The organism is Bradyrhizobium sp. ORS 285 (assembly GCF_900176205.1).
Classification (GTDB): Bacteria; Pseudomonadota; Alphaproteobacteria; order Rhizobiales; family Xanthobacteraceae; genus Bradyrhizobium.
Map to the genome: position 1 here is coordinate 971135 of NZ_LT859959.1, position 56756 is coordinate 1027890.

The window sequence follows — 56756 nt, forward strand, 5'->3', positions numbered from 1 at the left end:
TCCAGGCCGCCATCCTTGTCGGAGGCATTGACCGAGAACTCGCTGCCCTCGAACAGCGGCTGCACGCCGCGATAGGCGAATTTGGCGGGCGGCTTGCCTCTGAGCTTGGCGGCGAACTCGACCAGCAGCGCGGCCTGCAACGGCCCGTGGAAGACCAGGCCCGGATAGCCCTCGACCTTGGTGACGTAGTCGCGGTCGTAATGGATGCGATGGCCGTTGAAGGTCAGCGCGGAATAGCGAAACAGCAGCACGGGATCGGAGACGTGCGTCTCAATGTGCTGCGCGACCGGCGGAGGCGGCGGCGCCTTGGGTGAGGCAGCCGGCGCGCCGCCCATGTCGCGATAGACGATGTCCTGCCGCTCGCGGATCGCGACACCGCGCGGCGTCGACACGATGTGCTCGACCGCGACGAAGCAGAGCTGGCCGGTCGAGCCGCTCTTCAAACTGACGTCGGTGATGGTCGAGACGCGCGTGGCCAGGTCGCCGACGCGCAGGGGATCGATTAACTGCACCTCGCCGCCGGCCCACATCCGCCGCGGCAGCGGCACCGGCGGCAGGAAGCCGCCTCGCGTGGGATGGCCGTCGGGGCCAAGCTGATCATGCGGAAACACGGGCTGGCCCAGGCACCAATGCACCGTGTAGGGCGCGATGTCGCCGCTCGTGGGCTCGCCGATGTCCTGAAACAAGGTCGCGCGCAGGCCCTTGGTGAGCTGCGCGGTGACGATGTCGGTGGCTTCAGTGTTGCGGCCGACCCATTGCCTGAGGTGATCGAGATCGAGCGGCTCCGTCATGATCATCCCTTTCGCTGATGCGGCGAGGCGGCCTCGCCGATCGCGGGCACGGCACCATACGATCTGTCGTCGCCGACCACGATCGCCGCCGGCGCCGGATAGGAGACGACGCCGTTCGGCGTGTTCACCTCAATCCGACGCAGATGTGGATGTGTTGCGAGATCCGCCATGTTGTTGACCTCGGCAAAGGCGATGTCGGCCGCGGCGAGTTTAGTCAGCAGCTCGTCGCGCGACAGCGCGGCGAAGCGGTCGGCGACGATTGTGTCGGTGAGCGTGCGGTTGCGGACGCGCTCGACCATGTTGGCGAAGCGCGGATCGTCGGGCAGGCCGGGCTGCTCCAGCACCTTGGCGCACAAGGTCTTCCACTCGCGCTCGCTCTGGATCGAGATCAGGATGTCCTTGCCGTCCTTCGAGGTGAACACGCCATAGGGCGCGATCGACGGATGGGCGAGGCCGATGCGCTTCGGCGTATTGCCGGCCTCGGCATTGAGCAGGGGCGCCGTGAGCCAGTCGGCCATCACGTCGAACATCGAGATGCGGATGTCGGCACCTTCGCCGCTGCGGCCGCGCTTGATCAGCGCCTCCAGAATCGCGGCATGTGCGGTCGCGCCGGTGGCGACGTCGACGATGGACATGCCGACGCGCGACGGGCCCTCGGGGCCGCCGGTGATCGAGGCCAGCCCGCTCTCGGCCTGGATCAAGAGATCATAGGCCTTGCGGTCCGCATACGGACCCGTGTCGCCATAGCCGGTGATGGTGCAGCAGATCAGCTTCGGATAGTCCTTGCGCAGCCGCTCGCGCGCGAAGCCGAGCTTGTCCATCGAGCCGGGCTTGAGGTTCTGCAGCAGCACGTCGGCGCTCGCGATGAGTGTCTCCAACTCGGCGCGGCCTTCGGGCTTGGACAGATCGACGACGCGTGAATCCTTGCCGCGGTTGAGCCAGACGAAGTAGCTGCTCTGGCCCTTGGCGGCGGCGTCATAGCCCCGGGCGAAATCGCCCTCGGGCCGTTCGATCTTGACGACATGGGCGCCGGCATCCGCGAGGCGCGACGAGCAGAACGGCGCAGCCACCGCCTGCTCGACGGCGACGACGGTGATCCCTTCAAGCGGAAGCATGGTGTGAACTCGTAGAGTGGGGCCTCATGGTTCTCAAGGCGATGCGAGAGCATCGCCTGAACGCGCCGCAGGGGCGGCGCTCCTCACCATGAGGGTTGAGAATTTGGGCCGCCCTGACAGTCCTCATCCCGAGGAGCCCGCCGGAGGCGGGCGTCTCGAGGGATGGCCGCGGGCGAATGACTTGCCACATGTCAGTACGACCTGGGCATGCCGAGCACGTGCTCAGCGACATAGGACAGGATCAGGTTGGTCGAGATCGGGGCCACCTGATACAGCCGCGTCTCGCGGAACTTGCGCTCGACGTCGTACTCCTCGGCGAAGCCGAAGCCGCCATGGGTCTGGATGCAGGCATTGGCCGCCTCGAACGAGGCGTCGGCCGCGAGCATCTTGGCCATGTTGGCCTCGGCGCCGCAATCCAAGCCGGCCTCGTATTTGCGGGTGGCTTCTTTCACCATCAGCTCAGCTGCGCGCATCGAGGCATAGGCCTTGGCGATCGGGAACTGGATGCCTTGATTCTGGCCGATCGGGCGGCCGAACACGACGCGCTCCTTGGCGTAGTTGGTCGCTTTCGCGATGAACCATTTGGCGTCGCCGACGCATTCGGCGGCGATCAGGATGCGCTCGGCATTCATGCCGGAGAGGATGTAGCGGAAACCCTTGCCTTCCTCGCCGATCAAATTCTCCGCCGGCACGCGCATGTCGGTGAAGAACACTTCCGTCGTCGCGTGGTTCATCATCGTCCGGATCGGACGGATGGTGAGACCGGCCTTCTTGGCCTCGCGCATGTCGACGAGAAACACCGAGAGACCATCGGTGCGCTTCTGCACCTGGTCCTTCGGCGTGGTGCGCGCGAGCAGCAGCATCAAATCGGAATATTCAGCGCGGCTGGTCCAGATCTTCTGGCCATTGACGATGTAGCTGTCGCCGTCACGTTTCGCGACGGTCTTCAGCGACGTGGTATCCGTGCCCGAGGTGGGCTCGGTCACGCCGAACGCCTGCAGCCGCAATTCGCCGCTCGCGATCTTGGGCAGCCATTTCGCCTTCTGCTCGGCCGAGCCGTGCCGCAGCACCGTACCCATCGTGTACATCTGCGCGTGGCAGCCGCCGCCATTGCCGCCGGCGCGCTGGATCTCCTCCAGGATCGCCGCCGCCGCCGACAGCTTGAGCCCGGCGCCGCCATATTCCTCGGGGATCAGCACCGAGAGATAGCCGGCCTGCGTCAGCGCGTCGACGAAGGCGGACGGATAGGCCATCTCGCGATCGAGCTTGCGCCAATATTCGCCGGGAAACTGGGCGCACAGCTTGGCGACGGCGTCGCGGATGTCGGCGTAATCGTCGTGCTGATGTTCTGTCATGTCCTTGTTCCTCAGGCCGCTGTCACACCGCCTGTGGTCTCCCTAGGTTCGTTGCTGATAGCCTATGACGAAGCATGTGGCGCTTGGCAAGCGTGGCATGCCAGCGTTGCAGCCGATGGTCCCGGCCGCGGTATGGGGATGAAGCGTGCATCCATGCTCTAGCTGACGGGATAGCCGAGATGGCCGCGGAAGCGGTTCTTGAGGAACACTCCGTCGCGCGGGGGTAGGGCGCGGTCGACGTGATCGGTCGAGATGGCGACGCGGGCGAAATGCGGACCGGCGCGATCGTGCAGCTTCGGCCTGAAGGCGTCGAGTGCGGCATGATCGGTGATCGTGTGCACCGAGGGGAAGCCGGCGCCTGACGCGATCAGTTCGAGATTGGCGCCGAGGCCGGAATGGCTCATCTGCATGCCGGTTTCGCCGAAATGCGCGTTGTCGAGCACGACGACCGACAGGTTGGTCGGCTTCTTCGCCGCCGATGTCGCGAGGCTGCCGAGCCCCATCAGCTGCTCGCCGTCACCGGTGATGACCGCGACCGGGCGCGATGGCTGCGCCAGCGCGAGCCCGAGGCCGATCATGACGGCGCCGCCCATCGCGCCCCAGAGGTAGAAGTTCGCGTCGTGATCGCCGGCGGCGAACAAATCGTAGGAGGACGAGCCGAGGCCGCTGACGACCAGCAGGTCGCCGCGATCTCTCAGCAGCGCCTGCACGGCGACACGACGGTCGAGCACGGAGCTCATCACTTGCCCTCCGTCCACTTCTTGGCGCCGATCATCCGCTGGGAGATCAGCACCGCGATCGGTTGGTCGCTGTCGAAGGCGAGCTTGGCGGCTGCGGCCGCCATCTCGCCGGCCTCCTCGGGACGCTCCAGCCGGAACACGGTGACCCCCATGATCTCGAACGCCGCCTGCGCGGCCTTGCCCATCGGCACCTGCCACGGATTGAACTCGGCCCATTCGCCGCGCATGGTGACGAAGGTCAGGAACGGGAACCGGCAGCTCGCCAGCAGCGACAGCATGTTGACGCAATTACCGACGCCGCTCGACTGCATCAGCAGCACCGCGCGCTGGCCGCCGAGCCAGGCGCCGGCCGAGAGCGCGACGCCTTCCTCCTCGGAGGTCAGCACGGTGGTGGCGATCGCGGGATCGTCATGCGCGAGGCGGATGAGGCGGGAATGGCCGGCATCGGGCACGTAGCAGAGCTGCCGGACATCAGCCGCCTTCAGCGCCTGATAGATGGCGAGCGGCCAGTCGGGAGCTGTGGTGGGAGTGTCGGAAGCGGCCATGGCGTCCTGCGGAAAATGAGCACCGTTGTGCAGCGGATGATTTAGCCCGGAAACGAACAGGGAAGCCCATTGAATCTCGTTCACCCCGCCATGCCGGATTCTTATAGGCAGCTGGTAACTTGATGGTCGATCCAGGGCCTCATGGTTCGAGACGCCGCTGCGCGGCTCCTCACCATGAGGGGTGCCAGGAATAGGTGGAACTCTCAAAGTTCTCCATGAACACGCGGCTGATGTTCATGAGTCGGACAGTCGAGCGCGACGCTCGCGGCCAGCCTCTCCCCGCGTGCGGGGAGAGGCCGGATCGCATCGCCAGATGCGATCCGGGTGAGGGGCTCTCCGCACGTCTGGTGCTCGTGGCCGCCCCTCACCCCAACCCTCTCCCCGTGAAGAACGGGGAGAGGGAGCGCACCGACATCGCCGCGCCGCTACTTCTCTCATCTCTACGTGCACCCGGCATCAGCTCCCTTGCGTGTTCATGGTCCGGTGTGCTGTGCCGCCTCGGCTTTCGACCCTCAGGTGAGGAGGCGCGCAGCGCCGTCTCGAACCATGAGGCCACGATCGAGGCCGGGTCCGTCGCTTACCCCGGAATCCGCACCGGCAGGCTCTCGTAGCCGCGGACGAAGCTGGAATAGACGCGCTTCGGCTCGCCGACGACCTCGATGCGGTCGAAGCGCTTGAGGATCTCCTGCCAGACGATGCGCAGCTGCAGCTCGGCGAGGCGCATGCCGACGCAGCGGTGGATGCCGAAGCCGAAGGACAGGTGGATGCGCGGCCGCTTGCGGTCGATGATGAAGGCGTCGGGGTTCTCGATCACCTCGCCGTCGCGGTTGCCCGAGACATACCACATCACGACGCGATCGCCCTTCCGGATCTTCTGGCCGCCCAGCTCGGTGTCGACCAGCGCGGTGCGCCGCATATGCGCGAGCGGCGTCTGCCAGCGGATCACCTCGGGCACCATGGTCTCGATCAGCGCCGGATTGTCGCGCAGCTTCTGATACTCGGCCGGGTTCTCGTTCAGCGCCAGCACGGAGGCCGTCATAGTGTTGCGCGTGGTGTCGTTGCCGCCGACGATGAGCAGGATCAGATTGCCCATCAGATTGTCCGGCGTCATGTGCCGCGTCGCCTCGCTATGCGCCATCATCGAGATCAGGTCGCGGCCCGGATTGGCCTGGCGCTCCTTCCACATCCGGCCGAAGGTCTCGGCACAATCGGCGAGCTCGCGCCGGCGCTCCTCTTCGGAGGAGACGATGCCGCTCTTGGGCAGAGCAGTCGAGACGTCGGACCAGCGCGTCAGCTTGCGCCGCTCCTCGAACGGGAAGTCGAACAGGGTCGCCAGCATCTGCGTCGTCAGCTCGATCGACACCTTCTCGACCCAGTTGAAAGTCTCGTTGCGCGGCAGCGAGTCCAGCACCTTGGCCGAGCGCTGCCGGATCAGCACGGCCATCTCATCCAGATGCTCCGGCGTGAACATCGGCTGCACGGTCTTGCGCTGCTCGCCGTGGCGGGGCTCGTCCATCGCGATGAAGCTCGGCCATTCATAGCCGGGCGGCACGTCGCGGATCATGATGCCGCCATTGCTGACATCGGACGAGAAGATCGCGTGGCTGGTGTCGACATGCATGATGTCGTGATAGCGCGTGACGGACCAGTAGGGCTCGATGGGCGCCTTGGTGCAATAGTGCACCGGCGCCTCCTTGCGCAGCCGCTCGAACCACGGCCACAAGGTGTCGTTCTGGAACAGACGCGGCGCGCCGGGATGGAAGTCCTCGATCGGAGTCGAATACGCCTCCAGCCGCGCGTCGCGCAGCAGATCGGCATGGTCGGAACGAAGCGCGGCCTGGGCGGTCATGGGGTGGTCCTTCTTCAAAGGTCGATTCATTCTCGACAATGCATGAAGTATGGGTGGTCTCCGTCATTGCGAGCGAAGCGAAGCAATCCAGGGGTGGGAAGAAAGTCTGGATTGCTTCCGCCGTCGCTCATTGGGCTATGGCGGACACGTCGTCGCCTTCGGCTCCTCGCAATGACGCAACGCGTGGATAGGATCGTAGGGTGGGCAAAGCGAAGCGTGCCCACCGTCTTTCGCGCCAGTCGCGAGATGGTGGGCACGGCGTTCGCGCGAGGCGCGACCGCCTTTGCCCACCCTAAGAGACCCTTCGCGCCGGACTCGATTCGTCATCAAATACAACCTACGCCGCAATCTTCACCGGCAATGTCTCATATCCCTTCACGAAGCTCGAATAGACCCGCTTGGGCTCGTCCATCACGTCGATATGGTCGAAGCGCTTCAGGATCTCCTCCCAGATGATCTTGAGCTGCAGCTCGGCGAGTCGCAGGCCGACGCAGCGGTGGATGCCGAAGCCGAACGAGAGATGCGTCCGCGGGCGGGCACGGTCGATGATGAAATCGTAGGGACGCTCGATCGCAGCCTCGTCGCGATTGCCGGAGACGTACCACATCACGACCTTGTCGCCCTTCCTGATCTGCTTGCCGCGGAACTCGATGTCATCAAGCGCGGTGCGGCGCATATGCGCGAGCGGCGTCTGCCAGCGGATCACCTCGGGCACGAAGCTGTCGAGCAGTGCCGGATTGTCCTTGAGCTTGCGATACTGATCCGGGTTCTGGCTCAGCGCGTAGATGCTGCCGGACATCGTGTTGCGCGTGGTGTCGTTGCCGCCGACGATCAGGAGCACGAGATTGCCGAGGAAGTTCTTCGGGTCCATGTCGCGCGTGGCTTCGCTATGCGCCATCATCGACAGCAGGTCGCTCTTCGGCGGCTGGCTCTGCCGCTCCTGCCAGAGCCGGGCGAAGTAGCGCGCGCAGTCCATCAGCTCGGCCTGCCGCTCGTCCTCGGTCGCGACCAGCCCGCCGGGACCGGGCAGCGTGGTGGCGATGTCGGACCAGCGCGTCAGCTTGCGGCGATCCTCCCAGGGAAAGTCGAACAGCACCGCCAGCATCTGCGTGGTCAGCTCGATCGAGACGCGGTCGACCCAGTCGAACACCTCGCCGACCGGCAGGTTGTCGAGGCATTCGGCCGAGCGCTTGCGGATGTTGATCGCGAGCTCGTCGAGATGCGTCGGCGTGAACATCGGCGCCACGGTCTTGCGCTGGGCCGCATGTCGCGGCGGGTCCATCGCGATGAAGCTCTCGCGGCGCAGGTCGGGCGGCACGTCGCGGATGGTGATGCCGCCGAGCGCCGAGGCCGACGAGAACACCGCGTGATTGGTCTCGATCTCCATGATGTCGTCGTAGCGGGTGATCGACCAGTAAGGACCGAACATCGAGTCCTTGCAGTAGTGCACCGGGTCCTCGCGGCGCAGCCGGTCGAAGTATGGCCAATGCGTGTCGGTGCGGAACAGCTCGGGATCGCCGGGATCGAAGTCGGTCAGCGGCAGCGTGGCGGCGCGCCGGGCCGCTTCGTCGATCTCTCGCGTGGCGGCGTCGTGGCGATGTGCTTCGGCCGGTTTGGCGGTCCCGTGCATGGACGTCTCCCTCAGGCCGGCTTCTTGACGTGTCCGGCGATCTTTGGCGCGATTACATCCTGCCCGGGAGCGATGGGCAAGCGCGGAATTTGACGGGTGCCGAGCGCTCGGGTCTTGTGTCGCAAAGCTGGCATTCAGCCGGATGTGGGGCGTGACAAGCGCCACGTCACGGAATAAGGCTTTGAGCAATTGTTGCAAAGCAGAAGACGAGCAGGAGGCCGCCACCATGATCGCCAACGCGCAGCGCATGTTCAACTTTGATCTTGGCGAGACGGCGGACGCGATCCGCGAAACGGTGGCGAGCTTCTCGCAGGAGCAGATCGCGCCGCGCGCGGCCGAGATCGACCGGTCCAACCAGTTTCCGCGCGACCTCTGGCCCAAGCTCGGCGAGCTCGGCCTGCACGGCATCACCGTCGAGGAGGAGTATGGTGGTGCCGGGCTCGGCTATCTCGAGCACTGCATCGCCATGGAGGAGATCTCGCGCGCCTCGGCCTCGGTCGGCCTGTCCTACGGCGCGCACTCCAACCTCTGCGTCAACCAGATCCGCCGCAACGGCAACGCGGCGCAGAAGCAGAAATATCTGCCGAAGCTGATCTCCGGCGAGCATGTCGGCTCGCTCGCGATGTCCGAGCCGCAGGCCGGCTCCGACGTTGTGTCGATGAAGACGCGCGCCGACAAGAAGGGCGACCGCTTCATCCTCAACGGCAACAAGATGTGGATCACCAATGGCCCGGTCGCCGAGACGCTGGTGGTCTACGCCAAGACCGATCCGCAAGGCGGGCCGCGCGGCATCACCGCCTTCCTGATCGAGAAGGGCATGAAGGGATTCTCGACCGCGCAGAAGCTCGACAAGCTCGGCATGCGCGGCTCCGACACCTGCGAGCTGGTGTTCGAGGATTGCGAGGTGCCGGAGGAGAACGTGCTGGGCCAGGTCGGCCGCGGCGTCAACGTGCTGATGTCGGGCCTCGACTACGAGCGCGCCGTGCTCGCGGCCGGTCCGCTCGGCATCATGCAGGCCTGCATGGACGTGGTGCTGCCCTACGTGCATGAGCGCAAGCAGTTCGGCCAGCCGATCGGCACCTTCCAGCTGGTGCAGGGCAAGGTCGCCGACATGTACACGACGATGAATGCCGCGCGCGCCTATGTCTACGCCGTCGCCAAGGCTTGCGACCGCGGCGAGACCACGCGCGAGGACGCCGCCGGCGCTATTCTATTTGCAGCAGAGAAGGCGACGCAATGCGCGCTCGACGCGATCCAGCTGCTCGGCGGCAACGGCTACATCAATGATTACCCCGCGGGCCGGCTGCTGCGCGACGCCAAGCTTTATGAGATCGGCGCGGGCACCAGCGAGATCCGGCGCATGCTGATCGGGCGGGAATTGTTCGAGAAGACCTCATAGGGCTTAAGACGCTCTCAAGAGAGGCCGGCCCCCCTGTTCGCACACCGGCCGGATGCAGATATTTTGCGCCACGCCGCCCTGGCCGGTGTTTTTTTCCGGCCGACTTGCGTACAAAAGGAGTCGAACCTTGGAGTCGTCCCGGCGACGAATAACCGGGTCAATTTGTATGTTTTTGCGTAGTTCGGGGGCGTAAGCCGTGAACCAGATGAGTTATGTTCCGCAGCAGCCTCCGCCGCTGCCGTCATTGCCAGCGACCTTTTCCGGAGCCCGCAGCGAGTTCTTCCGGCTGGTCAGCCGTGGCGCGGCCATCGAGTTGATCACGCTCGGCTTCTACCGGTTCTGGCTGGCGACCGACATCCGCCGGCATCTGTGGGTCAACACCGCGGTCGATGGTGATGCCGCCGAATATACCGGGCGTGGCAAGGAGCTCCTGATCGGCTTCCTGTTCGCGATGGCGATCCTGGTCCCGATCTATCTTGCCTATTTCCTCATCACCGTCGAGGCCGAGCGCTTCAAGGCGTTCGCCAGCGTACCGCTGCTGATTTCGTTCTACGCGTTCGGCCAGTTTGCGATCTATCGCGCGCGACGCTACCGGCTGACGCGCACGGTGTGGCGCGGCATTCGGTTCTGGATGGACGGCTCCGGCTGGGCCTATGCCGGGCGCGCGATGCTGTGGACGCTGCTCGCCGTCGTCACGCTCGGCATCGCCTGGCCGTGGCGGACCGCGGCGCTCGAGCGCTACAAGATGCGGCACTCGCATTACGGCAGTTTGCGCGGCGACTTCGAGGGCCGCGGCTGGGATCTGTTCAAGCAGGTCTGGTATCTCTGGCTGATCGCGCCGTTCGCGATGATGCTGTTTCCGCTGTATCCGTTCGTCTATGCCCAGCTCAAAGCGGTCGAGTGGCGCTGGTGGGTCTCGGGCATCCGCTTCGGCGGCGTCCGCCTGGACTCGACCCTGCCAAACAGCGCTTTCTATGCGCTGTACTGGAAGATCATCGGCTGGATGCTGCTGCTGGTCTTGGTCTTCATCCTCTACGTGGTCGGGGCGTTCGCGCTGGTCGCGAGCCTGCTCGGCAAGGGCACGGGGGCGGAGCAGATGCAGGCCGTCGCCAATCATATTGGCCTGCTGGTGCCGCTCGGGATCGGCTACGTCGTGATCATTCTGGCGGCCAACGTCGTGATGCGGCTCTATCTGGTGCGTGACGTCTGGGCGACGGTGCTCGCCTCGGTCCAGGTGCACGGTATCGAGGCCATGGCCGACGTCGCCGCCAAGGGCGACCTGGCCAGCGCGCTCGGCGAAGGATTTGCCGATGGACTCGACGTCGCCGGATTCTGAGCCAGGTTCTGATCAGAGATCCGATCCTGGGTCTGATCCTGGGCTCGCCGCGCCGCGCGAGGCTGAAGCGGCGCCGGCCGCGCAGTCGGCTGCGCCCGGCGGCCCGGCGATCTATTTCGACGGACTGTCGAACCGGCGACAGAACGTCATGATCGGCTTCGCCAATCAACTCGTGATGCGTAGCGCCGACAACTTCGTGTCGTGGCCCTATGAGGATATCCGCCGCGTCGATGGCCCCAGCGGCACGCTGCGCGTCAGCTGCCTCTCGGCCTCGCCGCTGGCGCGGCTGGAAATTCGCGACGCAGCGCTGTCGGCCGAGCTGATCGCGCGCTGTGGCCATATCGACCAGCACCGGCTGACGCGCGGCGGCATTGCGCGGATCATCGGCTGGTCCGTGGCGGCCGCGGCCTCGATCATTGCGGTCGTGCTGGTGGTGATCCCGTTTGCGGCCGAGCGGCTGACGCCGCTGGTGCCGCCGGCGATGGAGAAGCATCTCGGCGAGGCCGCCGTGGTGCAGATCCATTCGCTGTTCGGCGACAAGGAGTGCAGCGCGGCGGCCGGGCAGGCGGCGTTCGCCAAGCTGGTCACGGCGCTGCGCCGGCCAGCGGATCTCGACGACGGCATCGGCTCGGAGGTGCTGGATACGCCGATCCCCAACGCCTTCGCGCTGCCGGGCGGGCGCTTTTTCCTGTTTCGCGGGCTGCTCGACAAGGCGAATGATCCCGACGAGGTCGCGGGCGTGCTGGCGCATGAGCTCGGCCATCTGAAGCATCGCGACAATCTGCGGCAGCTGATTCACAACGGCTCGAGCTCGTTCCTGATCGGGCTTCTGTTCGGCGATATCACCGGCGCAGGTGCTGCGGTCTTCGCCTCCCGTTCCATGATCAACGCCTCCTATTCGCGCGAGGCGGAGGAGGCGGCCGACAGCTTCGCGATCGAGGTGATGCACAAGCTCGGACGGCCGACGCGGCCGATGGGCGAGTTGTTGTTCCGCATCACCGGCAAGGAGGCCGGCAAGCAGCCCGCGCTGTGGTCGAGCCATCCGTTGACCGAGGACCGCCTCGCCCGCATGCGCGCCGCCGACCGCCCGGCAAGCGGCCCGCCGCTGCTGAGCGCGGAGGAATGGAAGGCGCTGAAGGGGATCTGCAGGTAGCTGAATTGGCGGCGCTGCCGCTGAGTTGCCGACCCTGTTTCGGCAAAACCGGTGTCGTCCCGGCGAACGCCGGGACCCATACCCCCAGGGAGCGGTTTGAGGCACGCTGGCTATTGGCATTTTGCCCGACACGACGGCCGCGGCGTATGGGTCCCGGCGTTCGCCGGAACGACAGCGATGGTGTTGCGGCAGCCGGGCAAACCGCGACGACCCGCCCCGCAACTACTCCGCCAGATTATTCGTCTTCCTCACCCACGCCCGCACATCCGTCAGCACGGCCGGCAGCACGGCCTTGACCTCGGCGAGCGTCATGCCCGCCTTGACCCGGGGGTCGTAGAGCAGATTGAGGATGTACTGATCGTAGACATCGAAATAGCCCATCGAGACGTTGTCGTTGAACATGGTCCAGGGCACGCTGGAGGTGTCGTTGATCGGCCCGAGCGACTGCAGCAGCTCCTCATAGGCGCAGTCGAGGAAGACGAAATCGCCATTGTCGACGGTCAGGATGACGTCGGAATGCTCGATCTCGAACGCCTCGTTCTTGCGGAAGCCGGACAGACATTGCGGGTCGAGCGAGGTCTTGATCTCGCGCGCGCGCTCGCTGCCATAGGCTTGGCTGATGGTGTGGTAGAGGTCGCGGTCGCGCACCAGCTTGACCCGCACATTGGCGTCGTCGTCGCTCTCGGTCATCGCGATGTCGAGGTTGCGGATGCGGGCGCCGATGTCGCTCACGACCTTGGCGAGCTGCGCCTTGCGGTCGGCGCGGCGGCCGTCGGCGAACACGCGCACCGGCGTGCTGTATTTCCGGATGCGGTCGACCCGGCCGGCGAGATGATACTCGGCGCCGAACGCGGTCTTGAAGAAGCCGTCGATGATCTCGGCGTCGGTGAAGCTCTTCTTCTCGGCGCGCTGGCGCGCGGTGATGGCCGGAACCTCGGCGGTCGAGGCCGGCAACGGGATCGTCATGGCCACGAGCGAGGCCGCCGCCGCGGCCAACGCAAGCGCTGTCCTCGGCAAGCGGCGCCAGGAGCGGCGCTGCTCCTGGCGAGGATGGACGCTGAGGCCTTCGGACATCATCCCGTTCGATCAGGCTCTCAGTTCTTGACGATCACGGTGGTGCCGACCGAGACGCGGTCGTAAAGATCGGCGACGTCGTCATTGGTCATGCGGAAACAGCCCGACGACACCGCCTGGCCGATCGTCTCCGGCTCGTTGGAGCCGTGGATGCGGTACAGCGTGGAGCCGAGATACATCGCGCGCGCGCCGAGCGGGTTCTCGATGCCGCCGGCCATGTGGCGCGGCAGGTCAGGGCGGCGGCGGAGCATCTGCGACGGCGGCGTCCAGGCCGGCCATTCCTTCTTGGCGGTGATGCGGTGCACGCCGCTCCAGCGGAACCCGTCGCGGCCGACGCCGATGCCGTAGCGCAGCGCCTGGCCGTTCTGCAGCACCAGATAGAGCCGGCGTTCCGACGTGTTCACCACGATCGTGCCCGGCGCATACTGGCTCTGGAACATCACCGTCTCGCGCGGGATCGGGCTGACGCTGCTCTGATAGAAGTTCGGCCCGCCGCCGAAGATGTCCCGGGTGTCGAACATTTCAGCCCGCGCCGTCCCGACGCTGACCAGTGACGCGACCGCAGCAATTCCCAAAGCAAAACAGCGCTTCATTTCCATCCCCTGGCAAATAGCAAATTCCGTTCGCAGACAGGCCATAAACGGTTGCACTTCGCAACCCACGGCGCCGTGAGGCCGCCATGTGGCGGCGATCCGTGGCCCAAATCCCACGACGCCTGCGCGCGGTCGGAGCCCAATACCCTGTTAGCAATGTCCGCGTATGACCATCGGCGTGATGGCAGCAATGCGGCCGGGCCCTTTGACGGGGCCGGCGAACAATGATTGATCTGGCTCAGCTTTTGAACGGTGCGGATACAGAGGGAGCGAATGATGAACGGTGCGGAGAGCCTGGTACGGACCTTGGTCGCAGGGGGCGTTGACGTCTGCTTTACCAATCCGGGCACTTCCGAGATGCATTTCGTCGCCGCGCTCGACCGGGTCGAGGGCATGCGCTGCGTGCTCGGCCTGTTCGAGGGCGTGGTGACCGGCGCCGCTGACGGCTATTTCCGCATGAAGGGCACGCCGGCCTCGACGCTTCTCCATCTCGGCCCCGGCCTCGCCAATGGCCTCGCCAACCTGCACAATGCCAAGAAGGCGCGCTCGGGCATCGTCAACATCGTCGGCCAGCACGCCACCTACCATATCGGCTTCAACGCGCCGCTGACCTCCGACATCGAGGGCCTCGCCCGGCCGATGTCCGACTGGGTGCGGACCTCGCCGAGCGCCAAGGCGGTGGCCGCCGACGGCGCCGCCGCGATCGCCGCCGCCAAGAGCGCGCCGCCGCAGATCGCCACGCTCATTCTGCCCGCCGACACCGCCTGGAACGAGGCCGACGGCATCGCCCAGGTTCCGACCGACGCGCAGCGCCCGAGCTACTCGGACGATGCGGTCGAGAAGGCGGCGAAGATCCTGCATGCCCACGGCCCGGAGACGCTGGTGCTGATGACCGCCGGCGCGCTGACCGAGCAGGCGCTGACCTTCGCCCAGCAGATCGCCGGCAAGACCGGCTGCCGCGTGATGGGCCAGACCTACCATCCGCGCATGGCGCGCGGCGCAGGCCGGTTCTCGATCGACCGCATTCCCTACGTCATCGAGCAGGCGCTGCCGATCCTGAAGAACTACAAGCATATCGTCCTGGTCGAGGCCAACGACCCCGTCGCCTTCTTCGCCTATCCGAACAAGCCGAGCATGCTGAAGGCCGAGGGTACCGAGGTGCACCGCATGACCGCCTGGGGCGAGAACTCCGCCGCCGCGCTGGAGGCGCTGGCCGGCCATCTCGGCGCCAAGGCAACGGATGTGAAGCCGCAGGCGCTCGCCGAGCTGATCAAGCCGACCGGCGCGCTCAACCACACCACGATCGCCCAGGCGATCGCCTATGCGATCCCCGAGAATGCCATCGTGGTCGACGAATCCATCACCACCGGCCGCGGCTTCTTCCCGCCGACGGCCGCCGCCAAGCCCCATGACTGGCTGCAGAACATGGGCGGCTCGATCGGCTTCTCGACTCCCGTGGCGACCGGCGCCGCGGTGGCCTGCCCGGATCGCAAGGTCATGTGCCTCGTCGGGGACGGCAGCGCGATGTACACGATCCAGTCGCTATGGACCCAGGCGCGCGAGAACCTCAACGTCGTCACCGTGGTGTTCGCCAACAGGATCTACCAGATCCTGCGCGGCGAGTTCGACGGCGTCGGTGCCGGAGAGCCCGGCCAGCGTGCCCAGGATATGCTCAAGATCGACCGCCCGACGCTCGACTTCGTCGCCATGGCCAAGGGCATGGGCGTGCCGGCCCGCGCCGTCACCTCTGCCGACGAGTTCAACGTCGCGCTGGCCGAGGCCAATGCCGAATACGGCCCGCGCCTGATCGAAGTGCAGATGTAAGCCGTTCCGCCCGCAACCCGGCGGCCGCAAATCGGCCGCCGGCCGGTGGCAGCGTCATCGCCCGCATTTCTGGTTGGCGACTCAGCGCGATCGCGTGTTGATGGTGACGTCTCCATCGTCTGTTTTGTTTGGGCGGCATGCACAGCGAATTGAACCGGCTGATCTCCGCGCTGCAGGAGTTTTACGCGCGCGAACGCTACATCCTTGACCGTGATCTCGGTGAGCGCGCCTTGACGCACCGGCTGTCCGTGCATCTGGAGCGCAACTTCCTCGGCTGGGACGTCGATTGCGACTACAACCGGCTCGACGACCGCACCATGCTGCTGCCGCGCGGCTCGATCGTCTCGACCGACGACGATCTCGCGAAGTCGATCTATCCGGATATCGTCGTGCACAAGCGCGCGGTGCCGGACAATCTCCTGGCGATCGAGGTCCGCAAGGCCAGCAACCACCAGCCGCTCGCGCATGACCGCCACAAGCTGATGGCGCTGACCGACCCGCATCTGTGGTTTGCCTATTGGATCGGCGTGCTGGTGATTCTCGACCGCCGCAGCGTGATCACGCCGGAGGTCTATGTCGGCGCTCGGATCGACCCTGAGATGTCGGCCTGGTTCGCGGGGCGATTGCAGCAGATGGGGCTTGCCCCGGGCTGAGATGCAGGGGCCTCGGTCCAAATGAACAAGGGCCGCCCCCGAAGGAGCGGCCCGATCTCGCGACGAAGCGGCGGGCCTGCGAACAGGCCGTGCCTGACTTGCCCTGTCTTACTTCGACATGGCGTCGCCGGACGACTTCTTCGACGACTTCTTCTTCGTCTTGCTCATCTTCATGTCGTCGCCTCCGCCCATGGCGTCGCCGCTCTTCGCCGATTGGCCGGTCGTCATCGGCTTCTCGGTCGACTGGGCAAGCGCGGCCGACGAGACGAACGCGAGGGCGGCGGTGGCGATGATCAGTTTACGCATGCGGAAAACCTCCGTGGGTTGGAAACGCCAGGACCTTAGGCGAATTTGCTCCGCGGCGTTCTGACGCAGGAATCAGGAAAACGTGAGAGTTCCGCCCTGCAAAAGCCGCCTTGCGCCGTCGCTGCGGGGAGGCCGGGCGCATTTCTGTGACGAATGTGCCTGGTGCAGGGAGCTCATGCGCGGATGGGCGAGGTCAAAATGGCCGGGTGCCGCCGTTCAGCTGAGAATTCAGGATCAAGCTCGGCGGCGCGAGGAGCCCTTTGGCCTTTGATCCGCTCAGATCAGCATCGCGAGCTGCGTCTCAACACCAGCCTCGGCCTCCTGCAGCGATGACAGTGAGACCCCGAGCAGCCGCACCGGCTTGGGCAGCGGCATCTCGGCCTGAAGCAGCGCCAAGGATAAGCGCTCCAGCTCGGCACGGCTGCCGACCGCCGCTGCAACCGACCTGCTGCGCGTGATGATGTCGAAATCGGCGAACTTGACCTTCAGCGTGATCGTCCGGCCCCTGTTGCCGGTCGTTTCGCAGTGGCGCCAGACCTTGTCGATCAGCGGCTGCAGCTCGGCCGCCATCGGCGCGAACTCGGTCAGGTCCGTCGCAAAGGTGTTTTCCGCGCCGATGGATTTGCGGATGCGATTGGCGCGGACTGGGCGATGATCGATCCCGCGCGAGATCCAGTAGTAATAGTTGCCGGCCTTGCCGAAATGCTGCTGCAGGAAGGGCAGGGTCTGACGGCGGATGTCGAGACCGGTGTGAATTCCGAGCGCATTGAACTTGGCGGCGGTCGCCGGGCCGATGCCGTGAAACTTGCCGACCGGCAGGCTCTCCACGAAGGCCGCGCCCATCTCCGGCGAGATCACGTACTGGCCGTTCGGCTTGCGGTGATCGGAGGCCAGCTTCGCGAGAAACTTGTTGTAGGAGATGCCGGCCGAGGCATTGAGGTCGGTCTCTGCCCTGATCCTGGCGCGGATCTGCAACGCGATGTCGCGCGCCAGCGGAATGCCCTGCAGATTGTCGGTGACGTCGAGATAGGCCTCGTCGAGGGACAGCGGCTCAATGATCGGCGTGTGCTCGGCGAAGATCGCGCGGATCTGCTGGCTGATCGCCTTGTAGACCTCGAAGCGCGGCTTGACGAAGATCAGGTCCGGGCACAGGCGCTTGGCGGTCACCGACGGCATCGCCGAGCGCACGCCGAACTTGCGGGCCTCATAGCTCGCGGCCGCCACCACGCCGCGCTCGCGCGAGCCGCCGACGGCCACCGGCCTGCCGCGCAGCTCGGCATTGTCCCGCTGCTCGACGGACGCATAGAATGCATCCATGTCGATGTGGATGATCTTGCGGATGACCGTCGGCGCGGCATCCGGATCCGGACCGGAGCTTGGCATGGCCGAGATGTATCAGAGCCCCGCGCCAAAGTCTGTCAGCAGGACCGGCTGGCGCTCGACCGATATTTCGACAAGCGCTGTCTGGACGAAACGTCGGTTTGACCGGAGCGTTTGTCCGGATGTGCCGTTACGGTCGCTCCAAACTCCACCGTCGTCCCGGCCTTGAGCCGGGACCCATACCCCCAGGGAGCGGTTTGAGGCAGGCTGGTCACATCGTGGCGCCGAGCCTGCAGCGCGATGAGATTGCCAGTGAAGAGAGGAGCGTCGAATTGATCCCGATGAGACAGCCGGCCCAAGTGCCAGGGGCAGAACCGCTGATGCGCCTGCGGCCGGCCGGAGTGACAGGACGCCGATGTTCGAGCTGATCTTCCTCGGAACCTCCGCGAGCGTTCCGTCGCAGGACCGCAACCATCCGGGACTTCTGGTCCAGGCCGGCGGACAGCGGATCCTGGTCGATTGCGGCGAGGGCATTCAGCGCCAGTTGCTGACGAGCGGGGCCGGCTTTCGGCGGCTCGACCGCATCCTGCTCACCCACGGGCATCTCGACCACATCCTCGGCATTCCCGGACTGTTCTCGACCCTGCGGCTGCGCCGGAGCGCTGACATCATGAGCGTCCATGGCAGCCCGGGCACGCTCGATGTCGTCATCCGCATGCTCGCAGGATTGTGGGGCGAGGGCCGGGCGCCGATCCCGCTGCAGCTCGTTCCGCTCACGCCCGGGCAGGTCCTCGACGCCGGCGCGTTCGAGATCAACTGCTTCCCGGTCCGGCACCGCGACACCGACAGCTTCGGCTTCGCATTCATCAGCAAAGCGCGCCGTCATCTGCTGCCAGAGCGTCTCGCAGAACTCGCGGTGCCGGATGGTGCGATCCGAAAGACATTGGCGGATGGCGGAGCCGTCACGCTCGATGACGGCCGCATCATCACGCCCGAGGACGTCCTCGGGCCTGCGAGCGGAGGCAAGAAGCTCGTGATCGTCGGAGATACGGAGACCACCGACGGTTTGCAGGAGCATGTCCGTAGTGCAGACGTGCTGGTGATCGAAGCGACCTTCCTCCAACGCGATGCCGCGACCGCGCGCGACTACGGCCACCTGACGGCCGCGGAGGCGGCCACGCTTGCGGCCTCGGGCCATGTCGGTGAGCTCGTCCTGAACCACATCTCCGGCCGCTACACCGACGAGGAGATCCTGGACGAGGCGAGGGCGATCTTTCCGGACACGCGCATCGCGTCAGACTTCGATCGAGTGACGGTGTAGCAAGATCTCGCAGGCGACCCTGCAACGCGGCGCGACCAATCGCCGGCGCCTGGATCTGCTTGCGGGATTCGATCACGCAACGCTGGTGCGCTTCGGTTTGACCAAGGCATGCTTGATCGCGCCGATGATCCAATTCTCGTCGCTGGACGAGAGCCATCGCCCAAGCCGGACCACGCCGATCGTGAACAGCGGCGGAAGCCAGCCTAACAAAGGCATCAACCAGAGCATGGGATCATGGGAACCCCTGAGCAATTCGAGCAGGGGACCAATGATTATGAGGAGACCGATCGCCAGCCCGACGCCGACGATTTGGCCAGCGTGGCCGTCCATCCCGACGAGCTTTCCGATCAGGACAACGCGACCGTCGAACGTCTGGAAACGGCCGACAAAGACGGGCCTCAAGCCATTGAAGATAAGGAGCCGCTCGCACCAGAGTGACACGTGATCCTCAGTCACCCGTCCAACGACGACCACCAGCTTCATCGCGGTCAGTGGCGCGAAGCCGAGCAGGTCGGGCTCGACCCGGAAGGACGTCAGCCGCTGCATCGACTCTTCAATGCTGAACTCGCTCTCGAACGCGAGCGCGTCGTTGCCGCAGAGCCTATCGAAGATCGTTTGCATCATTGGCAGGGGCCGGCTGCTGATGGCGAACGGGTCCAAGACATCGGACTATCGTGGCGCCACGATGAGCAGATGTGCGGAGCGACGTCGTGTCCGGATCCGGTTTATCGCTTGCTTGAAGTGCGATGACGCCTGACAGGATGGATCGTGAATGCCGCTGAGCCGGGACCGAATGGTGGGCGCACAAGGGATCGAACCTTGGACCTCTCCCGTGTGAAGGGAACGCTCTCCCGCTGAGCTATGCGCCCGGATCCTGGTGGCTGCCTGCCGTGAAGCGTTGAGGCAGCTGCCGAAGCAGTCCGTCGGAGCCCGCGATTTACGAAGCGCGGGCGGGGGGTGTCAAGGATTTGCGGCGGGGTTGGCGAGGAAAACTGCGCGGGCGTGCCGCGCGGTTTCCGATTGGGCCGAAATCGGCTGTTTCGTCGACCCCGCCCAGGGTAGGGGCAGGCCATGTAGAGACCCGACCCGCCTCAAGCCCCGATCTGCCGGGCCCGCGAGGCGTGGGACTGCAGCGCGCGGATGCGGTCGGCGAGGGTGCCGCCCTGGGGCGCGCCGGCGGTGGCCGGGGCTGCGGGAGCGCCGTTGGCGTTGGCGGGCTTGGCGGCGGGTTCTGCGGCCAGCATGGCCTCGATGGTCGAGTTCGGGCCCTCGATCTGCATCGCGAGTTTTGCGACCTCGGCGGCGATGTCGTTGATGCGCTCACGCAGAAGCGCGTTCTCCATACGCTCCTGGGCCCAGGTGCTTTCGGCCTGCTGCTGGATCGCGTTCATCTCGCGCTGCAGCTTGGCGCGCTCGTCGCGGGCGGCCTGCAGCTGCTCTTCGAGCGCGGCCTTTTCCGACTTCAGCCGGTCGAAGGCAGCGGACTTGCCGCTGCCCATGCCGGCCAGCTCCTCGCGCAGCTCCTTCAGGGCGCGGTCGGCGGCGGCATTGGCCTCACGCAGCTGGTTGTTCTCGAAATCGCGCTCCGCGAGCAGCTTGCCCTGGGACGACAGCCGGCCTTCGAGGTCGGCCACGCGAGATGCCAGCATCTCGGCTTCCTTGACCTGGACGATCAGCTGGCGGTCGAGCTCGGTGACGCGCTGGCTGAGATTCTCCACCCGCGCGCGGGCGTCGTTGAGCGCCTTGGTCGCGGTGTCGGATTCATCGCGCTCCAGCGCCAGACGGGCCTGGGTGGCGGAGAATTCCTTCTCGGCGTCGGAGACGCGGCTGCGCAGCTCCTCGACCTGGGTCTTCACCGTGACCAGTTCGACCTGGCGGCTGTCGGCGAGCATGGACTTGTCATTCAGCTCGGCGGTCAGGCGGACCAGCTCGGCCTGTTTCTCCTTCAGCGCCTGCTCGGCGGCGCGCAGTGCCTCGGTCTTGGCGGCGAACTCTTCTTCCGTCGCGCGCAGCTGATCCTTCAGCGCCTTCTCGCGGGCTTCGAGGGCGAAGATCGCGGCGTTCTTCTCGCCGAGCTCGATCTTCATGCGGTTGATGGCGTCGGTCTTCTTGCCGAGATCGGCGAGCTGGCCGGTGGCCTTGTTCTTGAGCGCGTCGACGCTCATCTCGAGCCGCCGCGCCGACATCGCGAACTCCGCGCGCAGCTGGTCCTTGTCGGCCTGGATCTCGGCCATCGACAGCGGCGTCGCCGCTTCCAGCCGGCGCGTCGTCAGCCGCACCGCACGATTGTGCACCAGCGGCACGATCATGAGGGCACAGAGCATGGCGATCAGAAAACCGATCGCAAAATACATGATCGGCTCGACCATGACGCACAACTCCCGGTCCGAAATGATTAACGGAATCACAATGCACGGCGGGCTGATTCATTGCCAGCCCAATGCCGTGTTAACCTTGATCCGTCACGGGAGAGCGTGTCTCAACGGTACCAGTTGGCGCTATCGGCCCCGTATCAGAACGGGTTCCAGGTCGCGCTCGGGGTGAACTTGAGGTAGCCGACATTGGCGCCGAGCCGCAGGCCGATGCCGGACCGGATCGGCACCAGCACGATGTTGTTGGCGGTCAGCGCCGTCATGCCGAAGCCGCCGACGATATAGGCCGAGCCGTCGATGCCGACGAAGCGCTGATAGATCGCGCTGGTGGCCGGCAGATTGTAGACGAGCGTCATGGTGCGGGCGCCATCGCCGCCCCAGTCGAAGCCAAGCGAGGGACCTTGCCAGAAGACGCGGAGGTCACCGGCATTCTTGGTGTAGAGCGTGCCTTCGCCGTAACGCAGACCGGCGACGAACGCGCCGGCGCCTTCCTCGCCGAGGATATAGCCGTTCGGCAGGCCCCATTGGCTGACCGCGCGCTCGATCACCGAGGCCAGCCCGCGCGAGACGTTGCCGAAGAAGCGGTGGCCGGCATTGACCAACTCGTCCGGATTGAAGCTGTCCGGGCTCGGCGCCGGACGCGGCGCAGGGGCCGCCTGGGGCGGCGGAGCCGGGTAGGCCGGCGCAGCCTGGTAAGGCGGAGCGGGCTGCGGGGGCGGCTGGTACGGCGGCGCCTGCTGCGCAGTGGCCGACGCAGCCATGGCCAGGACGGCCATCAGCGTCGTGGCGGCAAGGCGGATTGCAAAACTCATCGATGGAAATCCCCTGCTGTCGGCGGCCCGACCGTCGCCTTAACCAGACGCCAATCACATCCGGCGATGGTCGACGAGTGGCATCACCCCCGCTATTCCCATGTTATCGGCACCAACTATGACCGCACAACGGCAACAACGGAACCAGAAGGGCTCAAAGCCGCTGTTTTGCCGCGTATTCGCCGCCTTCACGCTTGCTGCGCTGCTGATGCTGCCGGTTGCCCTGCGCGCGGCCACCACCCAGCGAATCATCTCCGACCGCTTCAGCGGTCTGGCGATCGACGGTTTCGATCCCGTGTCGTATTTCGTCGATGGCAAGGCCTTGCTGGGCCTTCCCGACTTCGAGGCCGCGCAGGGCGGGGTGGTCTGGCGGTTCCGCAACGAGGGCAACCGTGCCTCCTTCCTCGCCCATCCGGAGGTCTATGGCCCGCAATTCGGCGGCTATGACCCGACCGACGTGGCGCGCGGCGTCACCGTCGCCGGCAATCCGCGCCTGTTCGCGGTCGTCGAGGACCGGCTGTTCCTGTTCAGCCGCGAAGAAAGCCGGGATGCGTTCAAGGCCGATCCCGAGCGCTATCTCTCCAAGGCCGAGGCGCGCTGGCCGGCGCTGCAGGAGGATCTGCCGCAATAGGCTTCAGACGGCCGTCACCGCGCCGGGATCGCCCCAGGCGATGAAGGACGGCACGATGAAGCTGTCGGCGCGCTCGCCATAGCGCAACGGCACGCCGGCCTCGCTGGTCACGGTGCCGCCGGCGGCGACCACCACGGCATGACCGGCCGCGACGTCCCATTCCGAGGTCGGCCCGAGCCGCGGATAGATGTCGGCAAGACCCTCGGCGAGCCGGCCGAACTTCACCGCCGAGCCCAGCGCCAGCCGCTCGGCGCCTGGGCGCGCCGCGATGAGGGCCTCGCTGCGGGCATCGCCATGCGAACGGCTGACCGCGGCGACCCAGGGCTCGCCCGGCGCAGGCATCGGGCGGGTGCGGATCGGCACAGGCTCGCTCAAGCCGGCCTCCGTAAACGACAGCCGCTCGGCACCACGGCCGACCAGGCCGCGCCAGATCAGGCCGATGGCGGGCGCGCAGACGATGCCGAGCAGGGGGCTCGCGTCACTGACCAGCGCCAGATTGACCGTGAACTCGCCGCGGCCGGCCACGAACTCCTTGGTGCCGTCGAGCGGGTCGATCAGGAAGAAGCTGCCCTTGAACGGCGCCGCGCAGTGTCCAACCCGCTCCTCCGACAGAGCGGGGATCTCCGGCGCCAGCCGCGCCAGACCCTCGGCGATGACACGGTCGGCGGCGAGATCGGCCTCGGTGACCGGCGAGCCATCGGACTTGTCGGTGACGGCCATCGCGCGGCGGTTCACAGCCAGGATCGCCTGCGCGGCCTGCACGACGAGCTCGGTCAAAGGCGTCATCAGCGCGGCGGCGGCCTCGATCCCGATGGTTCCTGCGGTCGGCCCCGTTGTCATCATCGGGCGCTCCCGTCGACCGTTCCGTTCGCAGCCTGCATCATCGAATCCTCGTTCTGGTCTGCCGTCCCGGCGCATCCGGATACGGCCATTCGCACGTATATTGAGCAGTCTTTGCCGGGGAAAACCGCCACGTACTTTCCCGTGTCCCGGCCTCAGCTCGGTGGCGGTCCCTGCTTTCGCAGTGTATCAAGCGTTAACGCAAGCATGATTCGTCCAAGTTCGCGGATTTCAGGAACATCGAATGTCCGGCACGTCCTCTTCCGAGATCGCCAATCCGATTCCCGCTCCCGATACGCTCGAACTTGCCGCTCTGCTCTGCTCGAAGGTCTGTCACGACCTGATTAGTCCGGTCGGCGCCATCGTCAACGGCCTCGAAGTGCTCGACGACAATCCGAAGCCTGAAGACCGCGATTTCGCGCTGGAGCTGATCCGCAAGAGCGCCAAGACCGCCTCGGCCCGGCTGCAGTTCTGCCGTCTCGCGTTCGGTGCGGCCGGCTCGGCCGGCGCGCAGATCGACCTCGGCGATGCGCAAAACATGGCGCGCGGCCATATCGAGGACGCCAAGACCTCGATCACCTGGAATCTGCCGCGGCTGCTGCTGCCGAAGAACCGGGTCAAGCTGCTGCTCAACATGATGGTGGTGGCCCAGCAGACGATCCCGCGCGGCGGCATGCTGACCGTCGATCCCATCGGCGACGGCGAGACCATGAGCTTCCGCGTCGCCGCCACCGGGCTCAACGCGCGGCTGCCGCAGAACATCGTCAACATCCTCGGTGGCGAGCTGCAGGCGACGATCGACGCCCATGCGGTGCAGCCTTACTACACCCGCTTGCTCGCCGAGGCCTGCGGCCTCAAGGTGGCCCTGGCAGCCGATGGCGCCGCGATGGTGGTGCAGGCGGCCTGATCGCGCCGGCTGATCGTCATCGCCACCTGATCGTCATCGCCACCTGATCGTCATTGTCGCCTGATCGTCATTGTCGCGATCAGCACGCGTCCATCCTGCGACGTCTTGTCGTCGATGGACGCCTAAAACCGTTTACCATGGTTAAGCAAGTCTTGAGGATGTGTCCGGATTTGTCCGGAGACATCTTATCTCTTTGTTGAGTCCGTTCATTTGCGCTTACTCAACTAATATTAAACGCTTTGGACCGAAACTGGCCACGGTTTGAAGGGCGCGGCATGTCGCGCTCCGTTGCGTGCGAAGGCCAGTTTCATGGATGACCTGTTGCGTGAGTTCCTGACGGAGACCAGCGAGAGCCTGGATACCGTCGACAATCAGTTGGTGCGGTTCGAGCAGGAGCCGAACAACGCCAAGATCCTGGATAACATCTTCCGGCTGGTGCACACGATCAAGGGGACCTGCGGCTTCCTCGGCTTGCCGCGGCTCGAGGCACTGGCTCACGCCGCCGAAACCCTGATGGGCAAATTCCGCGACGGCATGCCGGTGACCGGCGAGGCCGTGACGCTGATCCTCACCACCATCGACCGCATTAAAGATCTGCTCGCGCAGCTCGAAGCCAATGAGTCCGAGCCCGAGGGCGAGGATCGTGACCTGATCAGCGAGCTCGAAGCGATGGTCGAGCGCGGCATGGCCGCGATGGCCGCAGGCGAAGCCGCGCCGCCGCTCGTTCCCGCCGCTCCCGCAGCACCGCCGGCGCCTGCGGTGACCCAGGGCAGTCTGATCGATCAGACGCTGGAGCGTCCGCTGCGCCCGGGCGAGGTCTCGCTCGACGAGTTGGAGCGCGCCTTCCGCGAGACCGCAATCGAGACCCCGCCGGCGCATGCGAAGGCGCCCGAGCCGAAGCCGGCTGAGGCAAAGGCTCCTGCGGCCAAGGCAGAGCCTGCCAAGGCGGAAGCCAAGGCCGAAGCGCCGAAGAAGGCGGCGCGGGCCAAGGCCAATGCCGATGGCGAGGTGCACGAGAGCGACAAGGTCGCCAACCAGTCGATCCGCGTCAACGTCGACACGCTCGAGCATCTGATGACGATGGTCTCGGAGCTCGTGCTGACGCGCAACCAGCTGCTCGAGATCGCCCGCCGCAACGAGGACACCGAGTTCAAGGTGCCGCTGCAGCGGCTCTCCAACGTCACCGCCGAGCTGCAGGAAGGCGTCATGAAGACGCGCATGCAGCCGATCGGCAATGCCTGGCAGAAGCTGCCGCGCATCGTCCGCGATCTCGCGACCGAACTCGGCAAGCAGATCGAGCTCGAGATGCACGGCGCCGACACCGAGCTCGACCGCCAGGTGCTCGACCTGATCAAGGATCCGCTCACCCACATGGTGCGCAACTCCGCCGATCACGGCCTGGAGACGATGGCCGAGCGCGCCGCTGCCAACAAGCCGGACCAGGGCACGATCCGTCTCTCCGCCTATCATGAAGGCGGCCACATCATCATCTGCATCGCCGACAACGGCCGCGGCCTCAACACCGAGCGCATCAAGGCCAAGGCTGTCGCGAACGGTCTCGTCACCGAGGCCGAACTCGAGAAGATGACGGAAGCGCAGATCCACAAGTTCATCTTCGAGCCGGGCTTCTCGACGGCCGCCGCCGTCACCTCGGTCTCCGGCCGCGGCGTCGGCATGGACGTGGTGCGCACCAACATCGACCAGATCGGCGGCACCATCGACGTCAAGTCGGTCGCCGGCGAGGGCACCTCGGTCACCATCAAGATCCCGCTGACGCTCGCCATCGTCTCGGCGCTGATCGTCGAGGCCGGCGGCGACCGCTTCGCGATCCCGCAGCTTTCGGTCGTCGAACTGGTGCGTGCGCGCGCCAACTCCGAGCATCGCATCGAGCGCATCAAGGACACCGCTGTCCTGCGCCTGCGCAACAAGCTCTTGCCGCTGATGCATCTGAAGAAGCTGCTCAAGATCGACGACGGCTCGTCGACCGATCCGGAGAACGGCTTCATCGTGGTGACGCAGGTCGGCAACCAGACCTTCGGCATCGTGGTCGACTGCGTGTTCCACACCGAGGAAATCGTGGTCAAGCCGATGTCGACCAAGCTGCGTCACATCGACATGTTCTCGGGCAACACCATCCTCGGCGACGGCGCGGTCATCATGATTATCGACCCGAACGGCATTGCCAAGGCGCTCGGTGCGGCCGGCTCGGCCTCGCAGGCGGTCGCCGACGAGCACTCGTCGCATCACATCATCGGCGGTGAGCAGCTCACTTCGCTGCTGGTGTTCCGCGCCGGCACGGCGCAGCCCAAGGCGGTGCCGCTGGCGCTGGTCACGCGGCTCGAGGAGATCGCGGCCGACAAGATCGAGATCAGTAACGGCCGCTACATGGTGCAGTACCGCGATCAGCTGATGCCGCTGGTGCAGATGGAAGGCGTCTCGGTGCAGACGTCGGGATCGCAGCCGATCCTGGTGTTCGCCGACGAGACCCGTGCGATGGGCCTCGTCGTCGACGAGATCATCGACATCGTCGAGGAGCGGCTCAACATCCAGGTCTCCGGCGCGCGGGATGGCATCCTCGGCTCCGCCGTGATCAAGGGCCAGGCGACCGAAGTCATCGACGTCGGCCACTTCCTGCCGATGGCCTTCGCCGACTGGTTCATCCGCAAGGAGATGGCGACGGAAGCACAGACGCAGTCGGTGCTGCTGGTCGACGACTCGCCGTTCTTCCGCAACATGCTGGCGCCGGTGCTGAAGTCGGCCGGCTACAAGGTCCGCACCGCGGCCTCGGCCCTCGAGGGCCTGGCCACGCTGCGCTCGGGGCACACCTTCGACATCGTCGTCACCGACATCGAGATGCCGGAGATGAACGGCTTCGAGTTCGCCGAGACCATCCGCGCCGACCAGAACCTGCATCATCTGCCGGTCATCGCGGTGTCGTCGCTGGTGTCGCCGGCGGCGATCGAGCGCGGCCGCCAGGCCGGCCTCTACGACTACATCGCCAAGTTCGACCGTCCGGGTCTGATCGCGGCGCTCAAGGAACAGATCGAGGAACGGGCCCGCGCCGACGCTGCCAAGCGTGCGGCGTAAGGGGGAAGGGCAGGAGTAGCGTGCAATGAGCAGCAAGATTGAAACCACCGAAGGCGCCGTCGTCGAATACGTCACCGCGATGATCGGCGGCCAGCTGTTCGGCCTGCCGATCTCGCGGGTGCAGGACGTGTTCATGCCGGAGCGGGTGACGCGGGTGCCGCTGTCATCCACGGAGATTGCAGGCGTCCTGAACCTGCGCGGCCGCATCGTCACCGTCGTCGACATGCGGGCGCGGCTCGGCCTTGCCCGCGCCGATGACGGCAAGCCGCCGATGGCGGTTGGCGTCGACCTGCGCGGCGAATCCTACGGCCTCTTGATCGACCAGATCGGCGAGGTGCTGCGGCTGCCCGAGGAGAGCCGGGAGGAGAACCCGGTCAATCTCGATCCGCGCATGGCGAAGCTCGCCGGTGGCGTGCATCGCCTCGATGGCCAGCTGATGGTCATCCTCGATGTCGATCGCGTACTCGAACTCGCCGCCGACAAGATGGCGGCCTGAGCCGCAGCGTAAGCCCGCCCACGCGAGACCGCGCGGTCGGTTTGGACCCTGATCCCGAGAGGCTGAAATGAGAACGTGTCTGGTAGTTGACGACTCGAGCGTCATTCGAAAGGTGGCCCGCCGCATCCTGGAAGGTCTGGATTTCCAGATCGTGGAGGCGGAGGACGGCGAGCAGGCGCTGGAGATCTGCAAGCGCGGCCTGCCCGATGCGGTGCTGCTCGACTGGAACATGCCCGTCATGGACGGCTATGAGTTCCTCGGCAATCTCCGTCGCATGCCCGGCGGCGACGCGCCGAAAGTGGTGTTCTGCACGACCGAGAACGATGTCGCGCACATCGCACGCGCGCTGCACGCCGGTGCCAACGAGTACATCATGAAGCCGTTCGACAAGGACATCGTCACGGCGAAATTCCAGGAAGTCGGGCTGATCTGAACCCGTCCGGTTCGGATAGCCCGTGCTTGCCCGGGCTTGCCGTCGTCCTGTGCCTCTGTCCTGTTGGTGAACTATGAGCGTCGCGTTGGCCAGTTCTTCGATTCCAAGTTCGACCAGACAGGAGCCTCTCCGGGTGATGGTCGTGGACGATTCCGTGGTCATCCGCGGCATGATCTCGCGCTGGATCGCGTCTGAGCCAGACATGGTCGTGGCGGCGTCGCTGCGCACCGGCCTTGAGGCCGTCAATCAGATCGATCGCGTCAATCCCGACGTCGCCGTGCTCGACATCGAGATGCCCGAACTCGACGGCATCGCGGCGCTGCCGAAGCTGCTTGCCAAGAAGAAGAACCTCGCGGTGATCATGGCGTCGACGCTGACACGTCGCAACGCCGAGATCAGCTTCAAGGCGCTGTCGCTTGGCGCGGCGGACTACATCCCGAAGCCCGAGAGCACGCGTGAGGCTTCGGCGGCCGACAATTTCCACTACGACCTGATCCAGAAGATCCGCAATCTCGGCGCCAAGGCGCGCCGCGCGGCTGCGCCCGTCGCCTATGCTCCGCCGTCCGCTCCGCACGTGCAGGGATTGCGGCCCGCGCCGGTGGCGCGTCCGGTCGCGGCCCCGATGCCGACACCCGCTGTGCCGGCTGCCGCCCTGGCGCGCCGCGCCTTCAGCACGCAGATGCCGAAGGTGCTCCTGATCGGCTCGTCGACCGGCGGTCCGCAGGCGTTGATGTCGGTGGTTACCGAGCTCGGCCCGGTGATCGACCGCTTCCCGGTGCTGATCACCCAGCACATGCCGCCGACATTCACGACGATTCTGGCCGAGCATCTCGCGCGTTCGAGCCGCCGTCCCGCCCATGAGGCGGTCGATGGTGAGATCGTCAAAGCCGGGACGATCTATCTTGCGCCGGGTGGACGCCACATGCGGGTGACGCGCCATGGAGCCGAGGTCGCGATCGCCCTCGACAATGGGCCACCCATCAATTTCTGCAAGCCGGCGGTTGATCCGTTGTTCACCTCCGCCGTCGAGATCTGGCAGGGATCGACCCTTGCCGTGATCCTGACCGGCATGGGCTCCGACGGCATGCGCGGCGGCAAGGACATCGTCGCCGCCGGCGGCAGTGTCATCGCGCAGGATGAGGCGACCAGCGTGGTCTGGGGCATGCCGGGCGCCGCCGCCAATGCCGGCATCTGTGCGGCCATCCTTCCCTTGAATCAGATCGCGCCGAAGCTGGTGCGTCTGTTTGCTGGAGACCGTTCGTGACCCCCCTGGACTATGAGTTCTTGCGTAAGCTCCTGAAGGAGCGGTCCGGTCTCGACCTCTCGGCCGACAAGCAATATCTGGTCGAGAGCCGGCTGCTGCCGCTCGCCCGCCGCGCCAACCTGCCGGGCATTCCGGAGCTGGTGCAGAAGATGAAGAGCGGCGGTGAGCAGCTCACGACGCAGGTGGTCGAGGCGATGACCACCAACGAGACATTCTTCTTCCGCGACAAGATTCCGTTCGATCATCTGCGCGAGGGCATCTTGCCGGGGCTGATCCAGGCGCGCGCCAGCCGCAGGTCCCTGCGGATCTGGTCGGCGGCCTGCTCGACCGGCCAGGAGCCGTATTCGATCGCGATGTGCCTGCGCGAGTTCGGACCCGCGCTGGCCGGATGGCGGATCGAGATCGTCGCCACCGACCTGTCGCAGGAGGTGCTGGAAAAGTCCAAGGCCGGCCTCTACAGCCAGTTCGAGGTGCAGCGCGGACTGCCGATCCAGTTGCTGGTGAAGTACTTCACCCAGCTCGGCGAACTCTGGCAGCTCAGCGCCGACATCCGCGGCATGGTGCAGCATCGCCAGCTCAATCTGCTGCACGACTTCTCGCATCTCGGCAAATTCGACGTGATCTTCTGCCGTAACGTTCTGATCTATTTCGACCAGGACACCAAGGCGCAGATCTTCGAACGGATGGCCAAGCTGATGGAGCCGGACGGCACCTTGCTGCTGGGCGCCGCCGAGTCGGTCGTCGGCATCACCGACGCCTTCCGGCCCAATCAGGAGCGGCGTGGGCTGTACCAGATCAACCCCGTGCGCAGTCCGCGCGGCGGTGCGGCGCTGCTGCCCGGCCTCAAGGTCGTCGCGGCGCGCTGACGACCAGCCCTGCTCGCAAGCCATTGAACGGCCGGCGCAAACGTGGGCCGTGACGCCGCGGATCTCCCGCAAGGCAAAATCTTTTTCCCGCGCCTGGAACCTTTTTCCCTCTGGCGCGTCGATTCACGCCTTGGTGTGGCCGAAGCGTGTTCGCTCGACGGCGGGGGAAAAATTGATGAAAACGAGCGTGCGTCCTCGAATCGTGGCGCGGGATCTCCCTGTCATTGCGAAATCGCCGACCGGGATCGACGGCCTCGACGAGGTCACCTTCGGCGGCCTGCCGCAGGGGCGACCGACGCTGCTATGCGGTGCCGCCGGCTGCGGCAAGACGCTGTTCGCCATGACGTTTCTCTATAACGGCGCGGTCACCTATGACGAGCCGGGCGTGTTCATTGCGTTCGAGGAGCAGCCCGAGGACCTCATCAAGAATGTCGGCTCGCTCAGCTATGACGTCGAGCGGCTGATCGAGCAGAAGAAGATCGTCGTCGATCACATCCATCTCGACCGCAACGAGATCGAGGAAGCCGGCGACTACGACCTCGACGGCCTGTTCATCCGCATCGGCTTCGCGATCGATTCCATCGGCGCCAAGCGCGTCGTCATCGATACGATCGAGACGCTGTTCGGTGGCCTCGACAACCAGGCCGTGCTGCGCTCCGAGCTGCGCCGGCTGTTCGAATGGCTGAAGAGCAAAGGCGTCACCGCCATCATCACCGGCGAGCGCGGCGACGGCACGCTGACCCGCTACGGCCTTGAGGAATACGTCGCCGACTGCGTCATCCTGCTCGACAACCGGGTCCACGACCAGCTGTCGACGCGGCGGCTGCGGGTCGTGAAATATCGCGGCACGGCGCACGGCACCAACGAATATCCCTTCATCATCGACCAGGAAGGCATCACGGTGATGCCGATCACCTCGTCGGGGCTTTCGCATGATGTCTCGACGGAGAGGGTCTCGACCGGCATCGCCGATCTCGACGAGATGCTCGAGGGCCATGGCTACTACAAGGGATCGAGCATCCTGATCTCGGGCATGGCCGGCGCCGGCAAGTCGACGGTCTCGGCGCACTTTGCCAACTCGATCTGCGCGTCCGGGCAGCGCTGCATCTACTTCGCGCTCGAGGAATCGCCACAGCAGATCGTGCGCAACATGAAATCGGTCGGGCTCGACCTGCAGCAATGGGTCGATCGCGGCCTGCTGCGGTTCTCGGCCCGCCGTCCCAACCTCTACGGGCTGGAGACTCATCTGGCGGCGATGCACCGCGAGGTGAAGGAGTTCGATCCCGCTGCCGTCGTGGTCGATCCGATCTCGTCGTTGATGGGGGCCGGGCTTGCGGGCGACGTGCATTCGATGACGCTGCGGCTGATCGACTTCCTGAAATCACGCGGGGTCACCGCCTTGTTCACCAATCTCGGCGCCGGCAGCGCGGAGACGGCGACCACGGAGATGCAGATCTCCTCGCTCACCGACACCTGGCTGCTGCTCTACAACCGCGAGAGCAATGGCGAGCACAATCGCCAGCTCTATCTGTTGAAGTCGCGCGGCATGGCGCACTCCAACCAGGTGCGCGAATTCCTGATGGGCAGCGACGGCATCTCGCTGCGCGAGGTCTATGTCGGTCCGGAAGGGGTGCTCACGGGATCGGCGCGGGTGGCGCAGGAGGTCAGGGATCGCGCCGAGCGCCTGTTGCGCACGCAGGATATGGAGCGCCGCACGCGCGAGATCGAGCGCCGCCGCCGCGAGATCGCGGCGCAGATCGAAACGCTGAAAGCGCAGCTTGTGAGTGAGGAGGGGGAAATGGAGCTTCTGAACCTGGAAGGCGCTGCCCGCGAGGATCAGCGCTCGGCCGACCGGATTGCCCTGGTCCAGAGCCGCTCGTCGAAGCGGGCGGCGAGCTCGCCGTCGAAACCAATGACATCACGCAAATGACGGCCACAGCGATGGAACAGGATGGCTATAATCTCCGGCTCTATGTCGCGGGCCAGACGCCGAAATCGCTGGCTGCGCTCGCCAATCTCAAGAAGCTGTGCGAGACGCATCTGCCCGGCCGCTACACCATCGAGGTGATCGATCTGATGAAGGATCCCGCGCTGGCGCAGCGCGATCAGATCGTCGCCATCCCGACGCTGATCCGGCAGTTGCCGGAGCCGCTCAAGCGCATCATCGGCGACCTCTCCAACGCGGAGAAGGTTCTGGTCGGTCTGGATATCGCACCGAGCTGAACGGAGGTTTCGTGGCGGCCAAGGACGCAATGCAGGCGGCACGGCCGCGGAACGAGGCGGAAGAGACCGTCGAGGCGATTCATCGCGGCAACGTCGATGCCGTGGTGGTGCAGGGTCCGAGCGGACCGCAGGTCATCATGCTGCAGGGCGCTGACGCGCCCTATCACGTCCTCGTCGAGCGGATGAGCGATGGTGCACTGACGCTCGATGCCGATGGCAGCCTCGTCTACGTCAATTCGAGACTTTGCGCGCTGACCGGGCTCGACGCGCAGCAGTTGGTCGGACGCAGCTTTGCCTCGCTGTTTGCAGGCGCGGTGCCGCAGCAGCGCGCCGGCGATGCGACCAGTGATGCGCAGTTGCGCCGCGCCGACGGCGCCGATCTGCCCGTCTCGGTCTGGATGCGACAGATGGTGATGGGCGGCGTGGTCGCCACGCTGGTGACCTTGACCGACATGTCGATTCAGCGCCGGGCCGAGGAGGTCGCCAGCGCCGAGCGTTTCGCGCGATCGATCCTGGAGCAGGCCACCGATGCCGTCGTCGTGCTGGCGCTCGATGGGCGCATCACGCATGCGAGCTGGGTGGCCGAGCAGCTCGCGCAACGCTCTCCGGTGGGACAATTGTTCTCCGAGGCGTTTCCGCTCGATGCCTTGAGTGCGAACCAGCAGGGCACCCTGACGCGCTTCTCACGCGAGAGTCTCGATCGGGCGCTGGCCACCAAGCCGTTTCATGGCGTCGAGGTGCGTCTGCGCGACGAGCGGATGTCGGGGCGGTCGTTCCTGCTGTCGGGCGGTCCGCTGGTCGATGACGCCAAGGAGACGGTCGGTTCGATCGTCACCTTGACCGACATCACCGAACGCAAGCGTGCCGAGGAGCAGCAGACCGTCCTCGTCGCCGAGCTCAATCACCGCGTCAAGAACATCCTGGCGATCGTGCAGTCAGTCGCAGGCCAGACGCTGCGGACATCGCCGTCGCTGCCGGCCTTCAACAAGGCATTCTCCGGACGCATCCAGGCGGTCTCGATCGCCCACGACATCCTGACCCAGACGCGCTGGATCGGCATCGGGTTCAACGAGCTGCTCACGACGGTGCTGGCGCCCTATGGCGTCGGCGAGGGCCGCATCAGCATCGAAGGGCCGCCGGTGCTGCTGGAGGCCCGCTTGGTGCTGCCGCTCTCGATGGTGCTGCACGAGCTCGCGACCAACGCCTCGAAATATGGCGCGCTGTCAGCGCCGTTCGGCCAGGTCACGATCAGCTGGCAGCTGTGCGACGATCGGCGCCGGCTGGAGCTCGTCTGGCTCGAGCGTGGCGGACCGCCGATCGAAGGCAACGGATCGCGCGGCTTCGGCACCACCTTGATCGATCGCGTGGTCCGCTTCGATCTCGACGGCGAAGCGGATCTTGCGTTCGCGCCGGAAGGCATCCGCTGCACGTTGCGATTTGCGCTGACGGCCGAGACGATGCCCGAGCAGGTGCCCGCCTCTGCGGTGCAGCCGGACTAAAGCATGATCCGGAAAAGTGCGCAGCGGTTTTCCGAATAGATCATGCGCAAACAACAACCTAAAGCGCGATGATGATTCATCCTGATCTCATCGCGCTTTCGGTCGTTCAGCGCCGCAAGAACGTCGTCTCGCACATGGCGCGCAGCGCGCGTTCGTCGAACGGCTTGGCGAGCCGCGGCAGGTTGCGGAATTCCGGCGGGAACAGGGTCGCATCATCGTAGCCGGAGGTGATGACGATCTTCAGTCCGAGCGCGATCAGTTGCGGCAGGATGGCGAAGATCTGTTCGCCGCGCAGATTGACGTCGAGCAACGCACCATCGAGGTTGCCGCGTTCGGCTTCGCGCAGCACCTCGGTGACGCGCGACACCGGGCCGATCACCTCGCAGCCAAATCCCTGCAGCACCGTCTCGAGTTCGAGCGCGATCAGCCCCTCGTCCTCGGCGACCAGGATCCGCAAACCTTCGAGCTGAGCGTTGTCGGTCGTCATGCCTCACATCCGGTCGCAGCCGCCGCGTCCAGGAGTTCCGTCCCCTCAGCTCTATCTAACCATCCGACGCGGCGTGTCGAGGCGTTTTCGCTGCTTATTGCTAACGCTCTACACGATCGCGTGCGGCAAAAAGCGCGAGCGGTTGCCGGTGATCGGGGTTGCATCTTCCCGGATCGACATCCCGCACGGCGTATGGGCCACCAGCCAGCTGCCGATCACCGGGAAAGCGCCGCCGAAATCCGGCAGCGGCGCCAGCGCCTGGCGGATGAAGCCCTCCGCACCGTAAGGCCCGTCCTGGGTCGAAACGGCGACGCCGTCGGACACCAGGCTGACATTGGCGCCTTCGCGCGAATAGATCGGCTTGCGCACGAAGCTCGGGCCGAGGCTCGCCGCCTTGGGATCATCCTCGAAATAAGCCGGCAGCAGATTTGGATGCCCTTCGTTCATCTGCCAGAGCAGCGGCAGGATGCCCTTGTTGGAGAGGATCGCCTTCCACGGCGGTTCGACCCATTGCGTCGGAGCGCGCGAAAGCTTCGCGCCGAAGGCGTCCTGGAACATCCACTCCCAGGGATAGAGCTTGAAGGCGAGCGCGATGTCATTGCTGTCGAGATCGACGAAGCCGCCGCCTTTGTCGCGCCAGCCGATGTCGGCGATGTCAAGCACGGTTGTCGACAAGCCGGCCTGCGCCGCCGTATCGGCGAGATAGGCCAGAGTGGCCGCGTCCTCGGCCTCGCCGGTCATTCCCGTCAGGTGCAGCCGTCGTCCCTTGCCGAGGGATCGCCAGCGCTCGATCAGGCGCTCGTGGATCGAATTGTACTGGTCGGCGCGGCCGGGGACGATGCGCCGCTCGATCGCCTGCTCGAGCCAGGTCCATTGAAAGACGGCGGCCTCGAAGATCGAGGTCGGCGTATCCGCATTGTATTCGAGCAGCTTCGCCGGCATGCGGCTGCCGTCGCGAAAGCCGGGAAAGCTGAGGTCGAGCCGTCCGTAGAGGCTGTCATCTCTCCGCTTCCAGCTGTCGGCCAGCAGCGGCCAGAAGGCCGGCGGAATTTTCAGCCGCTGCAACAACGCCTCATCGGCCACGACCTTGCCGACGAGTTCGAGGCACATCTGCTCGATCTCGGCGGTCGGCTCCTCGATGCCGAGCTCGATCTCCGCCATCGTGAACGCGTAGTAGGCGCGCTCGTCCCAATAGCGCTCGCCGTCGAGCTCGTAGAAATCGAAGCCGCATTGTTCGGCCGTCTGCCGCCAGTCGTCGCGCTCGGGGCAGGGGATGCGCTGCATCTCGGCTAACCCGGGACGCAATCAGGCGTGCCGCGACCTGCGACGAGGTGCGCGGCAACCTGCATCATCGTCGGCGCCATCCGGCGCGGACGTCTCAACGGATCATGTCCGATCAGTCGGCAGGCGCGTTTTTTATGATTTTGAGTCTGTGTCAAAGATCCGAATCCAAGAGATATCACAAACGCGGTGATTTCGCGGCGATGGCGCGACCGACATCAGCTGCCGCCACCGAAGCCATGGCCGAACCCGCCGAAGCCGCCACGCGAAACGTGAGAGGAGGAGGCCTCGGCAACATGGCTTGAGCCGCTGCCTCGAGAGTCGGAGTCGCCGCTCGAAAATCCCCAGCGGCCGGAGCCGCTGCCGCCGCCACCGCTGCTGCTCGAACGGCGCGTGCTGCATTCGCTGGTTTGCGGCGGAGCGGCCATCGTCGGCGTCTCCGCCTCTTGCGGACAGCTCTGCTGGCGCGGCATCAGCGTGTAGGCCGTGCCGCCGACGGCGAGCGTGCCCATCAGCAGCAACGCGACATGGCCGGAGCGCTTCACCGGCGGCGTCGGTGGAGGCGGAGGAAGCGGCCTTCGCTTGCCGAACTCGGGGCGTTGCTCGGTCATGTCAGTAGATCATCGAGGCGGCGTTGAGCGCGCCGGCCGAGAGCGAAGCGAGCCCGAGCCAGATCGCCGAGGCGAGCTCGCCGGCGACGATGCGGTTGGCAAGATCGGGCACCGGGATGCGCACGAGATAATACACGATCACCTGCACGATCAGCGCGACCAGCGCCCAGATCAGGCAGTCCAGCACGTTGGCGGAATGGGCGATGGCGCTGACCAGCGGCAGGGTGAAGCCGAGCAGGCTGAGGCCGAGCGCGACCGCGGCCGAGGGATGATTGTCCCGGATCAGCTGGAACTCGTTGTAGGGCGTCACGCGGGTATAGATGAACAGGTACGCCGTCACCGCGACCAGCGCGGTGCAGAAATAGACGAGGAAGGCCGGCAGGCCGGCGAGGGATTGCAAGATCATGATCAGGCCCGACGCGGGAAGCTCTCTTCTGTCGCGGCGCCAGTCTGCCGGGTTCGACGTGAAGAAAGTCTATCCGCCGGGCTGTTGCTTGGCCTGCGCCAGCATCTGCAGCACGGAATCGCCGGTCTTGCGGGTGTGGGCGCTCAGCGCCTGCGCGAAGCCCCGGGCGTCGCGGGCGCGCAGCAGCGCCATGAAGGCTTCGTGCTCCCCGAGCGACTCGTCCCAGCGGCTGGCATCGTAATTGGCGACCGCGCGGGCGCGGAAGACGCTCGCATGCAAGGTGCTCCACATGTTCAGCAGCACGGCGTTGCCAGCGAGCTTGCTGATCTCTGCGTGGATCTGCTGGTTGAGCCGGAAGTATGCGCCGCGCTCCGCGGCACGATGCAGCGCGACCAGTTCGGCATGCATGGCGTCAAGACTGGCGATGTCATCAGCCGTGGCGCGCGTGGCGGCGGCGTGGCCGGCGGCGGCATCCAGCGCAACCATGACGTCGAAAATCTCGGCGATCTCGCGTGCGTCGATCGGCGTCACCACCGGCGTGCGGTGCGGGCGCAGTTCGATCAGGCCCTCGGCGGCGAGGATCTTGAACGCCTCGCGCAGCGGCGTGCGCGACACGCCGAAGGTCTCGCACAGCATCCGCTCCGGCAGGGCTGCGCCGGCGGCGAGCTCGCCGTCGATGATCATCTCGCGCACCTTGGCGACGAGCTGATCATGCAGCGACAACCGCGCCAGTGGCCGCGTCGGCTGGTCGGACGACAGCTTCAGCCGGGCCGGCTTGAAGCGCGTCTTGAGCTTGGGGCGGGATGCCGGGGTCGTCATGGCGGCTGCGGGGGCTCCTCACATTGCCTGAATTTCGGGCGAAGCGCCCGCAGATCAGGCAAATCGCTGAAACTTGATAGAGTAAAAAGCTATTGAAATAACGACGTAAAATCAAGATCGCATATCGCATCCAAATGGCACGTGGTTTGCTGAAGGCAACGAAAGCCCGTTGATCGACCTGCCTCGGAGATGACCGTGAACCGTTTCGTGCTGCCCATTCTCGCTCTGCTCGCCCTGGCGCTGCCCTCGCTCAGCTTTGCGGACGACACGCCCAAGATCAAACTCGGCTACGCCAAATGCGCGCATTGCACGCCGATGTCGCTGACGCCGCAATTCGCCGAAGGCGTCGCCATCGACGCGGTCGGCTTCAACACCGGCACCGACGCGCTGACCGCGCTGGTGTCGAAGAACATCGACGTCGCGCAGGTGACCTATCTGCACTACGCCATCGCGCTCGACAAAGGTTTTGACGTCGTCGCCATCTCCGGCCAGGTCAATGGAGGCTCGGCGATGCTGCTCGCCAACGACATTGACCTCCCGCAGGGCGACTGGGCCGCGCTGAAGGCTGTCATCGCCAAGTACAAGGCCGAGGGCAAGCCGTTCCGCATCGCCGGCTCGCGCGGCAATGCGCAGGACATCCACATGCGCGGCGCCTTCGCCAAGCAGGGCATCGACATCAACAAGGACGTGCAGTTCGTCAACATTCCCAATCCGTCCGACCATCTGCAGGCGCTGCGCCGCGGCGAGGTCGAGCTGATCTGCACCGTCGAGCCGTTCGCCACCCAGATCATGCAGGCCAAGGCGGCAAAATTCTTCGGCTTCCCCTACGACCAGGCCGCCGGCAAGCTGACCAACCTGATCCTGACCCGCTCCGACGTCATCGCGTCGAATCCGAAGGCGCTGGAGGGCGTGGTGCGCGCGGTGGTCAAGGTCGATGCCCACATCGCCGCCGACAAGCCGGCGCTGATCAATGTGATCTCCAAGATCACCGGTCTGGACAAGGCGATCGCCACCGGCGCGGTCGAGAACCTCGATCCCGATCCGAAGATGTATCGCGCCTCCGCCCTCGCCATCGCCACGATGATGCGCGACCTGAAGTACATCAACTCCGATGTGACGGCTGCCGTCGAGAAGAACCTCGATTACCGCTTCCTGGAAGCCGCGACGGGCAAGCCGAAGAGCGAGCTCGGGTATTGATGAGGCGCTAATTGCGCCGCGGCGGGATGTCACCTCTCCCCGCGTGCGGGGAGAGGTCGGATTGCATCGAAAGATGCAATCCGGGTGAGGGGGACTCTCCACGCACCGTGCTCGCGGAGAGTCCCCCTCACCCTAACCCTCTCCCCGCACGCGGGGCGAGGGGGCGCACCGCTCTTGCCGTGAAGAGCCTGGATCCAACTCCGACACGCCAACGGTCGAGCAGATGATTTATCAAAACCCCACGATCCTCCAATGACCCCCGCACTCGCGCATTTGCGCAAACTCGATCGCGCCATCGTTCCCGTGCTCGTGCTCGCCGGCTGGGAAGCCTTCTCGCGCTCCGGCGCGCTGCCGGCGGCGCTGCTCCCCGCGCCGTCGACGGTCGTATGGGCGTGGGCGGACTGGCTGATCGGCACCGACGGCAACACCCAGACCTATAGCGGGCATTGGCTTGCCGACATGCTGGCGAGCCTGTCGCGCGTCGCGGCGGGCTTCGCTATCGCGACGATCCTTGGCGTCGCGCTCGGCGTCGCCATCGGCTGGTCGCGCAAGATCGAGATCATCATCGAGCCGACCTTGCAGATGCTGCGCCCGATTCCGCCGGTGTCGTGGATCCCGCTCGCCATTATCTGGTTCGGCATCGCCAACAAGCCGGCGATCTTCCTGGTGTTCCTCGGCGCGTTCTTCCCGATCCTGCTCAACACCATTCACGGCGTGAAGACCTGCGACCGCAATCTGATCCGCGCAGGCGCCATGGTCGGCGGCAGCGAGCGCAAGCTGCTGCGCTACATCGTCGTTCCCGCGGCGATGCCGAGCATCTTCGCCGGCCTGCGCATCGGCATCGGCTCGGCCTGGATGCTCACCGTCACCGCCGAGATGGTCGCGGTGAAGAGCGGGCTCGGCTATGTGCTGTGGGACAGCTACTACTTCCTGCGCTACGATCTGGTGCTGGCGGCGATGGCGAGCATCGGCCTGCTCGGCTTCTGCAGCGACCTCGCCATCCGCATGGTGATGGCCCGCGTGCTGCATTGGCAGCGCAATACAACGCTTCGCGGCGGAGAGTGACAATGGCGACCATCGACATCTCCGGCGTGTCGAAGATCTTTGCCGACAAGAAGCGCAACGCCGACGTCACCGCGCTGGCCGACATCAATTTGTCGATCGCGCGCAACGAGTTCGTCTGCCTGCTCGGCCCGTCCGGCTGCGGCAAGTCGACCTTGCTCAACATGATTGCGGGTTTCGAGCAGCCGAGCGCGGGCAGCCTGACCGTCGACGGCCGGCCCGTGACCGCGCCCGGCGCCGATCGCGGCGTGGTGTTCCAGCACGCCAATCTGATGCCGTGGCTGCCGGTGTGGGAGAACGTCGCCTTTCACCTGCTGCTCGCCGGCGGCCAGAAGGCCGAGCGCCGCGCCCGCGCGCAGGTCCATATCGACATGGTCGGCCTCACCGGGTTCGAGAACCATTATCCGTCCGAATTGTCCGGTGGCATGAACCAGCGCGTCGGCATTGCGCGGGCGCTTCTGATGAATCCGCAGGTCATCCTGATGGACGAGCCGTTCGGCGCGCTCGACGAGCAGACGCGCATGGACATGCAGACCGAGCTGGTGCGCATCTGGCAGCAGCACCAGGGCACGATCGTGTTCGTCACGCACGGCATCGACGAGGCGCTGACCTTGGGCACGCATGTCGCCGTGATGAGCGCGCGTCCGGGACGGATCGTCGAGATCATCCCGATCGACCTGCCGCGGCCGCGGGATATCACCTCACCGCAGTTCAATGCGTTGAAGCGGCATATTCTGGCGCTGTTGCGCGGGGAGAGGGCGGAGCAGGAGAGGGCGCTGGTATGAACCGCGGCCGGCTCCATCGCTCCGAACTTCAGGACCTGCGCTCACGGCGTCGTCGTACTTCTGCATCATGGATGATGTGTGCCTTCGCGGCACGGTCGGTGCACCCTCTCCCCTTGCGGGAGAGGGTGGTTTCTCACGAAGTGAGAAACCGGGTGAGGGGTCTCTCTCCGCGATCTCAAATGTTGAGGCATACCCCTCACCCAACCGAGCCCGCTGCACGCTCGTACATTCCCTCTCCCACAAGGGGAGAGGGCGCATTCATGCGCGGCTCGCCCGCGGCTGCTCTCGAAGGAGTACCCCATATGTTGGAGTCAGCTGTGGCAGAGGGGCTTGACCACCCATGACCAAACGCACCCTTCTCGGCATGCTCACCCCGTCGTCTAACACCGCGCTGGAGCCGATCACCTCGGCGATGGTGGCCGATCTCCCCAACGTCTCCGCGCACTTCTCGCGCTTCAAGGTCACCGAGATCGCGTTGTCCACCGACGCACTCGCGCAGTTCGACATCAGCAACATCCTGCGTGCTGCCGAGCTGCTTGCGCATGCCAAGGTCGACGTCATCGGCTGGAACGGCACCTCTTCCGGCTGGCTCGGCTTCGAGGCGGACGTCAAGCTCTGCGAGCAGATCACCGCGGCGACGGGCATCCCTGCGACGACCTCGATGCTGGCGCTGAACGAGATCCTGGCGACCTCGAAGGCCACATCGCTCGGCCTTGTCACGCCCTATCGCGACGACGTGCAGGCGCGCATCATCGCCAATTACGAGAAGCTCGGCATCGCCTGCCGCGGCGACCGGCACCTCAATCTGCAGGACAATTTCTCCTTCGCCGAGGTGACCCCGGCCGAGATCGAGACCATGATCCGCGAGGTCGCGCGCGAGAAGCCGGATGCCATCGCTGTCGTCTGCACCAACATGCGCGCCGCGCCGCTGGTGGCGCGGCTGGAGCTCGAGACCGGCATCCCCATTCTCGACACCATCGCCACCGTGGTATGGAAATCGCTGAAACTGGCCGGCGTCGATGTCAGCGGCGTCAGCGGCTGGGGATCGCTGTTTCACAAATTCGCCTGAGCTTGTTCGCCTAGGGAGAGCGCGTCACATGGCTGCCTTCGACACCGTCATCCGCAATGGCACCGTCGCCACCGCGAGCGACACGTACAAAGCCGATGTCGCCATCAAACAGGGCCGCATCGCCGCGATCGGCGAGGCCATCACCGATGCCGACGAGATCGTCGACGCCTCGGGCCTGCTGGTGCTGCCCGGCGGCATCGACAGCCACGTCCATATCAGCCAGCCCTCCGGCCCCGGCATCGTCATGGCCGACGATTTCGAGAGCGCCACGCGCGCAGCAGCGTTCGGCGGCAACACCTTCGTGATGCCCTACTGCCTGCAGGAGAAGGGCCAGCCGCTGCGCGCGGCGTTGAAGGACTATCACGCGCTCGCCGACCAGGCCTGCTACGTCGACCACTCCTTCCATCTCATCATCGCTGACCCCACTGATGCGGTGCTCGGCCAGGAGCTACCGGCGCTGGTCGCCGACGGCTATTCGTCGCTGAAGATCTTCATGACCTATGAGGGTCTCGCGCTGAACGATTACGAGATCCTCGGCGTGCTCCAGGTCGCGCGCGAGCAGGGCGCCCTGGTGCAAATCCACGCCGAGAACTACGACGCGATCCGCTTCCTCACCGACCGGTTGGAGCGCGCCGGCCAGATCGCTCCCTATTATCACGGCAAGTCGCGCCCGATCCCGGTCGAGCGCGAGGCCACGCACCGCGCGATCTCGCTGGCCGAGCTGATCGACGTGCCGATCGTCATCGTCCACGTCTCCAACCGCGAGGCGATGGAGGAGATCCGCCGCGCGCAGATGCGTGGCCTCAAGATCCATGGCGAGACCTGTCCGCAATATCTCGTGCTGACCGAGGAGGACATGCAGGGCCTCAACATGGAAGGCGCCAAATATGTCTGCTCGCCGCCGCCGCGCGACAAAGCGAGCCAGGAGGCGTGCTGGGAGGGCCTGCAAAGGGGCGTGTTCTCGCTGTTCTCCAGCGATCACTGCCCGTTCCGCTATGACGACGAGGCCGGCAAGCTGACCCCGAAGGGCCGCACCAGCTTCCGCTGGGTGCCGAACGGCATCCCCGGCGTCGAGACCCGCCTGCCGATTCTGTTCTCCGAAGGCGTCAGCAAGGGCCGGATCACCCTCAACCAGTTCGTCGCCTTCACCGCGACCAACCACGCCAAGACCTACGGGCTGAAAGGCAAGGGCTCGATCGCCATCGGCTACGACGCTGACATCGCGCTGTGGGACCCGAACAAGACCGCCAAGATCAGTCAGGCTGGTCTACACCACGGCTCCGACTACACGCCGTATGAGGGCATCGAGATCACCGGCTGGCCGGTTGCCACGATGCTGCGCGGCAAGTTCGTCGTGCGCGATGGCAAGCTGGTCGGCGCGAAAGGTGAGGGACGCTACGTCACCCGCGGCAAGCCGGGCGCGGTTGCGTAGGGCAGGCTTTCTTCCGTCTCTCGTTGCACCGACCGTATCGTACTACGAGATGAGCCGAGATCACGCCGCGACGACAGTGCGCTCCCTCTCCCCGTTCTTCACGGGGAGAGGGCTGGGGTGAGGGGCAGCCACACGGGCGGTGTTCTTACCAGAGCTGCAGCTCTCAAACGGAATGCATCTGGCGTGGAATGTGACGCGACATCTTCATGATGACGTCCAGTCGTGGTTCGTGAATGAGTGCGGTAAGCTCTTCACTGACACCAGCCGTGCCGCTGCCCCTCACCCCGACCCTCTCCCCGTAAGAACGGGGAGAGGGAGTGCACCGCCGCTGCGGCGACGGCTTGAGGCCATCACGACGCCCGGCTTGCGTCGACTAGCTCACCGTCCCCCTCCGCTGCACCGCACTCGCCCGCCGCGACCTCCGCTATCCGCTTTCTTGTCCCGGATGTGTCGAACCGTTGTTACAACTGCGCGACATACTTCTTGTCAGACAAGGAGTGCTGCCATGCCCGCGCTTGCATTTTCCAATAATGATATTGCCGTCGTCGCCTGGACCTTCGATCGCCGTCTCGACGGCTGTCTCGGCTTCGCCATCCACCGGATCGACGTCAACGCTAACACCGACACCGTGCTGCCGGCGCTGGCCCGCTTTGCCGGGCAGACCGCCGACAAGCTCGGTACCGACCAGGCCCCGGTGCAGAAATTCTGGTGGAAGGACCTGTATGCCAAGCGCGGCGGAACCTACAAATATCGCATCGTGCCGATGGGCGGCACGCCGGGCCAGACGTTGACGCCGCTCGAAGGCGTCGCGCCGCTGGAGAGCAACCAGGTCACGCTGACGCCGGAGCGGCCGCCGTTCCATGCCTATTTCAACCGCGGCATCACCGCGACCCAGGCGCTGACGCATGCGCTAGACGACAAGCCGAGCGTGCCGGCGCTGGCGCCGCACATTCTCGATCCCAAGGATCCCATTCGCATCCGCCTGATGGGCCAGCTGCAGGATGGCCTGACCTCGCTGCTGAAGCGCGCCGATAGCGGTGGCGGCACCATCCATGCCGCGCTCTATGAGCTGAACGACCCCAACGGTCTCGAGCAGCAGCTGCACCAGAACCCGAAGAGCCGCACCGTCATCCTCGGCAATGAGCAGGGCAAGGACTCCGACGATGCCGACGCGGAGAACCGCGCCAATCTGAAGGCCGCCGGTGTCACCGTGATCGACCGCATCCTCGGCAAGGGCTCCATCCCGCACAACAAGTTCATGGTGCTGAGCGAGAACGGCAAGCCGGCGGCGGTGCTCTCAGGCTCGACCAACTGGACCTCGACCGGCCTGTGCACCCAGACCAACAACGCGCTGGTGGTGGAAAGCCCTGAGCTGGCCGAGCGCTATCTGTCCTATTGGAATGCGCTGAAGGCCGATGTCGACGCCGCCGACGGCGAGAAGTCGGCGTTGCAGTCGCAGACCCTGCGCGACTTCGCCCATGCCAACAACGCCAGCTCGATTCAAAAGCCGATCGACCTCGGCCATGGCGTCACCATCGAACCGATGTTCTCGCCGAACACGCAAGGCAAGCTTGGCAGGAACCCGAGGACGCCCAACGACATGGGCCGCGTGTTCGAGCTGATGAAATCAGCCACGCACGCGGTGCTGTTCCTCGCTTTCGATCCCGGCAACAATTCGATTCTCGACGTTGCCGGCCAGTTGCTCAAGGACAAGCCTGATCTGTTCGTGCGCGGCGCCCTGACAAGTCCGGTGCGCGCCACCAACTTCTCCGCGGCGCTGCATGCCGGGGGCCATTCGGAGAGCGGCGGCGAGGACGAGGGCGGCAGCGACGCGCCCGAGGTGAAGGTGGTCGGCGAAGCCGGCAAGCCGAAGAAGCAGGGCGAGGCCGGCAGCATCGATTTCCGCGGCGTGCCGGCGGGAGCAGTCGGGCCCAGGGACGCGTTCGGCAAATGGGAGGCCGAGCTCGCCAAATACGGCTTCGCCATCATCCACAACAAGATCGTGGTGATCGACCCCTTCAGCGACGATTGCGTCGTCGTCACGGGCTCGCACAATCTCGGCTTCCGCGCCTCGCACAACAACGACGAGAACATGCTGATCATCCGCGGCCACCGCGGCCTCGCCGAAGCCTATGCCTGCCATGTCCTCGACCTCTACGACCACTACGCTTGGCGCTTCCTCTTGAAACAGCACCCCGACATCTTCGGCAAGCCGCTGCAAGGCGACGACACCTGGCAGGACCGCTACATCAAGGGCGCCGAGGAGAAATCGCCGGAGCTGCGGTTCTGGCTGTCGGCGGCGGGTGGGGCCGCCGCAAGCGGCGGTGAGCGCAGCAGCGGCGGGGTGGCTCCGAAGAAGCCGGCGAAGTCTGGCGGACCTGACAAGCCGACGAAGACACCGTCTGCGAAGACCAACCCGACGGCTTCATCCGCCAAATCAGCCAAACCCGCCAAGAAGGCTACGAAGAAAGTAGCGGCCGCCGCCAAGACCACCGCCGGCCGGAAGAAAACAACCAAAAAGAAGGTGGCCAAGAAGGCGACGAAGACCGCCCAGAAGCGAAGCGCGGCCGCGAAGAAGTCAAAGGCAAAGACCACGAAAAAAGCGGCGAAGCGACCTGCACAGAGGGCGGCCAAGGCGACTAAGAAAAGCGCCGCGAAGAAGAGGGTCACTAAGAAGAGAGCTTGATCCGTGAGATCCGGCTCATCTGTGAGATGTTGCTGCGCAACGCTCGGTCGGAGCTGAGCGGGTGCTTGTCAGTTCGAGCCACACTCGCGCGGCAATGGCGGTGCGCCCCCCTCCCCCCTTGCGGGGAGGGGGCGGGGGTGGGGGTTTCTTGCTTGGGAGGATTTTGGGGCAGAGACTGACAAGCGGCGTCTTGGTCGTGAGATCGCCTGCTGATCAGCGGCAGATAGGGGGCTTTCATGTGGACCTTTTCCGGGGACCCCCACCCCCGACCCCTCCCCGCAAGGGGGAGGGGAGTGCACCGGTCGCGTAGCGAAAGCTCTCGTCCGGCGTTGCAGAGGCTCGGTTGAGAGTAACCACCCGAATTCGAGAATTTCTGTTTCTCGAAAATTTCACTTTCGCTTTCTCAGAAATTGTGCTTTACTCCGCTTCGTCCCGCCCCAACGAGGGGACGCTTCGCGGTCGTCACGGACGTCGGGTGTGGGATGCGATGGGCGCTTGGGGTCGCAGCATGGTTCGCCGTGCCGACGAACGATCCCGGCGCACGGTGAAATCGCGTGGTCCTGGCCTCCCGGTGCTGAGGCCAAGCGCGTGGGCGTTGCGGTTGACGCTGCCTGCGGGTGATGGGGGCAAGACAGCCGGTCCCCAGGGAGATCGCGTATAAATCGTAAAGCCATCGCGCAGGGAGGGCCGGGTGATCGGCCAGACCTGTGGTGACTGCCGCCTGCTTTCTTGTCTAGCAGGCGGGCCACGGGCGCGGCCAGCGCCCGGCCTTCCCTGCGCCCTCAGTTCGGAAGAGGGCGGTGAGAATGGCACATAGCTCGGGCGCTTTGCGCCGCGAGATCGCGAAGGTTTGAGGTGATGAGTTCTCGGAGAACTTCGTGGCAGCAAGTGCGCACAAGCGAGCGGTGCTCGTGTTCGCCTGATGAAAGGCGAGGGCGGTCGTGTCTGGTCGTTTGAGGCGCGCAGGCGCGGCGATGGCGGTGGGCTCCCCTCCCCCTTGCGGGGAGGGGTTGGGGGTGGGGGTTTCTTGCTCAGGACGGAGTTTGGGGCAGGGTCGGTGCGAGCGGCGAGTTCAGTGCTTAGTTCGCTGGAAGGCTACGGGTCTCATCTAGAACATTTCCGGGGACCCCCACCCCCGACCCCTCCCCGCAAGGGGGAGGGGAGCGCACCTTCTGCTGGGCGAGAGCTTGGCTCCAATGCGGGCTGGCCCGGCGCAAAGCGGCCGCCCCATCACCAACCACCACCCCCACAAACAAAAACCCCGCCATTTGCGGCGGGGTCCAGTCTGGGAGGAGCAGGCCGTGAGGCCCGCCGGTAAACCCAGTGAAAGATCAGGCGGGGATGCGCTCGTCGAGGTCGTGCGGCTCGCGCAGCACGTAGCCGCGGCCCCAGACGGTCTCGATGAAGTTGCGGCCTTCGGAGGCGTTGGCGAGCTTCTTGCGCAGCTTGCAGATGAAGACGTCGATGATCTTGAGCTCGGGCTCGTCCATGCCGCCGTAGAGATGATTGAGGAACATCTCCTTGGTGAGGGTGGTGCCCTTGCGGAGCGAGAGCAGCTCCAGCATCTGGTATTCCTTGCCGGTCAGGTGCACGCGCTGGCCGCCGACTTCGACCGTCTTGGTGTCGAGGTTGACGACGAGGTCGCCGGTCTGGATGACCGACTGGGCGTGACCCTTGGAGCGGCGTACGATCGCGTGGATGCGGGCGATCAGCTCGTCCTTGTGGAACGGCTTGGTCATGTAGTCGTCGGCGCCGAAGCCGAGACCCTTGACCTTGTCCTCGATGCCGGCGAGGCCGGACAGGATGAGGATCGGCGTCTTGATCTTCGAGACGCGCAACTGCTTGAGCACGTCGTAACCGGACATGTCGGGCAGATTGAGATCGAGAAGGATGATGTCGTAGTCGTACAACTTGCCGAGGTCGACACCTTCTTCGCCAAGGTCAGTCGTGTAGACGTTGAAGCTCTCGGACTTCAACATCAGCTCGATCGACTGCGCGACGGCGCTGTCATCCTCAATCAGCAAAACGCGCATGCCAGTTCCCCATAGTCGCCGCTCCGGGCGTCAGGTCGGCCGCCACCGCGGCACTCAAAACGCCTTTGAACAACTGATTCGGATCCTGACGAGAGATGGTTAACAAATCCTGATTCCGCTGCGCAAGCTCTATCCGTGCAATTTTTGTCGAATCGCCGTAAGGTGTTGCGAAGAAGCAGTTTTTCTCAACCGTCCTCGTTCAAGCTCCATGTGAAGAGATGGAACTAACCGACTCTCGTTCCTCACCGCTTTTGGGGGCGGCAAAGCGCACTACGTCAGTCACTCCAGACCATGACGCAATGATTAATGATGCGAGTAAACACAGAGTTAAACCGGCGACGCGAATCTGCCCCTACTTAAGGTTTTCGCAATGAAGGCGGTTCCGTGATGAAGGCGCTTTGGTGATGAAGGCAGTTTTCTGATGAAGGCTCTTGCCGAGCAGATCAGCGACATCGACGCCGTGAACACGTATGGCCGTGTCGTCGGCGTGAAGGGGTTGATGGTGGAGATCGCCGGGCCGATTCACGCGATGTCGGTCGGCGCGCGCATCGTGATCGAGACCGGCAGCTCGGTCATTCCTGCCGAGGTGATCGGCTTTTCCGGTAAGAATGCGGTGGTGATGCCGTTCGCGGGCCTCGAGGGCGTGCGGCGCGGCTGCCGCGCGGTGATTGCCAACTCCGCCAACCAGGTGCGGCCGTCGCCGGCCTGGCTCGGCCGCGTCATCAACGCGATGGGCGAGCCGATCGATGGCAAGGGGCCGCTGCCATCAGGCGCCGCGCCGGTTCCCTATCGCAACAATCCGCCCCCGGCGCATTCGCGCAAGCGCGTCGGCGCGCCTCTCGATCTGGGTGTGCGCTCGCTGAACACCTTTCTCACCTGCTGCCGCGGCCAGCGGCTCGGCATCTTCGCCGGGTCCGGCGTCGGCAAGTCGGTGCTGCTGTCGATGCTGGCGCGCAACGTCGATGCGGATATCTCGGTGATCGGCCTGATCGGCGAACGCGGCCGCGAGGTGCAGGAGTTCCTGCAGGACGATCTCGGCGAGGAGGGCCTCGCGCGCTCCGTCGTCGTCGTCGCGACGTCGGATGAACCGGCGCTGATGCGGCGCCAGGCGGCGTATCTGACGCTCGCAATCTCCGAATATTTTCGCGACGAGGGTAAGGATGTTCTGTGCCTGATGGACTCGGTGACGCGCTTCGCGATGGCGCAGCGTGAGATCGGGCTGTCGGCCGGCGAGCCGCCGACTGCAAAGGGCTACACGCCGACCGTCTTTACAGAGTTGCCGAAACTGCTCGAGCGCGCCGGACCGGGCAGCGGCGACGGCACCATCACCGGCATCTTCACGGTGCTGGTCGACGGCGACGATCATAATGAGCCGGTGGCGGACGCGGTGCGCGGCATTCTCGACGGCCACGTCGTGATGCAGCGTTCGATCGCCGAACGTGGCCGCTATCCGGCGATCAATATTCTCAAGTCGGTGTCGCGGACGATGCCGAAATCGGCCGATCCGGTGTTCCTGCCGACCATCATGCGGGCGCGCCAGGTGATGGCGACCTACGCCGACATGGAAGAGCTGATCCGGCTTGGCGCCTATCGCGCAGGTTCGAGCCCGGAGGTCGACGAGGCGATCCGGCTGCACGAGCCGCTGGAGGCATTCCTCAGGCAGCGCAAGGACGAGGTCTGCGGGCTTGCGCAGGGGTATCGGGAGCTGGAACAGATCTTGGGGCGCTTGGAAACGGAAAGCTAACTTTGTCGGGTAATCATCCCCTCCATGTAACGAGCCTAGTCGGCAGGCCCAGTAAGGGCGGCCGGCCCTGTCCCGCGCCGTCTACGGGACTTCTGGGGAGTATGAGTCGATGAAGTCGCGCGAAACGCTGATCCGTCTGAAGAAATTTCAGGTGGATGAGAAACGCCGCCGGGTGACGCAGATCGAGGGCATGATCGCTGACTTCCAGCGCATGTCGTCTGAGCTCGAGCGGGAGATCCAGACCGAGCAGGAGCGGGCCGGCATCAACGACCCGACCCATTTTGCCTATCCGACCTATGCCAAGGCGGCGATCCAGCGCCGCGAGAACCTGACGCGCTCGGCCGACGAGCTGCGCGCCCAGCTCGAGGACGCCAAGGCGGCCTTGTCCGAGGCGTTCGAGGAGATGAAGAAGGTCGAGCTGCTCGATGAGCGCGATCAGGCCCGTGAAAAGGCCGAGGAAAGCGCCCGCGAGCAGGCGGACATGGACAGTATCGGCCTGATGCGCGCCCGGCTCGGCGTCATCGCCTGAGCCTGGTTGCCAAGGTCGGAGCTTTTCGAAAACCCGGGCCGCAAGGTCCGGGTTTTTCGTCGCGCCCGCCCGGCTGGAGCGCCGCGCGCGATATGTGCTACGGGAGGGCAGGGTCGAGTGAAGGAGTGGGGCGATTTTCGGGGACGCTGAATGCTGACGCCGGCAGAGCTGGTCTGGCTGCTTGCCGCGGTCGCCAAGGGGGATGAGGCCGCCTTCGAGCGCCTCTATGCGGCGACGCGCGCGAAACTCTACGGCGTCGTGCTCCGTATCTTGCACCGTCAGGACCTCGCCGAGGAGGTCGTGCAGGAGACCTATGTGAAGGTCTGGAACAACGCGGCCCAGTTCGATCCGTCGGTGTCTTCCCCCATTACCTGGATGGCCGCGATCGCCCGCAACCGCGCCATCGACCTCGTGCGCAAGCGCGGCGAGCTGTCTTTGGAGGATGAGCCCTCCGCGCTCGAGGTCGCGGCCGAGACGCCCGATCCGCTGGCGCGGCGCGAGATGTCGGAGGAGCTCAAGCGTCTGTTGGAGTGCGTCGGCCGGCTCGAGCCCGACCGGCAGAAGCTTGTGCTGCTTGCCTACTATAACGGCTGGAGCCGCGAGCAATTGGCGACCAAGTTCGAGGCGCCGGTGAATACGGTGAAGACCTGGCTGCGGCGGAGCATGATGGATATCCGCCAATGCCTGGGGATCGGATGAGGGGCGGTTTGGACTGAGCGTCGGCGATCGAGCTTTTCGGTGAAGTGACCTGGACCCGTACCTGGACCTGTGATGGCGTATAGCGAAGACCATATCGCGCTGGCGGCGGAGTATGCGTTGGGCACGCTCGACGCCGCCGAGCGCGCGCAGGTCGAGACCATGATGGCCGTCGACCAGGCGTTCGCGGCGCTGGTCCAGGCGTGGGAATTTCGTCTTGGGCCGCTCAATCAGATGGTCGGGCTGGTCGAGCCGCGACCCGAATTGTGGGAGCGGATCAAGGCCGAGATCGCGCGGTCTGGGATTAAGGCGGCGGTCATTTCGCCGTCTCCCGCAGAAGCGGACGTTGAACTCCCGGCTGTCGCGACACCGCAGGCTCCCAAAGCCCCGTCCGTCGTAGCGGAGGCTCCGATGGCTGAAGAGCTCGCGGCGGAAGCTCCGAGCGCCGATGCCCCCGTCGAGATTCCCCGCCAAGACACGCCGGCCGAAGCACCTCCCGTCGCACCGCAGCGTCGCGCCTCTGCGGCGCGGGAGGTTGCGAACGATAACGCCAATGTCGTTCAGCTCGCCTCCAAGGTCCGGCAGTTGCGCACGGTCGCCAACGTCATGACGGCGGTTGCCGCGGTGCTGCTCGCGCTGCTTGGCGTCCAGCTCTATCGCCCGGATCTGCTGCCGCCGCCGTTGCAGCCCAAGCCGCGCATCCAGACCGTCGAGGTCAAGGTGCCGGCCGCGCCGCAACCCGCCGCGCAGTTCGTCGCGCTGCTGCAGAAGGATGCGGCTTCGCCGGCCTTCATCCTCACCGTCGATGCCGGCAGCAAGAGCTACACCGTCCGCCGCGTCGGCGCCGCGCCCGAGCCGGGCAAGAGCTTCGAGCTGTGGATCGTCTCCGACAAGCTGCAGAAGCCGCGCTCGCTCGGCGTGATCGGCGGCAGCGATTTCACCAGCCGTCCCGTTCTCTCCTCCTACGACGCCGACACCGTCAACCGCGCCACCTACGCCGTCACCGTCGAGCCGGAGGGCGGGTCGCCGACGGGGCAGGCGACGGGGCCGATCGTGTTTACGGGCAAGCTGATCGAGACGGTGCCGCCGGGGAAGTGAGGCAAAGCGCAAAAAAGAAAACGCCCGTGGGGAGCGGGCGTTTTCGGTAGTCGACTTGGGGTTGGGTCTACTACATATCCACGCGGCCAGTTGGGGGGCTGTGAGAACCGCGTGAATTCCGGGAATTCCAATCAGCGAACCAGCGACGCTTCCGAGCTCGTGACGGCGACCGGCTTGCCGGCCTTGATGACCTTCGCCGTCTGCGTGTAGTTCGGCTCCGCATTCAGACGGGCGGAGATGCCGAAGCCGGCCACCGCGATGCCAGCCACGAGCGCAACCACCACGATCTTGAGATGGGTCGTCCGATCCGCGCTGTAAATCGAGTGGTTCATGGAAGCCTCCTGCCGCCTTCCGTCCTTCGCTGATTCGTGTGAGCCGGCGGCGTTCCGGTTCATCGTCTCGCCTGCAAGAACGTAGGAAACCTCGATTCTGTTTCGTAGGGGTCATCACAAGCGTGTGATAGCGCGTGATGCCGCGCGACCGCTGATGAATAGAACATGAATAATGCATGATATTACAGTGGCTTGATTGGAAGTTCGGTCTGTGGCGGAAAATCAGCCACCTAACGCAAAATTAAGAAATCATTTGCCTGTGGCGGTAAAGCACAGGTGGGTTTGCCCTGAAAAACGGCAAAACCGGCCCGTTGGACCGGTCCTGCCTCTGACAACTTGGGACTGACTCGCAGGTTCCGGGCCTCCTGTCTCAGACGCTCCCGACTGTCTTCAGCCGCGCCCGCGGGTGAATCTCGGCCTGCGACAGCACGGTGGTCTGGGCGCGGAAGCGCTCGACCAGCGACCGGACGAACGGGCGGATCGCAGCCGAGGTGACCAGCACCGGCGACTCGCCCTCGCGCGCGGCGCGCTCGAACGCATCGCGCGTCGCAGTCATGAACTCCGACAGCTTGGATGGCTGCATCGCGAGGCTGCGGTCTTCGCCCTGGCCGATCAGCGATTCCGCAAACGCCTGCTCCCATTTCGGCGACAGCGCGATCAGCGGCAGATAGCCCATCGGCGAGGTGTTCTGGGCGCAGATCTGGCGGGCGAGGCGGGCGCGGACGTGCTCGACGATCGTCGCCGGGTTGCGCGAGAAGGCGAGCGCGTCGGCGACGCCTTCGAGGATGGTCGAGAGATCGCGGATCGAGATCCGCTCCGACAGCAACAGCTGCAGCACGCGCTGCAGGCCGGAGATCGTGATCTGCGTCGGCACGATGTCCTTGACCAGCTCGCCCTGTTCCTTCGGCAGCTCCTTCAAGAGCTTCTGCACCTCGCCATAGGAGAGCAGGTCGCTCATATTGGCCTTGAGCAGCTCGGTCAGGTGCGTCGACAGCACGGTCGCCGCATCCACCACCGTGTAGCCCTTCAGCGTCGCTTCTTCCTTCAGGCCCGCATCGACCCAGGTGGCGGGCAGGCCGAAGGTCGGCTCCGTCGTGTGGATGCCGGGCACCGCGACCTGGTTGCCGCCGGGGTCCATGACCATGAACTGGTTCGGCCAGATCTTGCCGGAGCCCGCGTCGACTTCCTTGATCTTGATGATGTAGGTGTTGGCCTCGAGCTGGACGTTGTCGAGGATGCGCACCGACGGCATCACAAAACCCATCTCGATCGCCAGCGAGCGCCTCAGCGCCTTGATCTGGTCAGTCAGCCGGTCGGTGCCATCGGGCGCGTTGACCAGCGGCAGCAGCGCGTAGCCGAGCTCGATCTTGAGATCGTCTATCTTCAACGCGGCGGAGATCGGCTCCTCGGCGGCTGCGGCAGAGGCCGCGGCTGCAGCGGGCGCGGCGGCGGCCAAGGCGATCTCCTCGGCTTTCGTCACCTCCTTGTGCCGGCGGGCCTTCAGCGCGAGCGCGGCGGCGCCGCCGCCGAGCGCGAGGAAGGGGATGGTCGGGATGCCCGGCAACAGCGCCAGCACCAGCATCACGGCGGCCGACATGCCGAGCGCCTGCGGATAGCCGGAGAACTGCTTGATCAGCGCCTTGTCGGCCGCACCGGTGACGCCGGCCTTCGAGACCAGCAGGCCGGCCGCGGTGGAGACGATCAGCGCCGGCACCTGAGTGACGAGACCGTCGCCGACGGTCAGCGTGGTGTAGGTGCGGGCGGCCTCGGCAAAACCCAGGCCTTGTTGGGCGACGCCGATGATGATGCCGCCGATGATGTTGATGAACACGACGAGCAGGCCTGCGACCGCATCACCGCGGACGAATTTCGACGCACCGTCCATCGCGCCGAAGAAGCCGCTTTCGTCCTCCAGCTCCTTGCGCCTCGCCTTGGCGACCTTCTCGTCGATCAGGCCGGCGGAGAGGTCGGCGTCGATCGCCATCTGCTTGCCGGGCATGGAGTCCAAGTGAAAGCGTGCCGCGACTTCGGCGATGCGGCCCGAACCCTTGGTGATGACGACGAAGTTCACCGTCACCAGGATCGCGAACACGATGATGCCGATGACGAAATTGCCGCTCATCACGAAGTTGCCGAACGCCTCGATGACGTGGCCGGCGGCATCCGTGCCCTCATGGCCGCGTGACAGGATCAGCCTGGTCGAGGCCAGGTTCAGCGACAGCCGCAGCATCGTCGAGATCAGCAGGATGGTCGGAAACGACGAGAATTCCAGCGGCGTCTGGATGAACAGAGCGGTCATCAGGATCAGGATCGACAGAGTGATCGAGATCGCCAGGAACAGGTCGAGCACCAGCGAGGGCAGCGGCAGGATCAGCACCACCAGGATGGTGAGGATGCCGAGCGCCAGCGCGATGTCGCCGCGCATGACGGCTGTCTTCAGGTCAGCAAAAGAAAAACCGGCCGGAGACCCGGCCCCCTGACCCGCCGTGACGTCGACCATGGCTTTCGCCCCTTCCCGCGGGCCGCGTTTGCCGGCCCCAAACGACTGCGCGGCGGCCACGGGGCCGCCGTTCCGAAACTGAGGTACCGCGCTGGCGTCCACGGAAGCTCTCCCCCGTCAACTGCACCCAACCACGACACGCACATTCCACTCGGCAATTTTTGCCCGGTGTATGGTTAGCGTTCGGTTAACGGCGGTTAACGAAAGGTTGCGCGGAGGCGGGATGCGCGCTCCTGCCGCATGGTTTGTCGGCCGCTGCGGCTTACGCAGGTCGCTCCTCGTGGTGCGGAGAGCCGCAGACGCGTCGCGAACCCTGCGGCCGAAGTCCGGTCCTTGCCCTTCGAGACGACCGCCTTCGGCGGTCTCCTCAGGGTGAGGGGAGGGGTTGTGTGGTCCGGCTCGAAGCAGCATGTCGCCTTTGCCGCGCAAGCTCTCCTCTATGAGGCCGCCGCACATGAACAAAGTGCAGCACCGGTCTCTGCACCAAACCCTCATGGTGAGGAGCCGCGCAGCGGCGTCTCGAACCATGAGGCCCGTACCGCCGCTCGGCATTCCGACCGCCCAAAGGTATCCGTCTCGCAGACATGCGCCATCATCTCCCGCGGCGCATCCGCGCCCGAGTTGTGCGTCAGACCCGCCCTCGACACAGAGGAGGGCGCAGGGAAGGCCGGGCGCTGGCCGCGCCCGTGGCCCGCCTGCAGCAAAAAAGCAGGCGGCAGTCACCACAGGTCTGGCCGAACACACCCGGCCTTCCCTGCGCGACGGTTGGAACGGCTTATACGTGGTCTCCCTGGTGCGCCGGGCTTGTTGGCCACCATGTCGCGACAATGCGCTTGCGCGCACTGCGCTGGATACCAGCGTCGGGGTATCAGGACCGCACGACTTCGCCGTGCGCAACGAACCGTTCGTCCGCGCGGCTAGAGGCCACGCTGCGATTCCTTGCGCCCATCGCATCCCACCTCCCACGTCTCGTGACGGTCGCGACACGCCCCTCCGGCGGAAGCAGGATGGACAGAGATATACATCAGTTCGGAAAAAATGAAAGAGAAAAATTCGGCAAACCGAAAATTCTGATCGCGCCGGCTCCTGCACGCTCTGCGTCAGCCAGGGATGTCGCTTGTGAACGACCTCGCGAAAGTGTCAGCGCGTGCGCCACGGGCGAACAAAGCAGCGATCATCTCGCGTCGTAGGATCGGTGATATCCGTTGGAGCCGCGCCCATGGATGCAACCCGAATCTTCGTCGAGAGCGAGTTCGCACATTTGCACACGGTGGTGCGGGGCAGGACGGCTTCGATTTATTTCGATGAGTGAGCTGCCCAAAAATCGCACGAGACTCCGGCCAGAGAGAGTGGCCGCTGCGGTGCTTCCTCGCCGGTTCACTGCTATCATGCCGCACGACTCGATGCGATGGAGGATGGTGATGGCAGTGAACATGGCGCAGAAGCGAGCCAAGAAGGCGCAACGGCGCAAGCAACTGGCGACCCTGGCGAAGCGCGAGGACGCGATCTACAACAGCCTGCCGGCGCGCGTGGCACGGGCGGCACAAGCGCCGAT

General features: G+C 65.3%; 50 protein-coding genes and 1 tRNA gene (2 of these 51 running past the window's edge). 27 read left to right on the forward strand and 24 right to left on the reverse strand.

The window, feature by feature from the left end; genetic code table 11:
- The 7 genes from BRAD285_RS04230 to BRAD285_RS04260 all read right to left on the reverse strand — a co-directional run.
- Positions 1–791, reverse strand: the 5' portion of a protein-coding gene (locus BRAD285_RS04230) for a MaoC family dehydratase N-terminal domain-containing protein (protein WP_085962844.1). The gene continues 58 nt to the left of window position 1, outside the view; the window shows 791 of its 849 coding nt (coding positions 1–791); it begins with the start codon at positions 789–791; the stop codon falls past the left edge of the window.
- A gap of 2 nt (positions 792–793) precedes the next feature.
- Positions 794–1906: a CaiB/BaiF CoA-transferase family protein gene (locus BRAD285_RS04235; protein ID WP_006613278.1), complete on the reverse strand. Its 1113-nt coding sequence runs from the start codon at positions 1904–1906 to the stop codon at positions 794–796.
- A gap of 191 nt (positions 1907–2097) precedes the next feature.
- The gene (locus BRAD285_RS04240) at positions 2098–3261 is read right to left on the reverse strand and encodes an acyl-CoA dehydrogenase family protein (RefSeq protein WP_006613277.1); all 1164 of its coding nucleotides are present in this window, start codon (positions 3259–3261) and stop codon (positions 2098–2100) included.
- A gap of 158 nt (positions 3262–3419) precedes the next feature.
- Positions 3420–4001, reverse strand: a complete 582-nt coding sequence (locus BRAD285_RS04245; RefSeq protein WP_035647356.1) for a thiamine pyrophosphate-dependent enzyme — start codon at positions 3999–4001, stop codon at positions 3420–3422.
- Positions 4001–4546 (reverse strand): thiamine pyrophosphate-binding protein, encoded by a 546-nt coding sequence (locus BRAD285_RS04250; RefSeq protein WP_006613275.1) that lies wholly within the window; start codon positions 4544–4546, stop codon positions 4001–4003. Before BRAD285_RS04250 ends, BRAD285_RS04245 begins: the two co-directional genes overlap by 1 nt.
- 577 nt (positions 4547–5123) lie before the next feature.
- On the reverse strand, positions 5124–6395 hold the full coding sequence (locus tag BRAD285_RS04255) for a cytochrome P450 (RefSeq protein ID WP_035645129.1): 1272 nt from the start codon (positions 6393–6395) through the stop codon (positions 5124–5126).
- Between the two features lie 337 nt (positions 6396–6732).
- A complete protein-coding gene (locus BRAD285_RS04260; protein ID WP_006610358.1) occupies positions 6733–8025 on the reverse strand; it encodes a cytochrome P450 in 1293 nt (430 codons plus the stop codon).
- Positions 8026–8251: 226 nt separating this feature from the next.
- Here BRAD285_RS04260 and BRAD285_RS04265 point away from each other — a divergent pair, with 226 nt between their 5' ends.
- The 3 genes from BRAD285_RS04265 (at position 8252) to BRAD285_RS04275 (ending at position 11913) form a co-directional block, all read left to right on the forward strand.
- A complete protein-coding gene (locus tag BRAD285_RS04265; protein WP_006610357.1) occupies positions 8252–9424 on the forward strand; it encodes an isovaleryl-CoA dehydrogenase in 1173 nt (390 codons plus the stop codon).
- A 205-nt stretch (positions 9425–9629) separates the two neighbouring features.
- On the forward strand, positions 9630–10760 hold the full coding sequence (locus BRAD285_RS04270) for a DUF898 family protein (RefSeq protein ID WP_035645125.1): 1131 nt from the start codon (positions 9630–9632) through the stop codon (positions 10758–10760).
- Positions 10735–11913 (forward strand): M48 family metallopeptidase, encoded by a 1179-nt coding sequence (locus tag BRAD285_RS04275; protein ID WP_006610355.1) that lies wholly within the window; start codon positions 10735–10737, stop codon positions 11911–11913. The genes BRAD285_RS04270 and BRAD285_RS04275 overlap by 26 nt, the downstream gene beginning before the upstream one ends.
- Before the next feature lie 222 nt (positions 11914–12135).
- Here the strand turns inward: BRAD285_RS04275 and BRAD285_RS04280 are convergent, their stop codons facing one another.
- Together BRAD285_RS04280 and BRAD285_RS04285 are read right to left on the reverse strand one after the other, a co-directional pair.
- Positions 12136–12879, reverse strand: coding sequence for a DUF2927 domain-containing protein (locus BRAD285_RS04280; protein WP_050886776.1), 744 nt, complete (start codon positions 12877–12879; stop codon positions 12136–12138).
- 128 nt (positions 12880–13007) lie between these two features.
- Positions 13008–13580 (reverse strand): L,D-transpeptidase, encoded by a 573-nt coding sequence (locus BRAD285_RS04285; protein ID WP_035645122.1) that lies wholly within the window; start codon positions 13578–13580, stop codon positions 13008–13010.
- Between the two features lie 276 nt (positions 13581–13856).
- Between BRAD285_RS04285 and BRAD285_RS04290 the strand changes: the two genes are divergently transcribed.
- Positions 13857–15404: an acetolactate synthase large subunit gene (locus tag BRAD285_RS04290; protein ID WP_035645132.1), complete on the forward strand. Its 1548-nt coding sequence runs from the start codon at positions 13857–13859 to the stop codon at positions 15402–15404.
- Positions 15405–15541: 137 nt separating this feature from the next.
- Positions 15542–16057 (forward strand): hypothetical protein, encoded by a 516-nt coding sequence (locus BRAD285_RS04295; RefSeq protein ID WP_172889734.1) that lies wholly within the window; start codon positions 15542–15544, stop codon positions 16055–16057.
- A 108-nt stretch (positions 16058–16165) separates the two neighbouring features.
- On the opposite strand, the gene BRAD285_RS04300 is transcribed toward BRAD285_RS04295, so the two are convergent.
- Together BRAD285_RS04300 and dinB are read right to left on the reverse strand one after the other, a co-directional pair.
- On the reverse strand, positions 16166–16363 hold the full coding sequence (locus BRAD285_RS04300; protein ID WP_006610350.1) for a hypothetical protein: 198 nt from the start codon (positions 16361–16363) through the stop codon (positions 16166–16168).
- Positions 16364–16639: 276 nt separating this feature from the next.
- The gene (dinB, locus tag BRAD285_RS04305) at positions 16640–17746 is read right to left on the reverse strand and encodes a DNA polymerase IV (protein WP_087877575.1); all 1107 of its coding nucleotides are present in this window, start codon (positions 17744–17746) and stop codon (positions 16640–16642) included.
- 352 nt (positions 17747–18098) lie between these two features.
- On the opposite strand from dinB, the gene BRAD285_RS04310 reads away from it, so the two are divergent.
- Entirely contained in the window at positions 18099–19004 is a 906-nt protein-coding gene (locus BRAD285_RS04310; protein ID WP_006612302.1) for an MBL fold metallo-hydrolase, read from the forward strand.
- 72 nt (positions 19005–19076) lie between these two features.
- Here the strand turns inward: BRAD285_RS04310 and BRAD285_RS04315 are convergent, their stop codons facing one another.
- The 4 genes from BRAD285_RS04315 to BRAD285_RS04330 form a co-directional block, all read right to left on the reverse strand.
- Positions 19077–19664: a hypothetical protein gene (locus tag BRAD285_RS04315; RefSeq protein ID WP_006612301.1), complete on the reverse strand. Its 588-nt coding sequence runs from the start codon at positions 19662–19664 to the stop codon at positions 19077–19079.
- Between the two features lie 134 nt (positions 19665–19798).
- Positions 19799–19873 (reverse strand) — tRNA-Val (locus BRAD285_RS04320).
- Positions 19874–20095: 222 nt separating this feature from the next.
- Entirely contained in the window at positions 20096–21373 is a 1278-nt protein-coding gene (locus tag BRAD285_RS04325) for a hypothetical protein (protein WP_006612300.1), read from the reverse strand.
- Positions 21374–21516: 143 nt separating this feature from the next.
- Complete coding sequence (locus BRAD285_RS04330) at positions 21517–22188, reverse strand: DUF1134 domain-containing protein (protein ID WP_035646633.1); 672 nt, start codon at positions 22186–22188, stop codon at positions 21517–21519.
- Positions 22189–22306: 118 nt separating this feature from the next.
- On the opposite strand from BRAD285_RS04330, the gene BRAD285_RS04335 reads away from it, so the two are divergent.
- On the forward strand, positions 22307–22819 hold the full coding sequence (locus BRAD285_RS04335) for a YHS domain-containing (seleno)protein (RefSeq protein ID WP_244422212.1): 513 nt from the start codon (positions 22307–22309) through the stop codon (positions 22817–22819).
- Between the two features lie 3 nt (positions 22820–22822).
- On the opposite strand, the gene cysQ is transcribed toward BRAD285_RS04335, so the two are convergent.
- A complete protein-coding gene (cysQ, locus tag BRAD285_RS04340) occupies positions 22823–23659 on the reverse strand; it encodes a 3'(2'),5'-bisphosphate nucleotidase CysQ (RefSeq protein ID WP_006612297.1) in 837 nt (278 codons plus the stop codon).
- A 244-nt stretch (positions 23660–23903) separates the two neighbouring features.
- On the opposite strand from cysQ, the gene chpT reads away from it, so the two are divergent.
- The 9 genes from chpT to BRAD285_RS04385 all read left to right on the forward strand — a co-directional run bounded on the left by chpT (position 23904) and on the right by BRAD285_RS04385 (position 34434).
- Complete coding sequence (gene chpT, locus BRAD285_RS04345) at positions 23904–24566, forward strand: histidine phosphotransferase ChpT (protein WP_006612296.1); 663 nt, start codon at positions 23904–23906, stop codon at positions 24564–24566.
- A 309-nt stretch (positions 24567–24875) separates the two neighbouring features.
- Positions 24876–27653 carry a hybrid sensor histidine kinase/response regulator gene (locus tag BRAD285_RS04350; RefSeq protein ID WP_087877576.1) on the forward strand — a complete coding sequence of 926 codons (2778 nt, stop codon included), beginning with the start codon at positions 24876–24878 and terminating at the stop codon, positions 27651–27653.
- A gap of 25 nt (positions 27654–27678) precedes the next feature.
- Positions 27679–28149 carry a chemotaxis protein CheW gene (locus tag BRAD285_RS04355; protein WP_006613313.1) on the forward strand — a complete coding sequence of 157 codons (471 nt, stop codon included), beginning with the start codon at positions 27679–27681 and terminating at the stop codon, positions 28147–28149.
- Between the two features lie 67 nt (positions 28150–28216).
- Positions 28217–28582, forward strand: coding sequence for a PleD family two-component system response regulator (locus tag BRAD285_RS04360; RefSeq protein WP_006613312.1), 366 nt, complete (start codon positions 28217–28219; stop codon positions 28580–28582).
- Positions 28583–28655: 73 nt separating this feature from the next.
- The gene (locus BRAD285_RS04365; RefSeq protein ID WP_035647393.1) at positions 28656–29846 is read left to right on the forward strand and encodes a chemotaxis response regulator protein-glutamate methylesterase; all 1191 of its coding nucleotides are present in this window, start codon (positions 28656–28658) and stop codon (positions 29844–29846) included.
- Positions 29843–30712, forward strand: coding sequence for a protein-glutamate O-methyltransferase CheR (locus BRAD285_RS04370; protein WP_006613310.1), 870 nt, complete (start codon positions 29843–29845; stop codon positions 30710–30712). Before BRAD285_RS04365 ends, BRAD285_RS04370 begins: the two co-directional genes overlap by 4 nt.
- A gap of 175 nt (positions 30713–30887) precedes the next feature.
- The gene (gene kaiC, locus BRAD285_RS04375) at positions 30888–32642 is read left to right on the forward strand and encodes a circadian clock protein KaiC (protein ID WP_006613309.1); all 1755 of its coding nucleotides are present in this window, start codon (positions 30888–30890) and stop codon (positions 32640–32642) included.
- Positions 32639–32935, forward strand: coding sequence for a circadian clock KaiB family protein (locus BRAD285_RS04380; RefSeq protein ID WP_006613308.1), 297 nt, complete (start codon positions 32639–32641; stop codon positions 32933–32935). The genes kaiC and BRAD285_RS04380 overlap by 4 nt, the downstream gene beginning before the upstream one ends.
- Before the next feature lie 11 nt (positions 32936–32946).
- The gene (locus BRAD285_RS04385) at positions 32947–34434 is read left to right on the forward strand and encodes a sensor histidine kinase (protein WP_006613307.1); all 1488 of its coding nucleotides are present in this window, start codon (positions 32947–32949) and stop codon (positions 34432–34434) included.
- A 106-nt stretch (positions 34435–34540) separates the two neighbouring features.
- Here BRAD285_RS04385 and BRAD285_RS04390 read toward each other — a convergent pair whose 3' ends face one another.
- From BRAD285_RS04390 to BRAD285_RS04410, 5 genes are all read right to left on the reverse strand, one after another.
- Positions 34541–34921, reverse strand: a complete 381-nt coding sequence (locus tag BRAD285_RS04390; protein ID WP_035648857.1) for a response regulator — start codon at positions 34919–34921, stop codon at positions 34541–34543.
- Between the two features lie 108 nt (positions 34922–35029).
- Entirely contained in the window at positions 35030–36205 is a 1176-nt protein-coding gene (locus BRAD285_RS04395) for a glutathionylspermidine synthase family protein (protein ID WP_006615370.1), read from the reverse strand.
- A gap of 215 nt (positions 36206–36420) precedes the next feature.
- Complete coding sequence (locus BRAD285_RS04400) at positions 36421–36813, reverse strand: hypothetical protein (protein WP_006615371.1); 393 nt, start codon at positions 36811–36813, stop codon at positions 36421–36423.
- Position 36814: 1 nt separating this feature from the next.
- Positions 36815–37219 carry a DUF350 domain-containing protein gene (locus BRAD285_RS04405; protein ID WP_006615372.1) on the reverse strand — a complete coding sequence of 135 codons (405 nt, stop codon included), beginning with the start codon at positions 37217–37219 and terminating at the stop codon, positions 36815–36817.
- A gap of 69 nt (positions 37220–37288) precedes the next feature.
- Positions 37289–38038: a GntR family transcriptional regulator gene (locus tag BRAD285_RS04410; protein WP_006615373.1), complete on the reverse strand. Its 750-nt coding sequence runs from the start codon at positions 38036–38038 to the stop codon at positions 37289–37291.
- Positions 38039–38227: 189 nt separating this feature from the next.
- On the opposite strand from BRAD285_RS04410, the gene BRAD285_RS04415 reads away from it, so the two are divergent.
- The 6 genes from BRAD285_RS04415 (at position 38228) to BRAD285_RS04445 (ending at position 46269) form a co-directional block, all read left to right on the forward strand.
- A complete protein-coding gene (locus BRAD285_RS04415; protein ID WP_006615374.1) occupies positions 38228–39235 on the forward strand; it encodes an ABC transporter substrate-binding protein in 1008 nt (335 codons plus the stop codon).
- A 252-nt stretch (positions 39236–39487) separates the two neighbouring features.
- Positions 39488–40300: an ABC transporter permease gene (locus BRAD285_RS04425; protein WP_006609199.1), complete on the forward strand. Its 813-nt coding sequence runs from the start codon at positions 39488–39490 to the stop codon at positions 40298–40300.
- A gap of 2 nt (positions 40301–40302) precedes the next feature.
- On the forward strand, positions 40303–41082 hold the full coding sequence (locus tag BRAD285_RS04430; protein ID WP_006609200.1) for an ABC transporter ATP-binding protein: 780 nt from the start codon (positions 40303–40305) through the stop codon (positions 41080–41082).
- 340 nt (positions 41083–41422) lie between these two features.
- The gene (locus tag BRAD285_RS04435) at positions 41423–42151 is read left to right on the forward strand and encodes an aspartate/glutamate racemase family protein (RefSeq protein WP_006609201.1); all 729 of its coding nucleotides are present in this window, start codon (positions 41423–41425) and stop codon (positions 42149–42151) included.
- Between the two features lie 28 nt (positions 42152–42179).
- Positions 42180–43583 (forward strand): dihydropyrimidinase, encoded by a 1404-nt coding sequence (gene hydA / locus BRAD285_RS04440; RefSeq protein ID WP_006609202.1) that lies wholly within the window; start codon positions 42180–42182, stop codon positions 43581–43583.
- 505 nt (positions 43584–44088) lie between these two features.
- Positions 44089–46269 carry a phospholipase D-like domain-containing protein gene (locus tag BRAD285_RS04445; RefSeq protein ID WP_006609203.1) on the forward strand — a complete coding sequence of 727 codons (2181 nt, stop codon included), beginning with the start codon at positions 44089–44091 and terminating at the stop codon, positions 46267–46269.
- Positions 46270–47600: 1331 nt separating this feature from the next.
- On the opposite strand, the gene ctrA is transcribed toward BRAD285_RS04445, so the two are convergent.
- The gene (ctrA, locus tag BRAD285_RS04450; protein WP_006614002.1) at positions 47601–48302 is read right to left on the reverse strand and encodes a response regulator transcription factor CtrA; all 702 of its coding nucleotides are present in this window, start codon (positions 48300–48302) and stop codon (positions 47601–47603) included.
- Positions 48303–48723: 421 nt separating this feature from the next.
- On the opposite strand from ctrA, the gene fliI reads away from it, so the two are divergent.
- The 4 genes from fliI to BRAD285_RS04470 all read left to right on the forward strand — a co-directional run bounded on the left by fliI (position 48724) and on the right by BRAD285_RS04470 (position 52369).
- The gene (gene fliI / locus BRAD285_RS04455) at positions 48724–50046 is read left to right on the forward strand and encodes a flagellar protein export ATPase FliI (RefSeq protein ID WP_006614001.1); all 1323 of its coding nucleotides are present in this window, start codon (positions 48724–48726) and stop codon (positions 50044–50046) included.
- A 109-nt stretch (positions 50047–50155) separates the two neighbouring features.
- Entirely contained in the window at positions 50156–50575 is a 420-nt protein-coding gene (fliJ, locus tag BRAD285_RS04460) for a flagellar export protein FliJ (protein ID WP_006614000.1), read from the forward strand.
- A 150-nt stretch (positions 50576–50725) separates the two neighbouring features.
- Positions 50726–51274, forward strand: a complete 549-nt coding sequence (locus BRAD285_RS04465) for a sigma-70 family RNA polymerase sigma factor (protein ID WP_006613999.1) — start codon at positions 50726–50728, stop codon at positions 51272–51274.
- Between the two features lie 72 nt (positions 51275–51346).
- Positions 51347–52369, forward strand: a complete 1023-nt coding sequence (locus BRAD285_RS04470; RefSeq protein WP_035647951.1) for an anti-sigma factor domain-containing protein — start codon at positions 51347–51349, stop codon at positions 52367–52369.
- Positions 52370–52500: 131 nt separating this feature from the next.
- On the opposite strand, the gene BRAD285_RS04475 is transcribed toward BRAD285_RS04470, so the two are convergent.
- Positions 52501–52701, reverse strand: a complete 201-nt coding sequence (locus BRAD285_RS04475) for a hypothetical protein (RefSeq protein ID WP_006613997.1) — start codon at positions 52699–52701, stop codon at positions 52501–52503.
- A gap of 370 nt (positions 52702–53071) precedes the next feature.
- Positions 53072–55201: a flagellar biosynthesis protein FlhA gene (gene flhA, locus BRAD285_RS04480; RefSeq protein WP_035647948.1), complete on the reverse strand. Its 2130-nt coding sequence runs from the start codon at positions 55199–55201 to the stop codon at positions 53072–53074.
- 1304 nt (positions 55202–56505) lie between these two features.
- Here flhA and BRAD285_RS04490 point away from each other — a divergent pair.
- On the forward strand, positions 56506–56756 hold the 5' end (the start) of the coding sequence (locus tag BRAD285_RS04490) for a hypothetical protein (protein WP_139020688.1). Its footprint extends 496 nt past the window's final position; only the first 251 of its 747 coding nucleotides appear in the window; it begins with the start codon at positions 56506–56508; its stop codon lies beyond the right edge, outside the window.

Bases quoted from the DNA above. Each gene is read 5' to 3' on its own strand.
- BRAD285_RS04245 (WP_035647356.1), bottom strand. From the start codon at position 4,001: ATGAGCTCCGTGCTCGACCGTCGTGTCGCCGTGCAGGCGCTGCTGAGA.
- BRAD285_RS04360 (WP_006613312.1), top strand. From the start codon at position 28,217: ATGAGAACGTGTCTGGTAGTTGACGACTCGAGCGTCATTCGAAAGGTG.
- BRAD285_RS04380 (WP_006613308.1), top strand. From the start codon at position 32,639: ATGACGGCCACAGCGATGGAACAGGATGGCTATAATCTCCGGCTCTAT.
- BRAD285_RS04260 (WP_006610358.1), bottom strand. From the start codon at position 8,025: ATGCACGGGACCGCCAAACCGGCCGAAGCACATCGCCACGACGCCGCC.
- kaiC (WP_006613309.1), top strand. From the start codon at position 30,888: ATGAAAACGAGCGTGCGTCCTCGAATCGTGGCGCGGGATCTCCCTGTC.
- BRAD285_RS04405 (WP_006615372.1), bottom strand. From the start codon at position 37,219: ATGATCTTGCAATCCCTCGCCGGCCTGCCGGCCTTCCTCGTCTATTTC.
- BRAD285_RS04325 (WP_006612300.1), bottom strand. From the start codon at position 21,373: ATGGTCGAGCCGATCATGTATTTTGCGATCGGTTTTCTGATCGCCATG.
- BRAD285_RS04355 (WP_006613313.1), top strand. From the start codon at position 27,679: ATGAGCAGCAAGATTGAAACCACCGAAGGCGCCGTCGTCGAATACGTC.
- BRAD285_RS04250 (WP_006613275.1), bottom strand. From the start codon at position 4,546: ATGGCCGCTTCCGACACTCCCACCACAGCTCCCGACTGGCCGCTCGCC.
- BRAD285_RS04270 (WP_035645125.1), top strand. From the start codon at position 9,630: ATGAGTTATGTTCCGCAGCAGCCTCCGCCGCTGCCGTCATTGCCAGCG.
- BRAD285_RS04280 (WP_050886776.1), bottom strand. From the start codon at position 12,879: ATGACGATCCCGTTGCCGGCCTCGACCGCCGAGGTTCCGGCCATCACC.
- BRAD285_RS04390 (WP_035648857.1), bottom strand. From the start codon at position 34,921: ATGACGACCGACAACGCTCAGCTCGAAGGTTTGCGGATCCTGGTCGCC.
- BRAD285_RS04465 (WP_006613999.1), top strand. From the start codon at position 50,726: ATGCTGACGCCGGCAGAGCTGGTCTGGCTGCTTGCCGCGGTCGCCAAG.
- cysQ (WP_006612297.1), bottom strand. From the start codon at position 23,659: ATGACAACGGGGCCGACCGCAGGAACCATCGGGATCGAGGCCGCCGCC.
- BRAD285_RS04285 (WP_035645122.1), bottom strand. From the start codon at position 13,580: ATGAAGCGCTGTTTTGCTTTGGGAATTGCTGCGGTCGCGTCACTGGTC.
- BRAD285_RS04330 (WP_035646633.1), bottom strand. From the start codon at position 22,188: ATGAGTTTTGCAATCCGCCTTGCCGCCACGACGCTGATGGCCGTCCTG.
- BRAD285_RS04275 (WP_006610355.1), top strand. From the start codon at position 10,735: ATGGACTCGACGTCGCCGGATTCTGAGCCAGGTTCTGATCAGAGATCC.
- BRAD285_RS04470 (WP_035647951.1), top strand. From the start codon at position 51,347: ATGGCGTATAGCGAAGACCATATCGCGCTGGCGGCGGAGTATGCGTTG.
- BRAD285_RS04365 (WP_035647393.1), top strand. From the start codon at position 28,656: ATGAGCGTCGCGTTGGCCAGTTCTTCGATTCCAAGTTCGACCAGACAG.
- BRAD285_RS04435 (WP_006609201.1), top strand. From the start codon at position 41,423: ATGACCAAACGCACCCTTCTCGGCATGCTCACCCCGTCGTCTAACACC.
- BRAD285_RS04350 (WP_087877576.1), top strand. From the start codon at position 24,876: ATGGATGACCTGTTGCGTGAGTTCCTGACGGAGACCAGCGAGAGCCTG.
- BRAD285_RS04395 (WP_006615370.1), bottom strand. From the start codon at position 36,205: ATGCAGCGCATCCCCTGCCCCGAGCGCGACGACTGGCGGCAGACGGCC.
- BRAD285_RS04255 (WP_035645129.1), bottom strand. From the start codon at position 6,395: ATGACCGCCCAGGCCGCGCTTCGTTCCGACCATGCCGATCTGCTGCGC.
- BRAD285_RS04310 (WP_006612302.1), top strand. From the start codon at position 18,099: ATGTTCGAGCTGATCTTCCTCGGAACCTCCGCGAGCGTTCCGTCGCAG.
- BRAD285_RS04400 (WP_006615371.1), bottom strand. From the start codon at position 36,813: ATGACCGAGCAACGCCCCGAGTTCGGCAAGCGAAGGCCGCTTCCTCCG.
- BRAD285_RS04295 (WP_172889734.1), top strand. From the start codon at position 15,542: ATGCACAGCGAATTGAACCGGCTGATCTCCGCGCTGCAGGAGTTTTAC.
- BRAD285_RS04425 (WP_006609199.1), top strand. From the start codon at position 39,488: ATGACCCCCGCACTCGCGCATTTGCGCAAACTCGATCGCGCCATCGTT.
- chpT (WP_006612296.1), top strand. From the start codon at position 23,904: ATGTCCGGCACGTCCTCTTCCGAGATCGCCAATCCGATTCCCGCTCCC.
- BRAD285_RS04290 (WP_035645132.1), top strand. From the start codon at position 13,857: ATGAACGGTGCGGAGAGCCTGGTACGGACCTTGGTCGCAGGGGGCGTT.
- BRAD285_RS04300 (WP_006610350.1), bottom strand. From the start codon at position 16,363: ATGCGTAAACTGATCATCGCCACCGCCGCCCTCGCGTTCGTCTCGTCG.
- BRAD285_RS04475 (WP_006613997.1), bottom strand. From the start codon at position 52,701: ATGAACCACTCGATTTACAGCGCGGATCGGACGACCCATCTCAAGATC.
- BRAD285_RS04410 (WP_006615373.1), bottom strand. From the start codon at position 38,038: ATGACGACCCCGGCATCCCGCCCCAAGCTCAAGACGCGCTTCAAGCCG.
- fliJ (WP_006614000.1), top strand. From the start codon at position 50,156: ATGAAGTCGCGCGAAACGCTGATCCGTCTGAAGAAATTTCAGGTGGAT.
- BRAD285_RS04445 (WP_006609203.1), top strand. From the start codon at position 44,089: ATGCCCGCGCTTGCATTTTCCAATAATGATATTGCCGTCGTCGCCTGG.
- BRAD285_RS04235 (WP_006613278.1), bottom strand. From the start codon at position 1,906: ATGCTTCCGCTTGAAGGGATCACCGTCGTCGCCGTCGAGCAGGCGGTG.
- BRAD285_RS04335 (WP_244422212.1), top strand. From the start codon at position 22,307: ATGACCGCACAACGGCAACAACGGAACCAGAAGGGCTCAAAGCCGCTG.
- BRAD285_RS04415 (WP_006615374.1), top strand. From the start codon at position 38,228: ATGACCGTGAACCGTTTCGTGCTGCCCATTCTCGCTCTGCTCGCCCTG.
- dinB (WP_087877575.1), bottom strand. From the start codon at position 17,746: ATGCCAAGCTCCGGTCCGGATCCGGATGCCGCGCCGACGGTCATCCGC.
- hydA (WP_006609202.1), top strand. From the start codon at position 42,180: ATGGCTGCCTTCGACACCGTCATCCGCAATGGCACCGTCGCCACCGCG.
- ctrA (WP_006614002.1), bottom strand. From the start codon at position 48,302: ATGCGCGTTTTGCTGATTGAGGATGACAGCGCCGTCGCGCAGTCGATC.
- BRAD285_RS04430 (WP_006609200.1), top strand. From the start codon at position 40,303: ATGGCGACCATCGACATCTCCGGCGTGTCGAAGATCTTTGCCGACAAG.
- flhA (WP_035647948.1), bottom strand. From the start codon at position 55,201: ATGGTCGACGTCACGGCGGGTCAGGGGGCCGGGTCTCCGGCCGGTTTT.
- fliI (WP_006614001.1), top strand. From the start codon at position 48,724: ATGAAGGCTCTTGCCGAGCAGATCAGCGACATCGACGCCGTGAACACG.
- BRAD285_RS04265 (WP_006610357.1), top strand. From the start codon at position 8,252: ATGATCGCCAACGCGCAGCGCATGTTCAACTTTGATCTTGGCGAGACG.
- BRAD285_RS04240 (WP_006613277.1), bottom strand. From the start codon at position 3,261: ATGACAGAACATCAGCACGACGATTACGCCGACATCCGCGACGCCGTC.